We start from the raw sequence: 56917 nt of genomic DNA, 5'->3' as shown, positions 1-56917 counted from the left end.
CACAAATTATAAGGTATCATTACACGTTCGACTCACCTCTGGAACGGCTTGTCGGCGGCTTTCTCCCGCATTTGATGGATTCCGAGAAACGTTTGCGTCCAGCGTTCCGTTCTGCAGTAGATTTCTTCCCGGATTTGCCCTTCCCGGCGAGCGTTCGCCGCCCCGGCAAACCGTTATTTTTTCCGCTGCCGTCCCCGGCGCTCCTCGCGACGAACGGCCACCCAGCGAGACAGGATTTTTGAATGTTCGGTTTTTTGCGCAGCTATTTCTCCAACGACCTGGCGATTGACCTCGGCACCGCCAACACGCTGATCTACATGCGCGGCAAGGGCATCGTCCTCGACGAACCCTCGGTCGTTTCGATTCGCCAGGAAGGCGGCCCCAACGGCAAGAAGACCATTCAGGCGGTCGGCAAGGAAGCCAAGCAGATGCTCGGTAAAGTGCCGGGCAACATCGAGGCCATCCGCCCGATGAAGGACGGCGTGATCGCCGACTTCACCGTCACCGAGCAGATGATCAAGCAGTTCATCAAGACCGCTCACGAATCCCGCATGTTCTCGCCGTCGCCGCGCATCATCATCTGCGTGCCGTGCGGCTCCACTCAAGTCGAGCGCCGCGCGATCAAGGAAGCGGCACACGGCGCGGGCGCCTCGCAGGTCTATCTGATCGAAGAGCCGATGGCCGCGGCAATCGGCGCGGGCCTGCCGGTTTCGGAAGCAACGGGCTCGATGGTCGTCGACATCGGCGGCGGCACGACGGAAGTCGGCGTCATCTCGCTGGGTGGCATCGTGTACAAGGGCTCGGTGCGCGTCGGCGGCGACAAGTTCGACGAGGCCATCGTCAACTACATCCGCCGCAACTACGGCATGCTGATCGGCGAGCAAACAGCCGAAGCCATCAAGAAGGAAATCGGCTCGGCGTTCCCCGGCTCCGAAGTGAAGGAAATGGAAGTCAAGGGCCGCAATCTGTCGGAAGGCATTCCGCGCAGCTTCACCATTTCGAGCAATGAAATTCTCGAAGCGCTGACCGACCCGCTGAACCAGATCGTGTCGTCGGTGAAGATCGCGCTCGAACAGACGCCGCCGGAACTCGGCGCGGACATCGCGGAGCGCGGCATGATGCTGACGGGCGGCGGCGCGCTCCTGCGCGATCTCGACCGCCTGCTCGCGGAAGAAACCGGCCTGCCGGTGCTCGTCGCCGAAGATCCGCTGACTTGCGTGGTGCGTGGCTCGGGCATGGCGCTCGAGCGCATGGACAAGCTCGGCAGCATCTTCTCGTACGAGTGATCTGCTGCTTCGGGCGTCCGGATATCGACGCAACGCCGAAGCACGCTTGCAAGCACCCGCGTAACGCGACGCGCGCACGGCCCGGCCTCTGTCCGGGCCGTTGTCGGAACAGCGTAGGGCAGGTTTCGCCGCCGGCGAAGTGACCTGCAGCATCGATCCATCCGTTCACGCCCTCGGCGCCGACCATGGAATACAGTCCGCCGCCCCTTTTCAAGCAAGGCCCTTCCGCGCTCGCGCGCCTGATTTTCTTCGTGGTGCTCGCCATCGCGCTGCTCATCTCGGACGCTCGCTTCAGCACGCTGGAAATCGTTCGCGGGATGCTCGGCGCCGGGCTGTATCCGTTGCAGCGCGCGGCGCTGGTGCCGCGCGACATCTTCATGGGCGCCGCCGATCTCGCCGTGACCAGCGCGACGCTGCGCAGCGAAAACCGCAAGCTCAGCGACAAGAATCTGGAGCTTTCCGTCAAGGCGGGCGACGCGGCCCAGCTCGCCATCGAGAACGCGCATCTGCGCGCGCTGCTGAATCTGCAATCGCGCGCAACGACCGAAGAAACGCCCGCCGAAATTCAATACGACACGCGCGATCCGTTCACGCAGAAAGTCGTGATCGGCAAGGGTTCGCAGCAGAATATCCAGGACGGCGCGCCCGTCGTCACCGAAGACGGCGTGATCGGTCAGGTGACGCGCGTGTTTCCGCTGCAATCCGAAGTCACGCTGCTCACCGATAAAGACCAGGCCGTGCCCGTCCAGATCTCGCGCACCGGCTTGCGCAGCGTGATTTACGGCACGCCGAAGGGCGACACGCTCGATCTTCGCTTCGTGCCGATCAGCGCCGACGTCCAAGCCGGCGACGAACTCGTGACGAGCGGCCTCGACGGCATCTATCCGCCGGGACTGCCGGTCGCGAAGGTGCTGCGCGTCGACAAGCAGGCGGATACGGCGTTCGCGCGCGTCGTCTGCGTGCCGATCGCGGCCGTGCGCGGCGCGCGCCAGTTGCTCGTGCTGCACTACAACTTGAATCAGCCGCCGAATCCGGTCGAAGTCGAAGCAGCCGCGGCCGCCAAGGAAGCGAAGGAAAACAAGGGCAAGAAGAAGCCCGCGCCGAAGGCTGCCGCCGCAGCGGGCGCGAGCGGCGCTTCCGCTCCGGTGCCGGGTTCTGCGCCAGCGGCTGCAACACCGGCAGCGCCCGCGCCCGCGAAGCCGTCGGAGAAGGCGGCCGAGCCGAAAGCTGCATCGGGCGCGGCGGCGAAACCGTCGAAGAAGGCGCATGCGCCGAAACCCGCATCATCGGGAGCCGCGCGATGAACCGCCCGCAATACATCCTGCAGCCGGTCAATCCGTACTTCATCACGTTCAGCCTGGCCGCCGCGTTCCTGCTGAACCTCATGCCGTGGGGACGGCTCATCGGCGTGCCGGATTTCGTCGCGCTCGTGCTGCTGTTCTGGAACGTGCATCAACCGCGCAAGGTCGGCATGGGCATCGCGTTCATGCTCGGCATCCTGATGGACGTGCACAACGCGAATCTCCTTGGCGAACACGCGCTGGCCTACACGCTGCTTTCGTACGGCGCGATCACGATTCATCGCCGCGTGCTGTGGATGACACTGCCCGTGCAGATGTTCGTCGTCGCGCCGCTGCTGGTGGGCGCGCATCTCGTGCCTTTCATCATCCGCCTGATGACGGGCGCCGCGTTCCCCGGCTGGAGCTATCTCATCAACGGATTCGTCGAAGCGCTGCTCTGGCCGATCGCGAGCTTCCTCCTGCTGATGCCGCAACGCCGCGCCGCCGACCCGGACGATACGCGTCCAATCTGAGTCTTGCCGCGCGGCGCCTGGTCGGCGAAAAAACCGCCGCGCGCGAACTACACTTGAATCGCGAGCACACCGCGAAAGCTGCATGACCGAAATCAAGAACACCGAGCAACAGTTGTCGAAGTTCCGCCTGCGCGTCGCGGCGGCGGGACTGTTCGTGTTCATCTGCTTCGGGCTGATCGGGCTGCGCTTCCTCTATCTGCAGGTCTGGCATTTCAGCAAATACTCGTTGCAGGCGAACGAGAACCGCATTTCGGTCGCGCCGATCGTGCCGAATCGCGGCATCATCACCGACCGCAACGGGGTCGTGCTGGCGAAGAACTATTCGGCGTACACGCTCGAAATCACGCGCTCCAAGATCAACGGCACGCTCGACGAAACCATCGACGAGCTGTCGCAAGTCATTCCGATCGACGCGCGCGACCGCCGCCGTTTCAAGAAGCTTCTCGAGGACTCGAAGAATTTCGAAAGCCTGCCGATTCGCACGCGTCTCACCGACGAGGAAGTCGCCAAGTTCACGGCGCAGCGTTTCCGCTTTCCCGGCGTCGAAGTGCGCGCGCGCCTGTTCCGCCAATATCCGCTCGGCACGACCGCAGCGCATGTGATCGGCTATATCGGGCGCATTTCGCAGCGCGATCAGGAGCGCATCGACGACGCGAGCGACGCCAACGACGAAAGCTCGGATCACTACGATCCGCGCCTCGACGCCAACAATTACAAGGGCACGGATTACGTCGGCAAGATCGGCGTCGAGCAGAGCTACGAAACGGAGCTGCACGGCCTGACCGGTTTCGAGGAAGTGGAAGTGACCGCGGGCGGCCGTCCGGTACGCACGATGTCGCGCACGCAGGCGACGCCGGGCAACAATTTGCAGTTGTCGCTGGATATCGGCTTGCAGCAGGTCGCGGAGCAGGCATTCGCGGGCAAGCGCGGCGCGCTCGTCGCGATCGAGCCATCGACCGGCGACGTGCTCGCATTCGTCTCCGCGCCGAGTTTCGATCCGAATTCGTTCGTCGACGGCATCGATCAGCAAACCTGGGACGCGCTCAACAATTCGCCGGATCATCCGCTCTTGAATCGTCCGCTGCACGGCACGTATCCGCCGGGCTCGACGTACAAGCCGTTCATGGCGCTCGCCGCGTTGTCGCTGCACAAGCGCACGCCGGGCTGGGGCTTCCAGGATCCGGGCTACTTCACGTTCGGCGGCCACACGTTCCGCAACGACGTGCGCTCGGGTCAGGGCTGGGTGGACATGAACCGCGCGATCGTCGTGTCGAACGACACGTACTTCTACATGCTCGCGCGCGATCTCGGCGTCAATGCGATGGCCGGCTTCATGAAGCCGTGGGGCTTCGGCCAGATCACCGGCATCGATATCGCGGGCGAGGCGAAGGGCATTCTTCCGTCGACGGAATGGAAGCGCAAGGCGTACCGCAAGCCCGAGCAGCAGAAATGGTACGAAGGCGAGACGATCAGCCTCGGCATCGGACAGGGCTACAACTCGTTCACGATCCTGCAACTCGCGCACGCGACGGCGACGCTCGCGAATAACGGCGTCGTGATGAAGCCGCACCTCGTGCGCAACATCGAGAATCCGATCAACAAGGACCTGCGCGCGGTCGTGCGCGATCCGAGCAACAAGATTCCGGTGCAGCAGAAGGACATCGACGTCATCAAGCACGCAATGGAAGGCGTCGTGACGAACGGCACGGCAGCGAAGGTTTTCGCGGGCGCGCCCTATCTCGCGGCGGGCAAGACGGGCACGGCACAGGTTTATTCGCTGCAGGGCGCGAACTATCGGGGCCACGGCGGAACGGCCGAGCATCTGCGAGACCATGCGTTGTTCATCGCGTTCGCGCCGGCGGAGCAGCCGAAGATCGCGATCGCGCTGATCGTCGAAAACGGCGGCTGGGGCGCGGAGTCCGCCGGTCCGATCGCGCGCAAGGTGCTCGACTATTACCTCGTCGACCGTCTCAAGCCGGGCGCGGAAGCGGCGGCGGTCGCAGCGGCGGCTTCGGCCACGACCGAAGCGACCGTGCCGGTCATCGGCGGCACGCAACCGCCCGCCGCCGTCGCGCTGCCCGCGTCGGTCGCGAATTCGTCGCCGGCGTTTTCGCCGCAAGCGGCGTCGAATCCGGATGCCGCGAAGGCGGCGTCGGCGCCTGCGGCATCCGCTCCGAAAGTCTCGAAACCGCGCGCTGCGTCGGCGCCGCCCGCTGCGCCTGCGGCTGCGGTGCCTGCATCGACGCCCGGCCGATCGCCCGCGCCGAAGAAGCGCCCGAGCGAGCCGACGCCCACCATGGTGCGCAGCAACGAAAACGACGGGGTGCGCGTTCTCGCGCCGTCCGGCGGCATCGACGAGTAAAGGAAACCGCCATGCAACTGCACGTCCAATTCGACAAGCGCGAGCTGCTGGACCGCGCCAAGCGCATGTTCGCGGGCTTCGACAAGCCGCTCGCGCTCATCGTGTTCCTGCTGCTCGGCGTCGGAATCGTGACGCTCTATAGCGCCAGCCTCGACATGCCGGGCCGCGTCGAAGACCAGTTGCGCAACATCATGCTGACCTTCGGCCTGATGTGGATACTCGCCAACATTCCGCCGCAAACGCTGATGCGCTTCGCCGTGCCGCTCTATACGGTCGGCGTCGCGTTGCTGATCGCGGTCGCCGCGTTCGGCCTGACGCGCAAGGGCGCGAAGCGCTGGCTCAATGTCGGCGTGGTGATCCAGCCATCGGAAATCATGAAGATCGCGATGCCGCTGATGCTCGCGTGGTACTACCAGAAGCGCGAAAGCAACATTCGCTGGTGGGATTACATCGTCGGCTTTCTCATTCTGATGCTGCCCGTCGGCCTGATCGCGAAGCAGCCGGACCTCGGCACCGCCGTGCTCGTGTTCGCGGCGGGCATGTTCGTCATCTATTTCGCGGGGCTGAGTTTCAAGCTGATCCTGCCGGTGCTGATCGCGGGCGTCATCGCGGTGGCGGGCGTCGCGACGTTCCAGGAAAAGATTTGTCAGCCCGAAGTCGTCTGGCCGATGATGCACGACTACCAGAAGCATCGCATCTGCACGCTGCTCGATCCGACTTCCGATCCGCTCGGCAAAGGCTTCCACACGATTCAGGCGGTGATCGCGATCGGCTCCGGCGGCACGCTCGGCAAGGGCTGGCTGAAGGGCACGCAGGCGCACCTGGAGTTCATCCCCGAGAAACACACCGACTTCATTTTCGCCGTGTTCTCCGAAGAGTTCGGGCTCGCGGGCGGGCTCGTGCTGCTCTTTCTTTATATGGCGCTCATCGCGCGCGGACTGTTCATCGCGGCGAACGGAGCGACCTTCTTCGGGCGATTATTGGCGGGATCGCTCACGCTCGCGTTCTTTACTTACGCGTTCGTCAACATCGGCATGGTGAGCGGGATTCTGCCGGTGGTCGGCGTGCCGCTGCCCTTCATGAGTTACGGCGGAACCGCGCTGACGACGCTCGGCGTCGCGGCCGGGCTCATCATGAGCGTCGCGCGGCAAAAGCGGTTGATGCAGAGTTAGCGGGCTATCTTCCGCCACATGAGCCGCGGCTTCGACCGCGGTTTTTTTTATCGACGCGCGCCGTCACTGCGGCTTTTGCTGCTCGAGTTCGGTGCTGAGCTGCAGATACTTGAGCTTCGCCGCCGGATCGCCCTGCGCGGCCGCTGCCGCGTAATAAGCCCGCGCGACATTCAGATTGCGTTCGACGCCATCGCCGCCGCGCTCGTAGAACGATCCCGCGACGTATTGCGCCGTCATGTCGCCGCCTTCCGCAGCCTTCTTGTACCAGGTGAACGCCTGTGTGTTGTCGCGCGCGGTGCCGCGTCCGTCGAGGAACTGGTTGGCGAGCGCGAGTTCGGCCTGTACGTGACCCTGATTCGCCGCGCGCAGGAACCAGCGATGCGCCTCCGCCGGATCTTTCTCGACGAACTGGCCGTCGTCGTACATCTTGCCGTACACGTATTGCGCGTGCGTCATGTTGGCGTCGGCGGCGCGGCGCAGCCATTTCTTGCCTTCGGGCACATCCGCCGGGCCGCCCTCGCCGTTGAGCAGCATCATCGCGTAGTTGAATTCGGCGAGGCGGCTGCCTCTTTGCGCCGCACGCCGAAACTCCGAGCGCGCCGCGACGAAATTGCCCGCGTTGTAATCGGCGACGGCGTTTTGCGTCGCGATGTCGGTCGGCTTCGGCGCGTTGTCGGCGCGGGCCGCACCGGCGAGCGCCAGCGCGATGATCGCAGCGGCGGCGGCTTTCATGATCTCGCCTCCTGCAACGCCTGACGCGTCGCCTTCAACAGCCACATTACATCCGCGCCGATCGCGACGAGCTTGACGCCCGCCTGCGCGTACTGCTTCGCGCTCGCGGCATCGAGTGCGAAGATGCCGCTCGCGATGCCCGCGCGATTCGCCGCGTCGACGATCTTCGTGATCGCCGCCTGCACATCCGGATGCTTGCCGTCGCCGAGATGACCGAGGCTCGCGGCCAGATCCGCCGGCCCGATGAACAGGCAATCGACGCCCGGCGTCGCGGCAATTTCATCGACGGCTTCGAGCGCCGCGACCGATTCGATCTGCACGATCGTCGCAATCTGCGCATTCGCGCTCGCCATGTAATCGCGACGCATACCGTATGCCGCCGCGCGCACCGCGCCCGCCACGCCGCGCAGGCCGTGCAGCGCCGCTTCGGTCGGATATTGCGTCAGCCTCACGATGCGCGCCGCCTCTTCCGCCGATTGCACGTTCGGGAACATCAGCGTGCGCGCGCCTGCGTCGAGCGCGCGCTTGACGAGCCAGCCTTCGTTCGCCGGCACGCGCACGATCGGCTCGCTCGGCAGATGCGCGGCGGCGATCGCGCGCAACTGGGCGACGACGTCGGCGCTATCGTTCGGCGAGTGCTCCATGTCGATGCAGAGCCAGTCGAAGCCCGCGTGCGCGAGCGCTTCGGCGGCATCGGCGCTGCCGAGCGACAGCCACAGGCCGAACAACGTGCCCGGTTCGGAGAAGCGCTGCTTAAGGGGATTGGTGAAGGTGCTCATCGCGCGTCTCCTTCGAGCGTTTGAAGGACGGCCACGCGCGGCCACTGGAAAAACGGATGAAGTGACGGCATGCGTGCGCTCCGTGTCTCGCCGCCTCGGAGGATGGGCGACTCATCGGACGATCATACCGTGACAAAAGCACGCGCGCCGGAGGTGCTTCCGGCCGCGCGCACGCCTGAAATCAGCCGCGCGCGACGTCGGCCCAGCAGTTCGGCGTTTCGTACAGACGCACGCGCTTCAGCTTGAGATTGACGCCGTAGTGCGCGTCATAGACTTCCGCGAGAATGTTGAACGCGACGGCCGCGAGGTTCTCGACGGTCGGAATGCGATCGAGCACGACGGTCTTGTGATCCGACAGCGTCTGCAGAAATTCGCGCACCTTGACATCGCCCTCGTAGACGATGAACGCGTGATCCCATTTGTTGACGAGATGCTCCATCGCGAGCGCTTTCACGTCGGCGAAGTCCATCACCATGCCGCGATCGGGCGCGCCTTCCACATCGACGAGATCGCCTTGCAGCGTGATTTCGAGCACGTAGCGATGCCCGTGCAGATTGCGGCACTGGCTGCGGTGATCGGGAATGCGGTGGCCCGCATCGAATTCGAGTTTTCGGGTAATCGTCTGCACGGCGTTCAGGGGATATTCAGGTATTTGTGCGTCTGCATCGACAGGCGCCACTTCGGATGCCGCTTGCACCAGTCGATCGCGAGCCTCGTATTGATGTCGCGCGATGCGTTGTCCATCGGTTGCACGAGAAAGTATTCGAAGTCGAGCTTTTCGTACTCGGCAAGACGCTGGTTGTCCTGCGGCACCACGACTTTCAGCTCGTTGCCTTTCGTCACGACGAGCGGCGCGTCGGCTTTCGGACTCACGCAGATCCAGTCGATGCTCTCGAGCACCGGCAGCGAACCGTTCGTTTCGATGGCCATTTCGAAGCCGGCTTCGTGCAGCGCATCGACGAACGGCTGGTCGATCTGCAGCATCGGCTCGCCGCCCGTGCACACGACGAACTTGTGCGCCTCGCCTTCCGGCCACAGCGATGCGATCTTCGCGACGAGTTCCGCCGGCGTTTTGTACTTGCCACCGTTTTCGCCATCGGTGCCGACGAAATCGGTGTCGCAAAACTGGCAGACGGCGTCCGCGCGATCTTCCTCGCGCCCCGACCACAGATTGCAGCCCGCGAAACGGCAGAACACGGCCGGACGCCCGGCATTGGCGCCTTCGCCCTGCAACGTGTAGAAAATTTCCTTTACCGCGTACGTCATGACTGCTCTGTGAACCTCTAAAAAAATCAGACCGGCGCGGTATCGACCTGCTCGCCCGCGCGATACGCCTCATAACCACGTTTGCGCAGTTTGCATGCCGGGCATTGGCCGCAGCCGAAGCCCCAGTCGTGCAATTCCGCGCGCTCGCCGACATAGCAAGTGTGCGTCTCGACGCGCACCAGTTCGACGAGCGCCTCGCCGCCGAGCGTTTCCGCGAGCCGCCAGGTATCGGCCTTGTCGAGCCACATCAGCGGCGTTTCGAGCGCGTAGCGCGTTTCCATGCCGAGATTGAGCGCGACTTGCAGCGCTTTCATCGTGTCGTCGCGGCAATCCGGATAGCCGGAGAAGTCCGTCTCGCACATGCCGCCGACCAGCACCTTCAGCCCGCGCCGATACGCCACTGCTGCAGCAATCGTCATGAACAGCAGATTGCGGCCCGGCACGAACGTGTTGGGCAGGCCGTTCGCGGTCGCCTGAATCTCGATCTCGCGCGTCATCGCGGTATCGCTGATCGCGCCGAGCACGGACAGATCGATCATGTGATCTTCGCCCAGCCGTTCGGCCCACTGCGGAAACTCGCGCATGATCGCGGCGCGAAAGCCTTCGCGGCACTCGAGTTCCACGCGATGGCGCTGTCCGTAATCGAAACCGAGCGTCTCTACCGTCTTGTAACGTTCGAGCGCCCAGGCGAGGCACGTGGCCGAGTCCTGGCCGCCGGAGAACAGCACGAGCGCGCTGTCTTTAGCGTCTATCCGAGTCACCGTGAAAACTCCGTACTCCGTGAATTTGATGGCGTCGCACGCCGCACAGGCAGTCGGAGTGACCGGACTTCGCGACGAGCGGCGCGGGCAAGATGCCCGCGAGTCCAGTATAGGCCGGCGGCCTTCGCCCGGAAGCGCACGCCTTTTATGCCGCCGATAGCGGAATGCGAGACGGATGACCAGCGCCGGACGAATGTTCCGGCGCGTCGCACGAGCAATCCGGAGCGCCGAAAAGAAAAGGACTTGCGGGGTCCGAGGACGAGGCAAGTCCTTAATTCGGCGCGAATTTTAACACGGAGGGCGGTTGTTCGCCGAGCTCGGCGCGCTGGCGCGCGGGGAATCGGTAATTCGTGCCATCATCGGAAGAAATAAATCGGCAATTCCGACGAATTCTCTAAACCCGCCAACACGCGCGCCGTTATACATGTAACAAAATGGCGCGGCTCGTTACAGTTTCAGGTATTTTTTTCCTTTAGTTGCAGGACACTGGCGCGCCATCAAAGCCCCGTCGACTGACGGCCGCCGTTAATTCGCACTTCAAAGTTACTCGGCTTGAAACCCTCCCGCAGGGTTAAGCGGGACCGCAGGTCCGTTTCCGATCCGCCCTTTCGGCTCGCGGCGCTCCTGAAGACGTACCTACTTTACCGATACACAACATCTCCATTAGTAGTACATACAATGAAAAAATACATTCAGACCAGCTTGCGCGTCATTGACGCATTACGGGCACCCAAGGCGAGCCTTATCACCGCTGCCGTGGCAACCAGCGTGTTGCTGGCAGCGTGCGGAGGCGGCGGCAACGACGCGCTCGACACGGCATCGACCACAGCCGCGGCGAGCCGCAAGGCGGCGGCCGCGACAACCACGAGCACGATCTTCTACGGCGCCAACGGCCACAACAACGAAGGCGGCGCGTACGACATCTCCAGCCCGGCAGTGCAGCTCTCGCAGTTGCAGGATCTCGGCGTGAAGCTGTATCGGAACGAGGTGTACAACCAGTCATCGGCGAACAAGCTGGCAGGCATCGCGAAGACGATGGCAGCGGGCGGCGTGACCGTGTATCCCGTCATGCTGATGAGCATCGACTTCAACACCGAGACCGACGCGTATAACGCCGGCTATCAGTTGGGCGTCTGGACGGCCACCGCCTACAAGTACCCGTACTACGAAGTGTCGAACGAACTCGACGCGATGACGATTTACAACAACGTCGACGGCGTCTATCCGCAGCAGTTCGACAACGCGAAATTTCAGATCGCGCGCGGCGTCATTCGCGGCATGATCGCCGGCGTGAAGTCGGTCGATACGAACGGCAAGATCATCATGGGCGGCGGTACGTGGATGCATTACGCCGTGGATCAGATGCTCGCGGCCGGCACGCAGCCGGACGGCACGACGGGGCACCCGGTCGTGAACTGGGACATCACCGCGTGGCACTGGTATTCGGATATGGGCGACATCACCAACGCGTGCGGCGGCACGGGTTGCCATGACGTACTCGGAACACTGCAGCAGTTCGGCAAGCCGATCTGGCTCAACGAATACGGCGTGCGTCCGTGGTATGGCTCGGATCAGCAGATCGCGTCGTATCTCGTCGGCAACAAGATGATGGCGCAGTTCGTCGCGCTGGCGTCGAAGTACAACATCCAGGCGATTCAGACGTACCAGTTGTATGACGATCCCGCAGGCGGCGAAGGCGCGTACGGCCTGCTGAAGAACGACGGCAAAACGCAGAAGGCGTCTTACACCGCGTTCAAGAATTTCGTCGCGGCCAATCCGAAGTAAGCGCCGGATCGCTGAAAAAAGAACGCGCAGTCGGCTTACACGGACTGCGCGTTTTTCACATGCGGAAAATGAAAAAGCCCGAGAGCGATAACACTCTCGGGCTTCTTGCATTCTGGTGGCCTGGGACGGAATCGAACCATCGACACGCGGATTTTCAATCCGCTGCTCTACCAACTGAGCTACCGGGCCAACGAAGAGGTGAAACTATAGCAGAGACTATCCCGCGCCTCAAGCCCCTTTGCGCATTTTTCTGAAAATGTCCGGGGCCGCGCTCACACCTCGTTCTTGTTCTTCCCAAGATCGACGCCGAGCTGCTTCAACTTGCGATACAGGTGCGTGCGCTCCAGCCCCGTCTTTTCGGCGACGCGCGTCATGCTGCCGTTCTCGCGCGCAAGGTGATATTCGAAGTACGCGCGTTCGAACGCATCGCGGGCGTCGCGCAACGGAATATCGAACGAGATCGACGCCGTCTGCCCAGGCTGATTCTGCGCCGCGCCGCTCGCCGCCGCATCGTTCGATGCATTCAGCGCCGATGCCGTCGGCAGCGCAGCCGCGACCGGCACGCCCGATGCGTTCACGCTCGACGGAGGCTTCGCCGCCGTCGCCGCGGGCGCCGCCGCAGTGCCGTGCGCGAGTCCCTGCTCGACGGCCTTCAGCAGTTTCTGCAGCGCGATCGGCTTTTCGAGGAAGTTGAGCGCGCCGATCTTCGTCGCCTCGACGGCCGTGTCGATAGTCGCATGCCCCGACATCATGATGACCGGCATCGTGAGCTTGCCCTGCGCGGCCCATTCCTTGAGGAGCGTTACGCCGTCGGTATCGGGCATCCAGATGTCGAGCAAAACGAGATCGGGCGTTTGCTGTAGACGGTAGTCGCGCGCGTGCTGCGCGTTTTCCGCCACTTCCACAACATGGCCTTCGTCGCTCAGGATCTCGGAGAGCAGTTCCCGGATCCCCATTTCATCGTCTACCACCAGGATGGTTGCCATTTACGCTGCCCTTGTCTGCACTGTTGCTTTTGTCGTTCCATGATTCGCCGGCGCACCGGAGCCAGGCGTCGCGCCGGACGCCGCGGTATCGTCCGCGAGTTGTAGAAACAGAATCGATATCTGCGCGCCTTCGATCACATCCGCGCTCTTCGAGCGGTTGCGTATGTCGATGCGCGCGCCGTGCTCGTCGACGATCTTCTTCACGGTCGCAAGTCCCAGGCCCGTGCCTTTCGCTTTCGTCGTCACGTAAGGCTCGAAAGCACGCGAAAGAATACGCGCCGGAAAGCCCGAGCCGTTGTCCGACACAGTCAGGCGAACCGCGACGCGCGCATGACCCGATGCATCGGGCTCGCCATATTCTACTGTCCTCGTTTCGAGCAGCACGCGCGGCTCCGCGACTTCGGCCACCGCATCCTGCGCGTTCTGCAACAAGTTGTGGATGACCTGGCGGATCTGCGTCGCATCGCCGCGTATCACCGGCAGCTTCGCGAGATCGACTTTGATCGGCGTCTTGCCGTCCTCGATGCCGTACAACGTCAGCACTTCCGCGACGAGATCGTTCAGTTGCAGATTGCCGAGCACCGCGGGCGGCGTGCGCGCGTATTCGCGGAAGTCGTCGACCATCTGCTTCATCGCCTGCACCTGATTGACGATGGTCGTCGATGCGCGCTTCAGCACGTCCGCATCCGGCGGCGCGAGCTTGTCGGCGAGCTTCATCTGCAGACGTTCGGCTGAAAGCTGAATAGGCGTGAGCGGATTCTTGATCTCGTGCGCGAGACGCCGCGCGACTTCGCCCCACGCGACGGAACGCTGCGCGGAGATGACATCCGATATGTCATCGAACACGACGACGTAGCCCGTGGTTTCCGCGTCGTCGGTGTCGCTCTCGGTCACGCTCAACAACTGCGTGCCGCGCACGAGCAACGTGAGCGGATCGCTCTCGCCCGGCACCGTCACCGCAACCTGCTGCTGCCAGTGACCGCGATCGCCGACAGGATGATCGCTGCCGACCGCCGCCGCGTCGCGCTCGGCGAACGCCTTTTTGACCATCGCGCCGAACTCGGCGAGCACCTCGATCTGATCGAGCGGCTGATTGAGCAACGCGGCGAACGGTTGGCGGAAGATGCGCTCCGCGCCGCGATTCGCAGTGGAGAGACGGAACTGCCGGTCGAACACGAACACGCCCGCGGTGAGGTTCGCGAGAATGCTCTCCAGATACGCCTTCGAATGCTCCAGTGCGATGCGATTGTTCTCGACCGCCGCGCGCGCCTCGGAAAGCTGGCGCGTCATCGCGTTGAAGGACTGCGTGAGAAAGCCGAGTTCGTCGCGTGAATTGATCTCGCGTTTGGGCGTGTAGTCGCCTTCGGCCACTTCCTTCGTGCCCTGCGCCAGCAGGAACAACGGCCGCGCGAGCTGATTGCCGAGCGCGAGCGCGAGCATCATCGCGATGAAGGTCGCGAGAAAAAGCGCGAGCGTCAGCGTGCCGATATACATCTTGCGCAAGCCGGTGCGCCCGAGCCGCTTCTCCTGATATTCGCGATACGCGCGCTGCACGGCGTCGGCGTTGCGCGCGAGCTCCTGGCTCACGGGCTGCTCGATCTGCAGGAAACGGTCGACGTGCTGAAATTCGGTGGTCGTCGTCGGATCGGGAATCTTCGTGAGCACGCGCAATCGCAATGCGCCCTTCGGCCCGTTCGATTTCGGATCGCCGTCGATCTCGCCTTCGATCGCGCCGTACGGATGATCCTGCGCCTCCCGCAGCATCGTGCCGGTCGGCTCGTTGGCCGGCAGGAGCGCGTAGTAATTGCCCGATGCCTGCGCGACCGTGCGCAATCCGGGCACGCGTTGCGAACTGTTGTTCGCCGCGAGATCCTCGCGGTTGTACTGATCGCGCGGCCGCTCGAACACGACGGCGTCCTGCACGCCGTACTGATCGCGCAGCCGCAAAAGCGATAGCGTGAGACTCGATGGATCGGCGCTCGCGAGCTGATCGCTCATCTGCCGGCCGCGGTTCTTGAAATCGGCGAGCGATGTCTGGAGCATGCCGCGCCCGAGCGTCAGACCGGAGGTGAGCGCGGTTTCGACATTCACGTCGAACCACGACTCGATGCTGCGCGACACGAACTGATACGAAACCACATAGATGATCGCGCCCGGCACCACGCCGACGAGCGCGAAGATGAACGCGAGCTTGGCGAGCAGGCGCGTGCCGAAGCGCCCTTGCCTCACCCTCGACACGATGATGATGAACAGGCTGATGACGATCAGCATGAAGACCATCGCCACCGCGACATTCGCCGCGTAGAGCCAGCCGTAGTAGCGGTCGAAGAACTCGGTGTTCGCGCTCGCGAGCGCGAGCATCACGAGCAGCAGGACTGCCGTGAGCGCCACCGTGGAGACCAGCAAGCGGACGACGAAACTCTTCATGTCCGTGCGGCCGCGTCGAAATCTATTTCGCACGTTCTGCCGCCGTAAAAGTAAAACGCTTCCAGTCCGAGGAAAGGTTCCAGTCGCGATTGTTCACCGCGTCGATCTGGAACGGCTTGGGCATCAATGCGATGTCGAGCTGCATACGCACCGATGCGGTATAGGTTTCGCCGCCATGCACCTGATTACGGTCGATGACATGCCACGAAGTCACATGCTTGATGACCGCGAGCGCTTCGTTCAACGATGCGAAGCGCAACTGCAGGCCGCCCGTCGACACGCGATATTCGTTCGTGAGCGGTTGAAATGACAGACGGATGCTCTGCGACACGTTGACCGGCTCTTCATCGAACCAGTACCAGCGCGGTCTCGACAGGTTGAAGTCGATCGTGAAATAGAGCGGCACGCTGCGGTTCACGGCATCTTCGAGGCTGTTGTTCAGGTCGAAGTCGAAATGCGCGTCCAAGCTCCAGCCGGCATTGTCCGCTTGCAGCGACGCGCGCTGCACGGCGATCGTCTCGGCGAACGCGGAATCGGCCGCGGCGAACGTCAGCCAGAGCGTCAGCGCAGTCCAGATGACGGCCGCGAGCCGAAGCGGAAAAAAGCGTTTGATCGTCACCGTTTCTGAAAGCGCGCGTAGAAGAATCCGTCGTGGTCCGCGAGAGTCTCCGCGTCCCGATGCGGGCTCGCGAGATTTGTACTGTCCGGTGAACCTTGCGCCGCGACCGCGCTTGCGCGCGCCGCTGTCGGCAACAATTGGCCCGGCGCGTCCAATCGTACCGCATCTTCATGTGCGGTTCCAAACCAGCGGGCCTGCTCTTCGCCCTCCTCGGGAAAGATGGAGCACGTCACGTAGAGCAACTCGCCGCCCTTCGCGACGAGCGGCCACAGCGCGCTCACGATGCGCCTTTGCTCGGCGACGAGCGCATCGATATCCGATGCGCGCCGCAGCCAGCGAATATCCGGATGACGCCGCACGATGCCCGACGCCGAGCACGGCACGTCCGCGAGAATGCGGTCGAAGGGCGCGCCGTCGAACCATTGCGCGGGATCGCCCGCGTCGCCGATCTTGATTTGCGCGTCGAGTTTCAGACGCTGCAAGTTTTGTCCGATGCGGCCAGAACGCTCGGCGTCGCTTTCGAGCGCGATCAGATCGACGTTCGCGAGTTCGAGAATGTGGCCCGTCTTGCCGCCCGGCGCGGCGCAGGCATCGAGCACGCGCATGCCGTCCTTCACGCCGAGCAGTTGCGCGGCGAGCTGCGCGCCGGCGTCCTGCACCGACACGACGCCTTCGTCGAACCCGGGAATGCGATCGACGGGCATCGGCGTTCTCAGGCGCACCGCGTGCAGGCCGGCGGCGTCGGCTTCGATATGCCCGTCGCGGAGGCGCGCGAGATAGTCGTCGACGCTCGCGTGCCGCGCGTTCACGCGAAGCGTGAGCGGACCTTGCGCGTTGCCCGCTTCGAGGATGCGCTCCCAGGCATCCGGCTGGCCGCGCTTCACCGCGTCGATCCACCATTGCGGATAATTCCAGCGCGCGACTTCGCTTGTGCGCGCTTCGTCGATCAGCATGTCGCGCTCACGCAGAAAATTGCGCAGCACCGCGTTCACCAGGCCCTTCGCAAACGCGAATTCGCGGCGCGCGGCGATCGCGCTCACCGCCTGATCGACCACGGTGAAGGGCGAGTAAGCGGCATGCGCTTCGTCGTCGGTCAGCAGCGCGAACGCGCAGACGAGCACGTTCGCCACATGCGGCGGCGGCGCCTTCTTCACGAGCCTGTGCAGCAGCGCATCGGCGAGCGCGAGACGGCGCATGGTCCGATACGCGATGTCCTGCACCGCCCCGCGCGCGCTCGCGTGCTTCGCCGACGCGACGACCGTCTGCAACGCCGCCGGCAGCGCCGAGCCCGCGCGCACCGCGCCGACGGCCTGCGCCGCGCTGTCGAGCGCGAACGCGAGCGAATCGGGCGCGAGACGCAACGCGCTCAGACGGAAATGCGCGGCGGCGGGCCGGCGGGAAGGCTTGTCGGTCATGGCGAAACGGGGACGGTCAACGGCGACGCGCAGAGTTCGCGCGAACGGGGAATTGTAACGTGCGGGAATTGCGCGCCCGGACGGCGGCGGCCGAACAGGAAAAAGGCCGCTCCGGCGTAACCGGAACGGCCTTGCTTTACGACGTTGCAGGTTTTAGAAGCGGCCGGTGCGCGTCATTTCCATCAGGCGGGCGACGCGCTCTTCGGTCGCCGGGTGCGTCGAGAACAGATTCGCGATGCCGCCGCCCGACAGCGGATTCATGATCATCATCTGCGCAGTCGCCGGATGCTGCTCGGCGGTCGGGAACGGCACGCCGGTCGCGTATGCGTGAATCTTCTCGAGCGCACTCGCGAGCGCTTGCGGATCGCCCGAAATTTCCGCGCCGCCGCGATCGGCTTCGAATTCGCGCGCGCGGGAAATCGCCATCTGGATCAGCGCACCCGCGATCGGGGCGAGAATTGCCACCAGAATGCTCGCGATGGGATTCGCCGGACGACCTTCGTCGTCGCGACCGCCGAAGAACATCGCGAAGTTCGCGAGCGCGGAGATCGCGCCGGCCATCGTCGCGGAGATGGTCGAGATGAGGATGTCGCGGTGCTTCACGTGCGCCAGTTCGTGCGCCATCACGCCGCGCATTTCACGCTCGGACAGCACGCGCAAAATGCCCGTGGTCGCCGCGACCGCCGCGTGCTCGGGATTGCGGCCCGTGGCGAACGCGTTCGGCGCGTCTTCGTTGATCAGATAGACGCGCGGCATCGGCAATTGAGCGCGCGTCGCGAGCTCGCGCACCATGCGATAAAACTGCGGCGCGGTGGTTTCGTCGACTTCCTGCGCGTTGTACATGCGCAAGACCATCTTGTCCGAGAACCAGTACGAAAAGAAATTCATGCCGAGCGCGACGATCAGCGCGAGCATCATGCCCTTCGATCCGCCGATCATTCCGCCGATCACGACAAAGAGGGCCGTGATCGCAGCCATCAGCATCGCGGTTTTGACCCAGTTGAACATGTCCGGAGCTCCTCTCCGTGTATGCAGTGCGCGAAGTGCGCGGTTGCCCCGGCCAACATGACCGGGACGACAATTGTAAGCAAAATGTTAGATAGTGGCAGCCGGCAATAATTCAATCCGAGATTGCGCGATTTATCGATGCGTCGTCGCGAGTTTGATACCGAGTCCGACGAACGCGCTGCCGACCCCGCGATCCAGCCACTTCTTCACGCCCGATTTGCCCGCGAAGCGCTCGGTGACGCTGCCCGCGATCCACGCGACGAAGCTGTTCCAGACCGTGCTCATCGCGATGAACACGACCCCGAGCGCGAGAAACGCGAGCGTCTTGTGCTGGCTGTCGGCGGCGACGAACTGCGGAAAGAACGACACGAAGAACAACACGACCTTCGGATTCAGCACGTTCGTGACGAAGCCTTGCGCGAAAAGCTGGCCGAGCGATTTCGGCGTGGCTTTTTCGTTTTGCGTCTCGCGCGCGGTTTCGGTGTCGTCGTGCTTCGCGAAAATGAGGCGCACGCCGAGATAAATCAGATAAATCGCGCCGGCAATCTTGATGACCGTGAACGCCGTCGCCGATGCAGCGAGAATCGCCGTCAACCCGAAGGCGCACGCGAGCGTATGGACGATGCAGCCAGCGGAAATCCCGAGCGCCGAAACGATGCCCGCGCCGCGTCCTTGAGCGACGCTGCGTCCGACGATGTAAGCCGTATCGGGGCCGGGCGTGACGTTTAGAAGAAAGACGGCGACGAGAAAGAAGGTGAAACCGGTAATGCCGAGCATCGAAAAACTCCAGACAGACAGGCGCGCGTTGACAACGATTTATTTTAGCGCTGCGTCTGTCCTGCCGTCCTTCACTGCAGCGTGAAACGCTGGCCCTTCGCGAGCGGCGCGCCCGCGAGAAATTCCCGCGCGGGCAAGCGCTTGCCGCCCGGTTTCTGAAGTTGCGTGAGTTTGAGCGCGCCGCTGCCGCACATAACGACGATACCGTCCGGGGAAACATCGGCGATGGCGCCCGGTTCGCCCGCACCGTCGACCGGTTGCGCCGCCCAGATCTTGATCGGCGCACCGTCGAGCGTGCCGAACGCGCCGGGAAACGGATCGAACGCGCGAATCTGGCGCGCGAGCTCTTCCGCCGGACGACGCCAGTCGAGCGCGGCTTCGTTCTTCGCGATCTTTTCCGCGTAGGTCGTGCCTTCGTCCGGCTGCGGCGTGGACGGCAATGCGCCATCGCGTTCGAGATCGCGCAGCGCGGCGACGATCAATTCCGCGCCCATCTGCGCGAGCCTGTCGTGCAGCGTGGCGGTCGTGTCGTCGGCGAGAATCGGCGTGCGCGCCTCACGGATCATCGCGCCGGTGTCGAGGCCGGCGTCCATCTGCATCAGCGTGATGCCGGTTTCTGCGTCGCCCGCTTCGATCGCGCGATGGATCGGCGCCGCGCCACGCCAGCGCGGCAACAGCGAAGCGTGAATGTTGATGGCGCCGCGCGGCGGAATATCGAGCACCTCCTGCGGCAGGATCAGCCCGTATGCGGCAACGACCATCACGTCGTGCGGCGTGGCCTTCAGCAAATCGATGGCTTCCGCCGCTTCCTGCGGATACTTGCCCGCGCGACGCAGCGACGTTGGCTGCGCGACCTTCAGACCATGCTCGACGGCGAAGCGCTTGACCGCGCTCGCGGTCAGCTTCATGCCGCGTCCGGCGGGCCGGTCGGGCTGCGTCAAAACCAGCGGCACGGAAAAACCGGCTGCGTGAATGGCCGCGAGCGCGGCGGCAGCGAATTCCGGCGTACCGGCGAAAACCACGCGCAGCGATTGAGTCATCGGTTACAGCGCCTTTTCCAGCTTTTTCATCTTGCCGCGAATGCGCGTCTGCTTAAGCGTCGACAGATATTCCACGAAAACGTGGCCAGCCAGATGATCCATCTCGTGCTGGATGCACACCGCGAGCAAGCCGTCGCAATCGAGCTCGAAGGTTTCGCCCTTCTCGTTCAGCGCCTTCACGCGCACCTTGTCAGGGCGCTCGACGAAGTCGTAAATGCCCGGCACCGAAAGACAGCCCTCTTCCCATTCCTTCTTCTGCTCGCTCGTCCAGACGAGCTCAGGGTTGATGAAGACCATCAGCTGGTCGTGCGCGTCCGAGACGTCGATCACGATCACGCGCTCGTGCACATCCACCTGCGTCGCGGCGAGGCCGACGCCGGGCGCGGCGTACATCGTCTCGGCCATGTCGGCGACGAGCTTGCGGATGCGGTCGTCGACCACGGCGACAGGTTTCGCCACCTTGTTCAGACGCTTGTCCGGGTAGTTGAGTATCTTGAGCAGAGCCATGATTCGGATTGTCTACGCGCGCCGCGACGCGTGTAAATCGGCCATTCGGCCAGGTTGCGGGTAATGGGGCGGCATGCCGAAGATATGCGGGCGAATCCAGTGGATTCAACGCCGCCGGCAAGCGGCCGATGGGCGTCGCTGCGGGCTTTCAAACGTGCCTGAGCGACCTTTCTTTATCTATTCCGGATCAAAAATCTTAACATGACGACCGCCGACCTGCCGACCGAGGAAGCCGCCTCCACACTCGATGCCGACGAACTGCGCGCCTGGCTGCGGCTCGCGCACGCCAAAGGGCTGCGCCCGCTCGCGCTGCGCACGTTGCTCGGTACTTTCGGCGGTCCGCGCGAGGTTTTGTGGGAGAGTTTTGCGACGCTCGCGGAAACCACCGACGCCCGCACAGCCGAAGCCGTGCTCGCGCCACCCGCGGACATCGAAGGCGTTTCGTTCGACCACTATATTGAAGCGGCTTTGGCGTGGGCATCCGAACCGGGCAACCACGTCCTGACGCTCGCCGACGCCGCCTATCCGCAAGCGCTGCTGACGATGCCCGATCCGCCGCCGTTGCTCTATGCGAAGGGCCGGCTCGATCTGCTGCAGGCGCGCGCGGTGGCCATCGTCGGCAGCCGGCATGCGACGCCGCAAGGTCTGGAGGACGCGCGCCGCTTCGCCCGCGTGCTGTCGGATGCGGGACTTGCGGTCGTGTCGGGGCTCGCGCTCGGCATCGATGCGTCCGCGCATCGCGGAGCGCTGGAGGGTGCGACCGGCACGGTGTCGGTCATCGGCACGGGCGCCGATCTCGTGTATCCCGCCGCGCATCACACGCTCGCGCACGAAATCGCCCGCGACGGCGCGATGCTCTCCGAATGGCCGCTCGGCACGCCCGCGCGCTCCGCCAACTTCCCACAGCGCAACCGGCTGATCGCGGGATTGTCGGGCGGCGTGCTGATCGTCGAAGCCGCGATGCGCTCCGGCTCGCTCATCACCGCGCGGCTCGCCAACGAAATGGGGCGCGATGTTTTTGCGATGCCTGGCTCCGTCCACGCGCCGCTTTCGCAGGGTTGTCATCGGCTGATAAAGGAGGGCGCGAAGCTCGTCGAAACGCCGGAAGAAGTGCTCGAAGAGTTCGGTTTCTCGTCGGCGCAGGCAAGCGCGGCGGGGTCGGCGGCAAAGCGCGGGAGGCTGCGGCCGGTGAGCGCATCGTGGGCATCGGCGGCGTTGCACGACACGCCGATGAACGCCGATGCCGCGCGCGTGCTCGGCGCGCTCGGCCATGCGCCCGCGACGCTTGAAATCCTCGCGACGCGCACCGATCTGGACGGGGCGGCGTTGCAAGGCGCGCTGCTGCAGCTCGAATTGTCGGGCCAGGTGGCCGCGCTCGCGGGCGGTCGCTACGCGGCGGTGCAGCGCTCGTGATTCCTCGTCGTGCTACATTCGCGGAAAAATGAGCCGTCCCCGCAGCCGATACCAATAAGGATCTCGCACCCGTCATGTCCGCGCTGAATCTCGATACCGACGCCGATCTCATCGCGGAACGCATCGCCGTGCCCGGCACGCTGTTCGTCGCCTGCCTGTGCGCGGAGTGGTGCGGAACGTGCCGCGAGTATCGCGAAGGGTTCGACAAGCTGGCGGACGCGCATCCGGACGTCTGCTTCGCGTGGATCGACATCGAGAATCACGCCGACCGTTTCGACGATCTCGACGTGGAAAATTTTCCTACCATCCTGATCGAGGACTCGGTCACGACGCGATTCTTCGGCACGGTTCTGCCGCAGGCTTCCATCGTCGACCGGATGCTCACCGATCTGACCGCGCTGCCGGGCATGGTCGGTGCGCCGAAACTGCGCCCGGCGCTTGCTACGGCCTGATTGCGACGCCCGCGAAACGCACCTTTCGCGTCTGTCGCAACGCGCTTCGCGGCCCGGATATCGAAACGCCCGGATTCGCGGTTCGGCGCCCGCCGCGCAAAGCGTGTGCTATAAAGCGGTCGTTAAAGCAGTCCAAACCGGGCCGCTGCCAGTTACCAACCCTTTTGAGTCATGTCCAAAGCCCTGATCATCGCTGAGAAGCCTTCCGTCGCGAACGACATCGCGCGTGCGCTGGGCGGCTTCACCAAGCATGACGAGTACTACGAGAGCGATGACTACGTGCTCTCGTCCGCGGTCGGCCATCTGCTCGAGATCGCGGCGCCCGAGGAGTACGACGTCAAGCGCGGCAAATGGAGCTTCGCCAATCTGCCGGTCATTCCGCCGCATTTCGACCTGAATCCCATCGCGAAAAGCGAGTCGCGCCTCAAGGTGCTGACGAAGCTGATGAAGCGAAAAGATATCGACCGCCTCATCAACGCATGCGACGCGGGGCGCGAGGGCGAGCTGATTTTCCGTCTGATCGCGCAGCATGCGAAGGCGAAGCAGCCGGTCCAGCGCCTGTGGCTGCAGTCGATGACGCCCGCCGCGATCCGCGAAGGCTTCGCGAACCTGCGCAGCGACGCCGACATGCAGCCGCTCGCCGACGCCGCACGCTGCCGCTCGGAAGCGGACTGGCTCGTCGGCATCAACGGCACGCGCGCGATGACCGCGTTCAACAGCAAGGGCGGCGGTTTCTTCCTGACGACCGTCGGCCGCGTTCAGACGCCAACGTTGTCGATCGTCGTCGAACGCGAAGAGAAGATTCGGCGATTCGTGCCGCGCGATTACTGGGAAGTGCGCGCCGAGTTCATCGCCGCGAAGGGCCTGTACGAAGGCCGCTGGTTCGATCCGAAGTTCAAGCGCGTCGAAAACGATCCGGAGCAGCGCGATTCGCGCCTGTGGAGCCTGCCGGCGGCGGAATCCATCGTCGCGGCGTGCCGCGGCAAGACCGGCACCGTGACCGAGGAATCGAAGCCGTCGACGCAAATGTCGCCGCTGCTGTTCGATCTGACCAGCTTGCAGCGCGAAGCCAACAGCCGCTTCGGCTTTTCGGCGAAGAACACGCTCGGCCTCGCGCAAGCGCTGTACGAAAAGCACAAGGTTCTCACCTATCCGCGTACCGACGCGCGCGCGCTGCCCGAGGACTACCTGAACACGGTCAAAGACACGATGACCATGCTCAAGGAGAGCAACAACTATCTGCCGTTCGCGAAGCAGGTGCTCGACAAGGGCTGGGTGAAGCCGAACAAGCGCATCTTCGACAATTCGAAGATCAGCGACCACTTCGCCATCATCCCGACGCTGCAGGCGCCCAAAGCGCTGTCCGAGCCCGAGCAGAAGCTGTATGACCTCGTCGTCAAGCGCTTCCTGTCGGTGTTTTTCCCGGCGGCCGAATATCTCGTGACGACGCGCATCACCGAAGTTTCCGGGCATCACTTCAAGACGGAAGGCAAGGTGCTGGTCGAGCCCGGCTGGCTGCAGGTCTACGGCCGCGAAGCCGCGGGCGAGGAAGGCAATCTCGTGCCGGTGCAGAAGGACGAAAAGGTCGATGTCGAAAAGGTCGAGGCGCACGGTCTCGTGACCAAGCCGCCCGCGCGCTACAACGAGGCGTCGCTGCTTTCGGCAATGGAAGGCGCGGGCAAGCTCGTCGAAGACGAGGAACTGCGCGACGCGATGGCCGCGAAAGGTCTCGGCACGCCGGCGACGCGCGCGGCGATCATCGAAGGTCTGCTCGGCGAGAAGTACATGGTGCGCGAAGGCCGCGAGCTGATCCCGACGGCCAAGGCATTCCAGCTGATGACCTTGCTGCGCGGTCTCGGCGTCGAGGAGCTCACCGCGCCCGAATTGACGGGCCAGTGGGAGCACAAGCTTTCGCAGATGGAGCGCGGCAACCTGCATCGCGATGCGTTCATGCAGGAAATCGCGCGCATGACGCAAACCATCGTCAAACGCGCGAAAGAGTACGACTCCGACACGATCCCCGGCGATTACGCGACGCTCGAAACACCGTGCCCGAATTGCGGCGCGCAGGTGAAGGAGAACTATCGCCGGTTCGCCTGCACGAAGTGCGAGTTTTCGATTTCGAAGATTCCGGGCGGACGTCAGTTCGAGATTCCTGAAGTCGAGGAATTGCTGCGCGAGAAGACCATCGGGCCGCTGTCGGGCTTTCGCAGCAAGATGGGCCGTCCGTTCTCGGCGATCCTCAAGCTCGCGTTGGACGACGAAATCAAGAACTACAAGCTCGAATTCGACTTCGGTCAGGATTCCGGCGGCGAAGACGGCGAACCGCCCGATTTCTCCGAGCAGACGCCGGTCGGCGCATGTCCGAAATGCCAGTCGCGCGTGTTCGAACACGGCATGAGCTATGTGTGCGAAAACTCGGTGTCGAATCCGAAGACTTGCGACTTCCGCTCCGGCAAGGTGATCCTTCAGCAGGAAATCACCCGAGAACAGATGGAAAAGCTGCTGGGCGCGGGCCGCACCGATCTGCTGACGAACTTCAAGTCGTCGCGCACCGGACGCAACTTCAAGGCATTCCTCGTGAAGCAGCCGGATGGCAAGATCGGCTTCGAATTCGAGAAGAAAGAGGCCAAACCGGGCGCGAAGACGGCGGCGAAGCGCGGCGCGACAGCGGAAGCTCAAGCCGACAGCGGCGACGACAACGGCGACAGCGATGTCGCAGTCGCCGCCAAGACCACGTCCGCGAAGACTGCAGCCAAGAAAGCGCCCGCGAAGAAGGCGGCAGCGAAGAAAGCTCCGGCGAAGAAGACGAGCTGATCGTTCTCGGAGTCCGTCAGAAAGAAAAACCCCCGCGAGAAACGTCGCGGGGGTTTTTTATTGGCGCCTGGCGCGAGCCTTTCAGAAAGGCGATGCCGCCGGCACACGCCCTCGCGTACGCGACGGTTTCGACAGCTTCGGCGCGAGCTCGCCGTCGATCGGGCGCGCGCGCGGCGCGGGCGTCGCCGGTTCGTCGGCGTGCTCGTAGTGCGAATGCGCCACCGGCCTGCCGCGGCCATCGCGAATCCACTGCTCGCCGAGTTGATGATTCGGCGTCTGGCTGAAATGCTCGACGAGGTGATCGATGAACGTCCGCACCTTCGCCGGCAAATGACGGCGGCTCGGATACGCGACGTTGATCTCGACCTGCGGCAATTGATAGTCGCCGAGCAGACGCACGAGCTGGCCGCGCGTCGTGTCGTTGCCGATCAAATAGCTCGGCAAGATCGCGATGCCCATGCCGAGCAGCGCGAACTGCCGCAGCATCTCCGTGTTGTTCGCGATGATCACGTTCTGCGGCCGCACACGCACTTCGCCTTCCGGACCGGTGAACACGCGCTCGTCGCCCCAGTATTCCGACGGCAAGCTCAGGCACGGATGCTCGAGCAGATGCTCGGGGCGCGTCGGCGTGCCGTGCGTTTCGAGATACGCGGGCGTCGCACAGACAGTCATGCAGCCCGTCGTCAGACGCCGCGTGACGACGCTTGCGCTTTTTACCTGCCGCGCGATCACGATGCCGACATCGAAGCCTTCCTCGACCAAATCGACCTGACGATCCACCAGCGTCACGTCCGGCACGACTTTCGGATAACGCTGCGCATACGTCTGTAACACGGGCGCGAGATTATGCAGACCGAACACGACGGGCGCGACGATCCTGAGCGAACCGAGCGGTTCGTGATTGCGCGCCACCACCATTTGTTCGACGTCTTCCAGTTCGTCGAGAATTTGCCGCGCCCGCTCCAGATAAACCTGGCCGGACTCGGTGAGCGAGAGGCTGCGCGTCGTGCGGTTGAGCAAGCGCGTGCCGAGGCGTCCTTCCAGGTCCGCGACGTGCCGCGTAGCCACCGCATTGGAGATGTCCATCGCGCTTGCGGCACGGGCGAAACTCCCGAGATCCGCGACGCGGACGAACACTCTCATCGACTGCAAATGATCCATAAGACAACTCCTGCCGCTAGACGGCTCGAATTCTGCTGCAAAGCAATTCAGGATTATCCTAGGACCGGCGTTTTTGTGCAGAAGTTGCCCGGAAGCACAAAAAAATCGAAAAAAATCTGGATGTTAGGCGCGTTACGCGGATGAAAGATCACCGATTGTTGCGATGTGCACAACACCAAGATCAGTGCAATCCGATTGATGGAATTTTGAAAGCACTTGCCGCGTCAATTTCGGCGGTGTACGCGAGGAGCAAATCGGGCCCGTCGCTGCGGGCCCGATAAAAAGGGATTGATTCAGTTTTCGATATAAATCCGGCGCGCGAGCGCGCCGGATGCGGCGCTTATGCGGCGAGGCGCTTCTCCATACCGGCCTTGGCGTCCGGCAGAGCTTCCGGCAAACCGTGCTTGAGCTTCGAAAAAAGCTCGTCGTGGAGCGCGAGTTCGTCGCGCCAGGCGGCATCGCTGACGGAGATGACCTGCTCGAACTGCTCGCGCGAGAAGCCGAGCGCGCCCCAGTCGATGTCCTCGTAGCGCGGCGAAATGCCGAACGCGTGCTCCTCGCCGTTCGCGGTGCCTTCGATACGGCCGATCATCCAGTTCAGCACGCGCATGTTTTCGCCGAAGCCCGGCCACACGAACTTGCCGTCGTCGCCCTTGCGGAACCAGTTGACGCAGAAGAACTTCGGCGCTTTCGCGTTCGTCGCTTCGAGGCGCTCGCCCATTTTCAGCCAGTGGCCGAAATAATCGGCCATGTTGTAGCCGCAGAACGGCAGCATCGCGAATGGATCTCGGCGCACGACGCCTTGTTGCCCCGCGGCGGCGGCGGTGGTTTCGGAGCCCATCGTCGCGGCCATGTAGACGCCTTCCTTCCAGTCGCGCGCTTCAGTGACGAGCGGCACGGTGTTGGAGCGGCGTCCGCCGAAGATGAACGCATCGATCGGCACGCCAGCCGGATTTTCCCAATCGGCATCGATCGACGGACATTGCGACGCCGGCGCGGTGAAGCGCGCGTTCGGATGCGCGGCTTTCGCGCCGGTTTCCTTCGCGATTGCCGGCGTCCAGTCGCGGCCCTGCCAGTCGATCAGATGCGCTGGCGGCGTGTCGGTCATGCCTTCCCACCAGACATCGCCGTCGTCGGTCAGCGCGACGTTCGTGAAGATCACGTTTTCCTTCAACGTGGCCATCGCGTTGAAGTTGGTCTTTTCGCTCGTGCCGGGCGCGACGCCGAAATAGCCCGCTTCCGGATTGATCGCGTAGAGACGCCCGTCGCGGCCCGGCTTGATCCACGCGATGTCGTCGCCGATGGTCGTGACCTTCCAGCCGTTCAGGTCGCTCGGCGGAATCAGCATCGCGAAGTTGGTCTTGCCGCACGCCGACGGAAACGCCGCCGCGACGTGATACTTGCGCCCCTGCGGCGAGGTCACGCCGAGAATCAGCATGTGCTCGGCGAGCCAGCCTTCGTCGCGGCCCATCGTCGAGGCGATGCGCAGCGCGAAGCATTTCTTGCCGAGCAGCGCGTTGCCGCCGTATCCCGAGCCGAAGCTCCAGATTTCGCGCTTTTCGGGAAAATGGACGATGTACTTCGTGTCGTTGCACGGCCAAGGCACGTCCTTGCGCCCATCGGCGAGCGGCGCACCGACGGAATGCACGCACGGCACGAACTCGCCGTTCTCGCCCAACACGTCGTACACGGCGCGTCCCATGCGCGTCATGATGCGCATGTTCGTCACGACATACGGGCTGTCCGACAATTCCACGCCGATATGCGCGATCGGCGAGCCGAGCGGGCCCATCGAGAACGGCACGACATACATCGTGCGGCCGCGCATGGACCCGTCGAACAGGCCGTCGAGCGTAACGCGCATTTCCTGCGGATCGATCCAGTTATTCGTGGGGCCGGCGTCTTCGCGCCGCTGCGAGCAGATGAACGTGCGATCTTCGACGCGCGCCACGTCCGAGGGATCCGAGCAGGCGAGGAAGGAATTCGGGCGCTTCTCGGGATTGAGCTTCTTCATCGTGCCGGCTTCGACCATCTGCTGGCAGAGCCGATCGTATTCTTCCTGCGACCCGTCGCACCATTCGATGCGATCCGGCTTGGTCAGGGCCGCGATTTGCTGGACCCATTCGATGAGTCTTCGGTGCCGGACATAGGCCGGCGCTTCGATTTCGACGGCGTTTTTATGGTTGTCTTCGACTACTGCGGGCTGGTTCATCGAGCTGTCTCCGTTCTTCTGCAATGAAAACCAATGGCCCCACTGACGCTGCATGCGAGAGGCGTGTGCGACTCGAACCGCCGGGCGCTTTCCTGCATTTTGCAGCGCTGCTTTACGCGCTTTCATCGCATGAAATGCGGTTCGCGAGCCAATGCGGCGTCACGGGCATGAATCCTTACGCAGCAAACCGTACCTTTTCGCGGCTTGCGTCGCAAAGGAACAAACTGTTAAAAAGAGATACTAAGTGGCCTGTCTCCTCGCGGATCATCGTGTTTTCCGCTACTTGTGCCGAATTTCTTTATTTTGGCGCGGCCTGACGAGGCTCCTGAAAAATGGGAGTCAAGCATAACACTGCATTGCATGAACTCGTTGATGCAGCGCAATAACGACGAATAGAGCGCAATTTATCGGTATTTACCCGGACTTAGCGCTACATTCTCGCCTTCGATTAAAAAGCAGCACGTTTGATGCCTAACAAAAGCCACCCAATGCCCATGAAAATCGCCATTCTCGACGACTACCAGGATGCCGTCCGGAAGCTCGATTGCTTCCATCTGCTCGATGACCATGAGGTGAAGGTCTTCAATAACACGGTGCGTGGTCTTGGACAGTTGGCCAGCAGACTGTCGGAAGTGGACGCGCTCGTGCTGATTCGCGAACGCACGCGCATCAGCTCGCAACTGCTCGACAAATGTCCGAAACTGCGCATGATCAGCCAGACGGGACGCGCGGGCGGCGGGCATATCGATATCGATGCGTGCACGGAACGCGGCATCGCAGTGCTCGAAGGCACAGGTTCACCGATCGCACCCGCCGAACTGACGTGGGCGCTCATCATGTCGGCGCAGCGGCGCATTCCGCAGTACGTCGCAAACCTGAAGCAAGGCGCGTGGCAGCAGTCGGGGTTGAAGACATCGGCGCTGCCGCCGAATTTCGGCTTGGGCCAAGTGTTGCGCGGACAGACGCTCGGCATCTGGGGCTACGGCAAGATCGGCAAGCTCGTCGCGGGCTACGGCAAAGCGTTCGGCATGAACGTGCTCGTCTACGGACGGGAGCATTCGGCAAGCGCCGCGCGCGAAGATGGATTCGCGGTCGCCGAAAGCCGCGAGGCGCTTTTCGAACAGAGCGACGTGCTCACGCTGCATCTGCGTCTGACGGACGAGACGACTGGCATCGTCAAGCAGGACGATCTGATGCGTATGAAGCCGACCGCGCTGTTCGTCAACACGAGCCGCGCCGAACTGCTCGAAGAGAACGCGCTGCTCAACTCGCTGCACCACAACCGGCCGGGCATGGTCGCCGTCGATGTGTTCGAAAGCGAGCCGATTCTGCAAGGCTACGGCCTGCTGCGTCTGGAGAACGTGATCTGCACGCCGCACATCGGCTATGTGGAGCGCGAGAGTTACGAGCTGTATTTCGGCGCGGCGTTCAGGAACATCCTCGCGTTCGATGCGGGCGATACCTCGAGCGTTTTCAACAAGGAAGCGCTTCACCACGCGCGCCGCCGTTGAGTTTCGTCGCGGCGAAGATCAGAGCGTCGACATTTCGATCGACGGCTCGCAGCGCACCGGAAAATTCACCGAGTTCGCGATGAAGCAAAAGCGGTGCGCCTCTTCGTGCAGGCGCGCCGCGAGACCGGCGTCGCTGCCCGCGCCGATCGTCACCTTCGGACGCAGCAGCACATCGACGAAACGTCCGTCGCCCTTCGATTCCTCCTGCATCGTGCCGATGGCTTCATCGACATAACCGGTCACCGCGATCTTGTTCGTCGCGCACAAGTGCAGATACCAGAGCATGTGGCACGACGAAAGCGACGCCACGAACAACTCTTCGGGATTGTGACGCGCGGGATCGCCGCGAAACGCCGGATCGCTCGACGCCTCGATCGCCGTCTTCGTGCCGACGCGCACGAGGTGATCGCGCGAATACGCGTCGTAAGCCGATGTGCCGGAACCGAGATTGCCGGTCCAGTCGACGGTCAGTTCGTACGTGTGTTTCTTCGCCACGGTCTGCTCCTCAAGCGAGATGCGAAGCGGTTTCCATCAGGCGCGGAAGACGTTCCAGGAAGTCTTCGCCGTCCGCGCGGCCCAGATCATAAGCATGTTGCATTTGCGCCGGACTCGTATAGTCCCAGCTCGAAATCGGCACTTTGCGCGACGGCTGGATGTAAAGGCGCTTCTGCTCGCCGTGCGGCACGACGAACATGCGCTCGCGCGGATAGAGGCGCGTGACCATCACGAGGACGAGTCCCGGCGATGGATCGAGCGCGGAGACGGGCACGTTGTCGACCATGCCGCCATCGAGAACCGGGCGGCCGTTGCGCCGGAGGATCGGCGTGAACGGCGGCGTGCTCGACGATTGCAGGATGAGATCGGCGAGATCTTCGATCGTCGCGCATTCCTGCGCCTTCACGAATTCCGGATGAAAGCCGAGCGCCTGGCCGAGCGTCGGATGCAGCGTCTTGCGCACGTATTTTTCGATGTTGTACGCGATGAGGCCCGCCGCGACCGCGCTGCGCGCGCCGAGCCAGCGCGGCAGATGCGACACGCCGATGCGGATCTCGGGCGCCGACGCGAGTTCGTGGAAGCGGTTCGCGAAGATGTCGAGCAGCGCCTGGCGATAGATGCGGTAGTGCGGAAACACCGATCGGCCGCGCAGCAGGTTGCCCCAGTAGGCGTTGCGCGTGTTGTCGCGCAGGGCGTGGGCATAGTAGTCCATCACCCAGCGCGACTGGTTCGTGTAGAGCATGCACGCCGTGGCCGCGCCCGCCGATATGCCCGCGATGATGCGCGGCGTGAGATCCAGTTCCGGCTGGATGACGTCCCAGAAGCCGGCTTGCCACCAGCAGCGGTTTCCGCCGCCGGCGAATACGACTTGGTCGAACATTTATTTGTCGTTCACTTGTTGATGAGCGCGTAGGTAGTCGTGGCGTGCGCGGCGAGTTCGCCTTGTTCGTCGTGCATCTCGATTTCGCCGAAGACGAGATTGCGGCCGCGGCGCTGGATGTGCGCGGTGATCAGCACGTCGCCGGTTTTGACCGGGCGCATGAATGTGGTGTTGAGGGAGACGGTGGTCATCGGCTGGAACCCGCCGAGAATGTGCGAGACGGCGATGACCATCGCGGTGTCGGCGGCGGCCATGAAAACTTGCCCACAGATGACGCCGCCCGCGTGACGCAGATGATCCGAATACGGCAAGCGCAGCGTGACGGCGTTTTCGGCGATGGATTCGGGCGCGAGGCGCAGTTCCTTGACCCACGGCGCGAGGATGTCGTCGAGCAAGGCGCGGATGGCGGTTTCGTCCATGGTTCTTCTTTCGCGATGCGGTGGCTGAAGATGCGTCATGATACCGGGGCGTCGCGCGCTCGCAGACGCCCTTCAGGGACGGTTTCGTCAGAAAGTTAAGAATTTTCGCTGCGAGGGCTTGCGCTTCTGCAAAAGCTCCCGCTATAATTTCGCTTCTGTTGGGGCGTTAGCTCAGTTGGTAGAGCAGCGGACTCTTAATCCGTAGGTCGAGTGTTCGAGTCACTCACGCCCCACCAAAGAATTCCGAAGCCCGGTTAGCGAAAGCTGACCGGGCTTTTTGCTTTTCGTGCGCGTCGGATCAGCACGGCGTCTTTCTCATGCAACGACCGTCGCGCGCGCAGTGCATCGCAAACCCGGCCGAACGTAGCGACCTCCAACCGGGTTGATTTCGTTTGTCAGTTGTCGCATACACCTCGCCGACAACCTACGCGTCGACAATTCTCAAAGCACTTCGAACCAGGCCTTGATCTTGAGGGCCATCAACTTTCGACGCTCCTCCAGAAAGACGTCATATTCGTCGACATTTCCATACAGCATGGAGACCGGAACGCAGTTGGCTTCAAGATTTGCGATGAGATCCTCTCGCTTGTCGATGCACTACTAACTACTTGCCCCATCGCGACATCCGTTCGGGTTGAATTCAGACATCCGAATCAGATTGCCGACGCGCCCGCCCAGCCGCGGGCGCTCACTTGAAGCCGAATTATAGACTCCGGCTCTGGAGTTATCGGACTCTCAAACCACCTCCGCCCCGCGCGCCTGCAACAACTCCCGCAACACCGAGCGATGACACCGCGCCTCATCCTCGCAATAACACCCGACCGAAAAGTTCGCGGTATGCGACAACGCCGCCAGCAAATCGAGCGTCTTGCTCGCATCCGACTCAGCCATCTCCGCTTTGAACTTCTTCACGAACGCGCGCCAATCCTTGTCGTTCTCGGCATGAAGCGCCTGCGTCACCAGTTCCGGCGTCGGCGCTAGCACCGGATACCACACGTCATAAAAATCGCGCTTCGCGAACTCGGCCTTCGGCACGCCGCGCGGCGGCCGCCGCACCGTGCCGATCCGCAATCCCTCGTTCTCCGCGCGCGGCGTTCCCAGTCTCACGATCCGTATCGTCATCATCGGTCTCCTTCGATGAACCAAAGCCGTAAAAGCATAACCGCTGACATCGCTTTGAAAGCTCCCGGGCACCCATCCAGCGAAACCGCGAATCTTCCCGTATCGTTTCGGATTATTCTCCGTCCGCTTACATCCGGAATGCCCGTCGTGCCCACCGAAGAACGCTCGCAAGACCTGCCTCACGACCCCGACGCCCCGATGACCCCGCTCGAGCGCCGCGGCATGGCCGCGATCCTGCTCTCGGTCGCGCTGGCGACGCTTGACACCGCCATCGCCAATACCGCGCTGCCCGCGATCGCCGCCGATCTGCACACGACGCCCGCGGCCTCCGTCTGGATCATCAACGCCTATCAGCTCGCGATGGTCGCGACGCTGCTCCCGTTCGCCGCGCTCGGCGGCATTCTCGGGCATCGGCGCGTCTATCTCGGCGGGCTGATCGTGTTTCTGATCGCGTCGGCGGTATGCGCGTTTTCGTGGTCGCTGCCGACGCTCGTCGCCGCGCGCCTGCTGCAAGGCCTCGGCGCGAGCGCGATCATGAGCGTCAACGCGGCGCTCATCAGCGCGATTTTTCCGCCGCACCGGCTCGGACGCGGCGTCGGGCTGAATGCGCTCGTCGTCGGGATCGCGTTCGCGATCGGGCCGACGGTCGCGTCGATCGTCCTCTCGCTCGGCACCTGGCCGTGGCTCTTCGCGGTCAACTTGCCGGTCGGCGTGTTCGCGTTGATGATCGCATGGCCGTCGCTGCCGCAGACGAAGCGCGCAGCGCACGGCTTCGATCGTTTCGCGGCGCTGCTCAACGTCGTCACGTTCGCGTCGCTGATTTTCGCGCTCGGCGAAGCGGCCCAGCGCGCGCCCGCGCACACCGTGCTCGCGTCGTTCGGCGTCGCGCTCGTCGCGGGCTTCCTGCTGCTGCGACGCGAACGCGGCCATCCCGCGCCGATGCTGCCCGTCGATCTCTTCCGCCGCCCGATGTTCGCCCTTTCGACGATGACCGCCATCTGCTCGTTCGCCGCGCAAGGGCTCGCGTTCGTGTCGCTGCCGTTCTTCTTCGAAAGCGTGCTCGGTCGCAGTCAGGTCGAAACAGGATTTCTGATGACGCCGTGGTCCGCGCTCGTCGCGCTCATGGCGCCGATCGCCGGACGTCTTTCCGATCGTCACGCGCCCGGTCTGCTCGGCGGCGTCGGGCTGGCGATTCTATGCGTGGGAATGGTTTCGCTCGCGATGCTGCCCGCAGAGCCGCATGCGCTGGAGATCTGCATTCGCATGGCGATTTGCGGCGCGGGCTTCGGTTTCTTTCAGTCGCCGAATCTGAAGGCGTTCATGTCGAGCGCGCCGCGCGAACGCAGCGGCGGCGCGAGCGGCATGATCGCGACGTCGCGTCTGATCGGACAGGCGACGGGCGCGGCGCTCGTCGCGTTGTGTTTCAGCATCGCCGGAAAGCATGGCCCGGCGCTCGCGTTGTCGCTGGGCGCGGCGTTCGCGGGCGCGGGAAGCATCGCGAGCGGATTGCGGCTCGTCACGCGCAAACAGTCGTCCGAGCGTATCGTGGGAGACGCGTCGCGCGAGGCGTGAGCGCGATCACATCCGGCGCACTTTCACTTTGCGGCCTTTGAGCTTGCCCGCGCTCAGCTTGCGCACGGCGTCGTCCGCGACCTTTCGCTCGACGGCCACGTAGGTGACCATGTCCATCACGTTGATCTTGCCGATCTGCTTGCCGTCGAAGCCCGCTTCGCCGGTGAGCGCGCCGAGCACGTCGCCGGGGCGAATCTTGTCCTTGCGGCCGCCGAGAATTTGCAGCGTCGCCATCGGCGGCTTCAGATGACCCGGTTCCGCCGACGTCAGTTCGTCGAGCGGATGCCATTCCACTTCCGCGCGCTGCGCCTCTTCGATCGCGCCGACGCGCCCCATTTCGTCCATGCTCGCGAGCGACAGCGCCCAGCCTTCCTCATCGCCGCGACCGGTGCGGCCAATGCGATGCACATGCACTTCCGGGTCCGGCGTCACATCGACGTTGATCACCGCTTCCAGTTGCGCGATGTCGAGCCCGCGCGCGGCGACATCGGTGGCGACGAGCACCGAGCAACTGCGATTCGCGAACTGCACGAGCACCTGGTCGCGCTCGCGCTGCTCCAGTTCGCCGTGCAAGGTCAGCGCTTCGAAGCCTTGCGCGGACAGAACGTCGAGCAGATCGCGGCATTGCTGCTTCGTGTTGCAGAACGCGATCGTACTGACCGGGCGATAGTGATCGAGCAGCAAGCCGACGGCATGCAGGCGCTCGTGATCCTCGACCTGATAGAAGCGCTGCTTAATCTTCGCGTTGCTGTGCTGTTCCTTGAGCTTGATTTCGCGCGGATTGCGCAGGAACTGCTGGCTCAGTTTCGCGATGCCTTCCGGATACGTCGCCGAAAAGAGCAGCGTCTGACGATCTTTCGGGCATTGGCGCGCGACCGACGCGATATCGTCGAAGAAGCCCATGTCGAGCATGCGATCGGCTTCGTCGAGGACGAGCGTGCGGACCGCATCGAGCGAAAGCGTCTCGCGCTGCAGGTGATCCATGATGCGTCCCGGCGTGCCGACGATGATATGCGCGCCGTGCTCGAGACTCGCGATCTGCGGGCGCATCGGCGTGCCGCCGCACAGCGTCAGCACTTTCACGTTCTCTTCCGCGCGCGCCAGGCGGCGGATTTCCTGCGTGACCTGATCGGCGAGTTCGCGCGTCGGACAGAGAACGAGCGCTTGCACCGCGAAGCGGGTCGCATCGAGTTTGGCGAGCAGCGGCAGCGTGAAAGCAGCGGTCTTGCCGCTGCCCGTTTTCGCCTGCGCGATGAGATCGTGGCCCGCGAGCGCCGGCGGCAGGCTCGCGGCCTGGATCGGCGTCATCGACAGATAGCCGAGCTGCTGCAGATTCGACTGCATCGCCGGCGAGAGCGGCAGGCTGCTGAAAGAGGTGTCGGTGGTCATGTCGGTTATCGCTTGCCGTGCGGCGTGATGTCCTGGACTTGCTCGTAGGTCACGTCGCCGTCGTTGGTCTCGTGGCGCGTGACGTAGTTGCGCGCGCCGCACATCGGGCAGCGGAACAGCAGGCCTTGGCCCTCGTTGTGAATATCGACGTCCGACAGCGCCCAATCGGCGCCGCAGGACTGGTTTCGGCAGGTGAACATGTTCGTATTTCTCGGTTCGTGGCGCGTTCGTGCGCTCAAAGGCGAAAGTGTACGCGTGTCTCGTGGCGGCGCGGTCGGCGCAAGTCCGCAAGAAATGCTAAAGCGGGTCGTGCTACGTTTCCTGACATCGAGTTTTCTTTCCTTTCGGAGCTGGCGATGAGCGAAAAGTCTTATGAGACGCGGCTCGCGCGCGTGGTCGCGTATATCCACGATCATCTCGACGACGCGCTCGATCTCAATCGGCTCGCCGACGTGGCGTGTTTGTCGCCGTATCACTGGCATCGGGTTTATCACGCGTTTTATGGAGAGACGGCGGCGGCGACCGTCCGACGCTTGCGGCTGCATCGCGCGTCGAACGAGCTTTTGCAGGGCGCCCTGCCGATCGATTCGATCGCCGAACACGCGGGTTACAGCAGCGTGCAGGCGTTTTCGCGGGCGTTTCAGGCGAGTTATCGAATTCCGCCGGCGCAGTTTCGCAGTGAGGGCGGCGCTTCGAGATTCGTTCCTTTGGATGAAGTTCGATCAGGAGATACGGCGATGCATCAGGTCGATATTCGTAGTCAGCGTGGATTTACGGTCGCGGCGATGGAGCATCGCGGGTCGTACATGAATATCGGGCGAGCGTTCGAGATGCTGTTTCACTGGCTTGCGGTGCGCGGGCTGGTCGATCCGCGGGCGCGCTCGCTCGGGATTTATTTCGATGATCCTTCCGCCGTCGCCGAAGACGATTTGCGCTCGATCGCTTGTTGTGAGCTCTTCTCCCCCGACGATGTGAAGTTCGAAGCGCCGGTTTCGCGCGTGGAAGTCGCGGGTGGGGAGTTTGCGGTGCTCACGCATATCGGGCCGTATGCGCAGCTTTGTTTTGCGTATCAGTGGTTGTATGGGGAATGGTTGCCGCGCTCCGGGCGTGAAACCGGAGAGGCGCCGGTTTTCGAGGTTTATGTGAATGATCCGAGGGAGACCGCGCCGGGGGATCTGGTGACGGAGATTTGGTTGTCGTTGCGGCAAAGCGCGTGATGCGCGAAAAGAAAAACCCGTGCCGCTTGCGCGGACACGGGTTTGGATGATGCAGAGACAATCAGCAATCAAACATCAATATTCCCCGCCCGCAGCGCGTTATTCTCGATAAACGCCCGACGCGGCTCGACATCATCACCCATCAGCGTCGTAAAGATGCCATCCGCCGCGATCGCGTCCTCGATCTGCACGCGCAGCAAACGCCGCACGTTCGGATCCATCGTCGTTTCCCACAGCTGCTCGGGATTCATCTCGCCCAAGCCCTTATAGCGCTGCTTCGAAACGTTGCGCTCGGCATCCGCGATCAGCCACTTCATCGCGCTCTTGAAATCCGTCACCGCCATCGAGCGCTCGCCGCGCTTGATCAACGCGCCTTCGCCGATCAAGCCCTTGAAGGTATCCGCCGTCGAAACGAGCTGCTTGTAATCCGCGGTCAGCTGCAGGTCTTCGTCGAACACCGTGACCTTCACGTTGCCATGATGACGCCGCTTGACATGCAGCGAGCGCAGCTCACGCACCTGATCGTAAGCCGGTTCGACGCTCACTTCCGGCTTCAGCGGGTCGGCACGCAGACGCTCTTCCAGACGCTTCGCCGATGCCTCCGCCGCTTCTTGCGACGACAGATCGATCACCACGCCGTCCATCACGGCCTCCAGCGAAGCCGCGTCGTAAATGCGGCTGAGACGATCGACGACGGCCTGCGCCAGCAAATAAGCACGCGCGAGCTCGCCCAACGCATCGCCGGAGATCGGATCGGCGCCTTCGCTCGGGATGAGTTCGGACCCTTGCAACGCCAGCTTCAACATATGCTGATTGAGCTCGTGCGCGTCCTTCATATAGCGCTCGTCCTTGCCCGCCTTGATCTTGTACAACGGCGGCTGCGCGATATAGATGTACCCGCGCTCGACGATCTCCGGCATCTGCCGATAGAAGAACGTGAGCAGCAGCGTGCGGATGTGCGCGCCGTCGACGTCCGCATCGGTCATGATGATGATGCGGTGATAGCGCAGCTTGTCGAGGTTGTAGTCGTCCTTGCCGATGCCGCAGCCGAGCGCCGTCACCAGCGTCACGATCTGCTCGGAAGACAGCAGTTTGTCGAAGCGCGCCTTCTCGACGTTCAGCACCTTGCCGCGCAGCGGCAGGATCGCCTGGAACTTGCGGTCGCGTCCCTGCTTCGCCGATCCACCCGCCGAGTCGCCCTCGACGATATAAATCTCGGACTTCGCCGGATCCTTCTCCTGACAATCCGCGAGCTTGCCCGGCAAACCGATGCCGTCGAGCACGCCCTTGCGACGCGTCATCTCACGCGCCTTGCGCGCGGCATCGCGAGCACGCGCGGCATCGACGATCTTGCCCGTAATGATCTTCGCGTCGTTCGGCGTTTCCTGCAGATAATCTTCCAGCGCCTTCGCGACGATTTCCTCGACCGGCGCGCGCACTTCCGACGACACGAGCTTGTCCTTCGTCTGCGAGCTGAACTTCGGCTCCGGCACCTTCACCGACAGCACGCACGACAAACCTTCGCGCATGTCGTCGCCGGTGGTCTCGACCTTCGCCTTCTTCGCGATGTCGTTATCGGTGATGTACTTGTTGATGACGCGCGTCATCGCCGCGCGCAGGCCCGTCAAGTGCGTGCCGCCGTCGCGCTGCGGAATGTTGTTAGTGAAGCACAGCACGCTTTCGTTGAAGCTGTCGTTCCACTGCATCGCCACTTCGACGGTCACGTTCTCGCGCTCGCCGACCGCGTGGAATACGGTCGGATGCAGCACCTGCTTCGCCTTGTTGATGTACTCGACGAAACCCTTCACGCCGCCCGCGAACGCGAAATCGTCTTCCTTGCCGGTGCGCTGATCCGTCAAGCGAATCCGCACGCCGTTGTTCAGGAACGAAAGCTCGCGCATGCGCTTGGCGAGAATGTCGTAGTGGAATTCGACATTGCCGAAGATAGTCGCGTCCGCCAGAAAGTGCACTTCGGTGCCGCGATTTTCCGTTTCGCCGACGACCGGCATCGGCGAATACTGCACGCCGTCTTCCTCGACGAGCTCGCGGTTCTGCACGACGCCGCGCGCGAACTCCATGAAGTGCTTCTTGCCGTCGCGGCGCACGGTCAAGCGCAGCCATTCCGACAGCGCGTTCACGCACGACACGCCCACGCCGTGCAGGCCGCCCGACACCTTGTAGCTGTTCTGGTCGAACTTGCCGCCCGCGTGCAACTCGGTCATCACGATTTCGGCGGCGCTACGCTTCGGATCGTGCTTGTCGTCGCGCTTCAGACCCGTGGGCACGCCGCGGCCGTTGTCGGTGACGGAAATCGAGTTGTCCGCGTGAATGACGACGTGAATGTCGTCGCAATATCCGGCGAGCGCTTCGTCGATGGAGTTGTCCAGCACTTCGAAAACGAGGTGATGCAGACCGGTGCCATCCGACGTATCGCCGATATACATGCCCGGCCGCTTGCGCACGGCCTCCAGACCCTCGAGGATCTGGATCGACGATGCGCCGTAGCTGTTGTCAGGCTTGTTGTCGGGTTGCGAATTTGTGTTTTCAGTCATGGATTTTTTCCGGTTCTGCGTCACTGCTTCGACACTGCTTCGATAACGCTGCGATTACTGCTCGAACTTTTCAAAACACCTTAAAAACGCCAAAGGGGCGCGCCGCCCCTTGGAGTGTTCTCGGTATTGCGTGCGTCAGATACGCATCGGCATCACCACATACTTGAATTCCTCGTTCTCGGGAATCGTGATGAGCGCGCTGGAATTGGCGTCGCCAAGGCTCACCTTGAGCGTGTCGACCTTCAGATTCGCGAGCACGTCGAGCAGATACGTGACGTTGAATCCGATATCGACGGAATCGCCCTGATAAGCGATTTCCAGTTCTTCCTGCGCCTCTTCCTGGTCCGCGTTCGTGGACATGATCTTGAGCTGGCCCGGCTCGACGAGGCAGCGCACGCCCTTGAACTTGTCGGACGTGAGAATCGCCGCGCGCTGCAGCGAGCGCTGCAACTCTTCGCGGCCGATCTCGAACGTGTTCTTGTGCGACTTCGGAATCACGCGCTGGAAGTCGGGGAACTTGCCCTCGACGAGCTTCGACACCAGTTCCACCTGACCGAAGCTGAACTTCACCTGCGTCGCGGCGATGTCGATCTTCAACGAGTCGTCGATGTCTTCGAGCAGGCGCTGCAACTCGAGAATCGTCTTGCGCGGAATGATGACTTCCTGACGCGGGAACGAACCTTCGATCTTCATCGACGAGAACGCGAGACGGTGGCCGTCGGTCGCGACCGCCATCAGCTGGTCGCCATCCACCACGAGCAGCATGCCGTTCAGGTAGTAGCGGATGTCCTGCTGGGCCATCGCGAAATAAACCATGCCGAGCAACTGGCGGAACGTCTTCTGCGGAACCGAAAGGCTCGCGCCGAAGTCAGTAGCCTGGTTGACCGTGGGAAATTCGTCGGCGGCGAGCGTCTGGAGCGCGAAGCGGCTCTTGCCCGAACGCACCGTGAGACGCTTGTCGGAGAGGTCGAGCACGACTTCGCCCGAAGGCATCGCGCGCAGAATGTCGAGCAGCTTGCGCGCTGCGACCGTCGTGGCGACCTGATCGCTGCCGACGCCGAAATCGGCGCGCGTCGTGATCTGGAGTTCGAGGTCGGTCGAGAGGAACGACACATCGGCGCCGTTCTTGGTGATGAGCAAATTCGCGAGGATCGGCAACGTATGGCGGCGTTCTACGATGCCGCTCACGGTTTGCAGCGGCCTTAGAAGATTATCTCGTTCGGTCTTGACCAGTTGCATAGAGTTCCTTCGTTGATGTGACGGCCTGTCCGCCGGTTTCGCCACCAGATTTGCCCGACGGACAACCTCGTAACACGCGTTGCCGGCCCCCCGCCGGTCACTCGCGAAAACTGCGCTCGAATGCCGCCCAGGCCACGGACGGCTAAACCTATATTGTGCCTCAAAACGGAACCGCTCCCTAAAAATGGGGACGTTTTCGTTAAAAAACAGGCCGCCGGGCGCAATAAATGACGCGTGCGTTCCTGGCAAAGCGTCGATCGGTGGCTTAGCCCTTCAGCGTCTGTTCGAGCACGTGCAGTTCGTGGTTCAACTGCGCATCGGTGCCGCGCTCGGCCGCGATCTTGCGCACCGCGTGGAGCACGGTCGTGTGATCGCGTCCGCCGAACAGTTCGCCGATCTCGGGCAGGCTCTTCTGCGTCAGTTCCTTCGCCAGATACATCGCGATCTGGCGCGGGCGCGCAATGTTAGCCGGCCTCTTTTTCGAATACATGTCGGCGACCTTGATGTTGTAGAAATCGGCCACCGTCTTCTGGATGTTCTCCACCGAGATCTGCCGGTTCTGCACCGTCAGCAGGTCTTTGAGCGCTTCCTTGGTCAGTTCGATCGTGATGTCGCGGCCATGGAACTTCGAATACGCGAGGATCTTGCGCAGCGCGCCTTCGAGCTCGCGCACGTTCGAGCGCAGATGCTTCGCGACGAAGAACGCGACGTCCTCCGACAGGCTCACGCCTTCCGACAGCGCCTTCCTCATCAGAATCGCGACGCGCATTTCCAGTTCGGGCGGCTCGATCGCGACCGTGAGACCGGAGTCGAAGCGCGAGATCAGGCGATCGTCGATGCCGGAGATTTCCTTCGGATACGTGTCGCTCGTGATGATGACCTGCGCCTTGTTCGCGACGAGCGCCTCGAACGCGTAGAAGAACTCTTCCTGCGTGCGCGACTTGCCGGAGAAGAACTGAATATCGTCGATGAGCAGCAGATCGAGCGAGTGGTAATAGCGCTTGAAGTCGTCGAACGCCTTGCGCTGGTACGCCTTCACGACATCGGACACGTATTGTTCAGCGTGGATGTAGCGGATGCGCGCGCCCGCCTTGTCCATCAGCAACTGATTGCCGATGGCGTGAATCAGGTGCGTCTTGCCGAGACCCACGCCGCCATACAGAAAGAGCGGGTTGTACGAAATGCCGGGGTTGTCCGCGACTTGAATGGCCGCCGCGCGCGCGAGCTGGTTCGCCTTACCGGTGACGAAGTTGTCGAACGTCAGCACCGGATTCAGCTTCGAGCGCTCGTAGGCGGAATCGTTTTCACCCGCGGCCGAAGGCGCGCCGCCCGGACGCCACGTGCGTCGGCCGGCAGCGGCTTCGTTGGCGTCGAGGCTCGGCAGGTCGAGATCGGCCTGATCTTCCTGCGTGGCTTGCGCCTGCTGTGCCGCTTCTGCGGCGAGCGCGTTGATGTGCGCGGTGGCGTTCGCATGCGCAACGACCGTCGGCGCCTGAGGCGCGGCCGCAGCCGGCGCCGGGGCGCGCGGCGCGACGGGCGCGCTCGCGGTCGGACGTGGCGCGGCATTCGGTCCGCCGCCGATGGCGTTGCGCGCGGTCGCTTTCGGATCGAGGACGAATTGCACGTCGATGGGCGCGCTGAAGAAGTCGCGCGCCACATCGGCGATGCGGCCCGAGAACTGGCTCTTCACCCAGTCGAGCTTGAAGCGATTGGGAGCGGCGATGCGCAAGGTGTTCGCGCCGGCATCGAAGTCGACCGGGGTCAGCGGCTTGATCCACGTGACGTACTGCTGCGGCGTGAGTTCGCGCGCAAGCAGTGCGGAACAGTGTTCCCAGAAATCGTTCATCGAATGCGGTCGTTATGGTTTGCTCCGCACCTGCGGGCCGTGCTTGCCGAACGTTCGGACAAGTCCCGGCACGGCCGAGCAGGGATGCTCCGGAGGCTTACGCCGCAAGGGTTTGCGGGCGGACGGCGGGCCGAAGCAGCGGGCGGATATTTGGGAGTAAGGCGAGATTCTAACGCCAAACGAGGGTGGCGCGCGAGTTATCCACAGGGTCAAATCAGCACGTCGGACGCGGTGGAAATGCGCCGGAATACGCGTTCGGTGGCGCTAAACTATTGACGGTCAATAGGAAAACGGTTTAAATAGCGGGTTCCGCGAAAACAGAATTCCTGAACCTCCGGCCATCGCGCTTGCAGTGACCACACTGGAGCCTTAGCCCGCGCGGTCAATCAACTCAAGTGAGAGCACCATGAAACGTACTTACCAACCTTCCGTTACCCGTCGCAAGCGCACCCACGGCTTTCGCGTTCGCATGAAGACCGCTGGCGGCCGCAAGGTCATCAACGCTCGCCGCGCGAAGGGCCGCAAGCGCCTGGCCATCTAAGTCTGCCGAGTGTTCGCTCGCGGTTGGATGTCGCACTCGACGGCGAGCCGCTCACGCGCCGCACAGAAGTCTTGAGACAGGACATCGTTCAGTTGCCGGCGCAGGCCGCGTTCCCCAAGGCCGCAAGGCTGCTGAAAACGGATGAGTTCTCATCCGTTTTTCGTTTGCGCCCCTGGCGCCGTTCGCCGCATTTCGTTCTGTACGGCAAGCCGTCCGGAAAGGAAGCGCGGCTCGGGCTGGTGATCGGCAAGAAGCAGGCGCCGCGCGCCGTCACGCGCAATCTGATCAAACGGCTTGCGCGCGATGCGTTCCGGCTGCGTCGCACGCAGTTGGACGGATTCGACATTCTCGTGCGGCTGCACGCGAAGATCGACCGCAAGGCAATGCCGAGCGCGAGCTCCCCGCCGCTTCGGGCGCTCGTCGGCAGCGAGCTGGAAACTTTGTTCGACCGTGCCGTGCGCGAAGCCGCGCGCCGCAGGGCCGAAACCGTGGCGGCGCCGCCCGAGGCGCCCGCCGTCGACGAATCATCCGGCCCGTCAGGGTCATGAAGCGCGGATTGCGCAGACTCGCCTCCACGGCAAGTCCGGCGCGCGGCGCGAAGCTTATGCAAACGGCACTCATCGCGTTGTTGCGCTTCTACAAGGTTGCTGTGAGCCCTCTGCTCGGCAACCGGTGCCGCTTTTATCCTTCCTGTTCCGACTACGCGCGCGAGGCAATCCAGTATCATGGCGCCGCGCATGGCACGTATCTCGCCGTGAAGCGGCTTTGCCGCTGCCATCCTCTTTCGGCGGGCGGCGTCGATCTCGTGCCGCCTCCCAACGCACAAGAATCTGGCGCGGACGCCGCAAGCCCCGGGCAAGACAAGCTTTCAACACCAAACGGCGCTAAAGCGCTTTCCGATCGACACTGAGACAACGCATGGATATCAAACGCACCGTCCTATGGGTCATCTTCTTCGTGTCAGTTGTCCTGCTGTTCGACAACTGGCAACGCGACCATGGGCGCCCGTCGATGTTCTTCCCGAGCGCGACGCAACCGGCGAAGACCGCCAGCAACCCGGCACCGGGCTCGGCCGCATCCGGCGCGCAGCCGTCCGAACTGCCGAACGCGCCCGCGGGCACGGCCGCTCCCGGATCGACGACGCCGCCCGCCACGGCGCAATCGCAGCTCGTCAAGTTCACGACGGACGTGTATTCCGGTGAAATCGACACGCGCGGCGGCACACTCTCGAAGCTTTCGCTGGTCAAGGAAGGCGACGGCAAGCAGCCGGACCTTTACATCACGCTGTTCGATCACACCGCGAACCACACGTATCTCGCGCGCACGGGCCTGCTCGGCGGCGATTTCCCGAATCACAACGACATCTTCACGCCCGTTCCCGGCCAGACTTCGCTGACGGGCGACGAAAAGACGCTGAAGATCGCGTTCGAATCGCCCGCGAAGGGTGGCGTGAAGGTCATCAAGACCTACACGTTCACGCGCGGCAGCTATGTGATCAACGTCGATACGAAGATCGAGAACGTGGGCACCGCGCCGGTCACGCCGAAGCTCTACATGGAGCTCGTGCGCGACAACACGCCGGTCGAGACGCCGCGCTTCTCGCATACCTTCATCGGGCCGGCGGTCTACACGGATCAGAAGCACTTCCAGAAGATCGACTTCTCCGACATCGACAAGAACAAGGCAACGTTCGAGACCTCGTCGGATAACGGCTGGATCGCGATGGTGCAGCACTATTTCGCGTCCGCGTGGATTCCGCAGCAAGGCGTGAAGCGCGACATCTACGTGCAGAAGATCGACCCGGACCTGTACCGCGTCGGCGTGACGATGCCCGCGCAGACCATCGCGCCGGGACAGACCGTGAACGTCGATGCGCGTCTCTTCGCCGGTCCGGAAGAAGAGCGCATGCTCGAAGGCATCGCGCCGGGTCTGGAGCTGGTGAAGGATTACGGCATGGTGACGATCATCGCCAAGCCGCTCTTCTGGCTGCTCGAGAAGATTCACAGCTATGTCGGCAACTGGGGCTGGGCGATCGTGCTGCTCACGCTGCTCATCAAGGCCGTGTTCTTCCCGCTGTCGGCGGCGAGCTACAAGTCGATGGCGCGCATGAAGGAAATCACGCCGCGCATGCAGCAGATCCGCGAGCGCTTCAAGAGCGATCCGCAGAAGATGAACGCCGAACTGATGTCGCTGTACAAGACCGAGAAGGTCAATCCGTTCGGCGGCTGTCTGCCGGTCGTCGTGCAGATTCCGGTGTTCATCTCGCTGTACTGGGTGCTGCTGTCGTCGGTGGAAATGCGCGGCGCGCCGTGGATCGGCTGGATTCACGATCTGTCGCAGCAAGACCCGTATTTCATCCTGCCGGTGCTGATGGCCGTCTCGATGTTCCTGCAGACGAAGCTGAACCCCACGCCGCCGGACCCCGTTCAGGCCAAGATGATGATGTTCATGCCGATCGCGTTCTCGGTCATGTTCTTCTTCTTCCCGGCCGGTCTCGTGCTGTACTACGTGGTGAACAACGTGCTGTCGATCGCGCAGCAGTACTACATCACGCGCATGATGGGAAAGAGTAAGAAGGCGGCGTAAGCGCTGCGTCTGCTTCTGATGCGAAAACGCCCGGCTCTGGCCGGGCGTTTTGTTTTGGTGGAGTGGGAATTTACCGCTTCATCGATCCGTAGAACTGCTCGACGAGCTCCTCGAGCAAGTATCGATGATGCGGCGACAGCGCTTCGATCTTCGTCGCCAGTTCGAGCGTCTCCTCGGACGCGGGATATTGCTCGTCGCGCGCAAGCGGCTTCGGCGTGACCTGCGGATTGCCGCTCGGCGGCGGCCCGTAGTGCAGCCAGTGCTGGTCGACCTTGAACCAGTCGGCGAGCGTCTTCAGCTTGTCGGCGGTCGGGATCGAACGCGCGGTGAGCCACTTGTGCGCCGTCTGCGGCGAAACGGGCTCGCCTTGATAGCGCAGGTTGAAGTGCAACGCGAGATCAGTCGCTCCGCGCATCTTTTCGGGTGCGCGGGTCATCGAGAATTTGAGCCGCTCGGAGAAATCGGCCTTTTCTTGTGGTGTAGGCATGGGCTGGATTGTGCGAGGCAATCGCTGCTTACCAGTCAACCAATTGCGCTACTTTTGGCGCGAGGCTGCGCCTCTTTATCTTGATTAAGTGTTGTTGTTGATTGCCGTTTGGCAGCGAGCTTGCATCATATCGCCAATCGCTGCGCGGCTTGCGTTCTTCAATGCACGAAGTTTCGCTTTCCGTTTCGTTGGGATCCTCTATCTCAAAAAAGATAATTCATACGGGACGCTTCCGACAGCGCTGGACAAAGGGAATCAGACGCCGCGATACAATGCCCGCACTTTGAAACCATCACATTGCGCATCGACATGCTGAGCAACGACACCGATCCAATCGTCGCAATCGCCACCGCACCGGGGCGTGGCGGGATCGGCGTCGTGCGGCTGTCGTTCGGTCGCGCAGGCGAGGCCGCCGCGCAAAAGGCGATGTACGCGTTGTGCGGCCAGGCGCTCGCGCCGCGTCATGCGAGCTACGTGCCGTTTAGCGACGGCAACGGCGAAGCGCTCGACCGCGGCATCGCGCTCTATTTCCCCGCGCCCAACTCCTACACCGGCGAGCATGTGCTGGAGTTGCAAGGACACGGCGGCCCGATCGTGCTGCAACTCGTCCTGCAACGGGCGATCGAAGCCGGCCGCGATTTCGGCCTGCGGCTCGCCGAGCCGGGTGAATTCACGCGACGCGCGTTTCTCAACGACAAGCTCGATCTGGCGCAGGCGGAGGCCGTCGCCGATCTGATCGAAGCGAGCACCGAAGCCGCCGCGCGCTCGGCCGGGCGTTCGCTGGAAGGCGCGTTCTCGCGCGAGATCCATGCGCTGGTCGAAGACGTGATTACGCTGCGCATGCTCGTCGAAGCGACGCTGGATTTTCCCGAGGAAGAGATCGACTTTCTCGAAGCCGCGGACGCGCGCGGGAAGCTCGCGCGCATCCGCGAGCGGCTCGACACGGTTCTCGCCGACGCGCGTCAGGGCGCGCTTTTGCGCGAGGGTTTGTCGGTCGTGCTCGCGGGCCAGCCGAACGTGGGCAAGTCGTCGCTGCTGAATGCGCTCGCGGGCGCGGAACTGGCGATCGTCACGCCGATTGCCGGAACGACGCGCGACAAGGTCGCGCAGACGATTCAGGTCGAAGGCATTCCGCTGCACATCATCGACACGGCGGGGCTGCGCGAGACGCAGGACGAGGTGGAGCGCATTGGCATCGAGCGCACGTGGGGCGAAATCGAGCGCGCTGATGTCGTGCTGCATCTGCTCGATGCGCGCGAAGGCGTGACGCCGGAAGATCAGGCCATCGCGGCGCGCTTTCCGGCTGGCGTGCCCGTCGTGCGAGTGATGAACAAGACAGACCTCGCGGGCGCGCCGTCATCTGTGCGCGATGCGGAAGGTCACGCGCGCGAAGTCAATCTGTCGGCGAAAACCGGCGATGGCATTTCGCTGCTGCGCGACCAGCTGCTGAAGATCGCGGGCTGGCAAGCGGGGGCGGAGAGCGTGTATCTCGCCCGCGAGCGTCATCTGATCGCGCTGCGCGAGGCGCGGGAACATCTCGCGCTCGCCGCCGGACATGCCGATCAACAGTCGCAAGTGCTCGATCTTTTCGCGGAAGAACTGCGGCTCGCGCAAGACGATCTCAACGCGATCACGGGCGAATTCACTTCCGATGACTTGCTCGGCGTGATTTTCAGCCGCTTCTGCATCGGAAAGTAGACGTCCAAATAACTACGCGCCCGCCGGTTTGCCGAGCTCGCGCAATTCCACGCTGAGCTTTTCGCTTTCTTCCGGCCGTCCGTGAAACGCGGCAGGCGTGTTCTGGAACATCTCGATCCGGTACACGCCATCGCAAAGCGACAGCACCATCGTCTGAACCGCGCTCAGACTCGGCTCGAGCGCCGTCGCGCCGCGCGGCCACATGCCCGCGACGGCACGCAGCAGCAACGTCTGCCCGTTCGCCATGCGCCTCACCTCGCGCACCTTCGCGACGAAACGCGGCGTCGGATGCTGGGCGAATATCGGCTGAAGATGCGCCTCGATGCAGGCGCGCCCGTCGATGGCGCTGCCGTCGAAACCGACAAGACTGCCGCGCTCCGTGAAGCGCGCCGCCATCGCGGCCGCGTCCTGCCTGTTCCAGTCGTCGAGCAGGCCGAAATACACGCGCCGCGCGCTTGCGGTCCAATCGTCCGGCTGACTCATGTTGCTTTTTTCCATGCCGCGGCGAAAATGCCCGCACCCATCAGGAGCGCGCCGCCGGTGCGGTTCACCGCGCGCTGCACGGAAGCCTTGCGGATCGCCTTGCGCGCGCCGGACGCGAGAAGCGCGTAGGCGAACGCGTTGGCGGCCGCCAGTCCGACGAAGGTTGCTTCGAGAATCGCGATCTGCGACACGCTCGCCGCGTGCGGATCGACGAATTGCGGCACGAACGCGACAAAGAAAATGATGCTCTTCGGGTTCAACGTCGTGACGGCGTATGCGTGGGCCATGATTCGGCTCGTGCGCAGTTCGCCGGTAGGCTGGACCGCGTCCGTATCGACCACCGGCGCGCGCCAAAGCTTGATGCCGAGGTACACGAGATACGCCGCGCCGATCCACTTCACGACCATGAACAATTCAGCCGATGCCGCCAGCACCACGCCGAGGCCGAGCATCGATGCGGTCATCGCGGTAAGGTCGCCGAGCGCGACGCCGATGGTCGTCGCGAATGCGTACTTGCGGCCGTGGCCGAGCGCGTAGGACACGACGAGCAGCACGGTTGGGCCGGGAATTGCGACGAGGATCGCCGACGCGATCGCGAACGGCAGCCATTGGGCAAGGGTCATGCTTGATCTCCAGAGTTCGATGCGTCGATTTATCCATGAACGCCGAACGCTTGCAATAGGCCGATTGGCCATCTTGACGCGCGCAGAGCGCATCGGTCGTTATGTGTTGGATCAGTCTCACGGGCGTCTAATGCAACGCACCACGCGCGCGCGGGAGGCAAATTGTCGCAGTCCTTCCGGCATAAGAGCGAGCTTTCATTTCTTTTCGCGCTTCGTTTTCGCGATTTTTAACTGGATTTCAATCGCCGCTTCCCTTGAAAAGCGCCTGCGACATTCTGACGTGTTGCGGTCGCACATAACATATGCTTGCAACTTTGCCTCCGTCAACTAGCATGAGTTTTGCGGTCAGCCGCTTTTAAATACATAGCTAATTTCGAAACGGTTTCGTTTGGGGGCTATACATGAAAAGACGCGTCGGTATTCTCTTCGCGATGATGGGTTTGTTTGCAACCGTTTCCGCAGCGCAAGCCCAGGACGGCGTTATTCAGCCTCAGCAGACGTTCACTTTCAGGCCAAACTCGTATGGCTGCTTATCCAAGGACAAGTTCGATTCGGCCGATCAACATGCGAAAGCCGGCGAGCATCAGAAGATGCAGCAGTTCTTCGAGGGTTTCGAATGCATTTCGACTCCGGTCGATTCGCATTTTCGCGTGATTCGCGTGGTGGGCCATGACATCGAATTCGTCAACGCCTCAAATAGCGACACGCAAGGTATGTGGACCGCGGATCGTTTCATCGATCAATAAGCGGTTCCTCGCAGAATATCCAGCCGACGATCCGGCGCTATTATTGAATTGCGCCGGAAGCGGGATTTATCCGTGAATTAATCGTCGGCAACAGGCCATCGATCCATTCCGCCGCGATCGAAGCACGATCGTGCGCGTCGGCGTCTTCCAAATTTCCTTCGATTCCCCGCACAATGTCGGTTTCGCGCGCAAACGCTCGCGCCATCTCGACAATTCTTTTCCGCTGGCCGAAAGACCGGCGTCCGATGCTGAATGGCTCTCAAATCCACGATCTACAAGGCAGACCTGCAAATTGCCGACATGGATCGCCACTACTACGGCGATCATTCCCTGACCATTGCGCGCCATCCCTCGGAGACGGACGAACGGATGATGGTGCGCGTCGCCGCGTTCGGCATGTTCGCCGACGAGCGTCTCGAATTCTGCAGAGGCTTGTCCGACACGGATGAGCCCGATCTGTGGCAAAAGGATCTCACCGGGCAGATCCAGACGTGGATCGAAGTCGGCCAGCCGGACGAACGGCGCATCTCGAAGGCGAGTGGCCGCTCGGAGCGCGTGATCGTGATCGCGTATGCGGGAAAGACCGCGGATATCTGGTGGAACGGCGTGAAGGGCAAGGTCGAACGGTTGCAGAACGTGACGGTCTGGTCGCTCGCGGATGGCACCGCAGAAGCGCTCGGCAAGCTGGCCGAACGGACGATGCGTTTGCAGATGATGGTGCAGGACGGCGACGTCACGCTAGGCAGCGAGACTGCCGACGCCGTCGCGATCCGCTGGAACGTTTTGAAGGACGGCGCGGCCTGAACATCAGACGTCGGGCCGACCTTTGAACTCGATCATGTTGCCTTCCGGATCGAAGAAATAGAGCGACGGGCCGAAGCCTTCGGCGCCGTATCGTCGCGCCTCTTCACCGATGCGCGCGCCATGCTTTTCGAGATGCGCGCGTAACGTGTCGGCATCGAACGGTTCGACGCGCACGCACAGATGATCCATATTGCGACCCGCGCCGGGCTGACCGCTCTCCGGCCGATCGATTTTCGCGCCGACGGCCAGCAGATCGATCAGCGAACGGCCCGCGCGCATCTGCACGAGGCCCATATCGCGCTGCTCCTTCTCGACGGGACAACCTAATACGACGCGATAGAAGTCCACCATGCGGTCGAGATCGGCGCAGCGGATGACGACGTGGTCGATTTCGCGGATCTCGAAGTGCATGCGGGCCTCGCATGTTTTGTATGGCGATCAGTTTAGCCGGCTGGGAAGTGCAGATGGGTGCAGAAATGGGAAAGGGCCTGGGGTTTGAGACAGGCCCTTTGGATTGGTGGGAGGAGGACTACCAAACTCAACCAGCAATCCCATGCCAGACAAGGTCTTGGCTGGCTACGAGGCCGCCAATGCCTCCAAACTTGCCCCCGATCATTCGCTCGTTATCCGTTGCGACGACGCCTTCGACGAGGCAAATTCCTTTGCCGAACTACTTCAGCGATGTTGCCCAGAAGCAACAACAATGAAAGCAGAACCGGTCGTACACACGCCACACATCACACCTATATCAATACCGCGAACAGCTTCTTCAAGTAGCTCTCGCCACCATCGTCCATGAACAGCACATGACGGCCTTCCAGATCTGCCTTCTTCGTTGAATCGCCCACGTTAAGCAGATCGGAGAATTTTGTCGGTGACAGTACAAAGGCGTTCAAGATAAGTGGCGGCTCGTCGGGCTTCACTTGGCTTGCCAGCGTCGCCTCCAGCGCCTTTACCTCTTTGTACAGTCCCAGCTTGGGATGCGAGAGATCTAGATTTCTGAGCCCTTTGGGATCGACGAACGTCAACCACTGCTTGCCACTGGCATCATCCACTAGCCAAAGCAAAAAATCCGGGTAGAAGTTGCCTGCCAGCGCAAAGCCCAGACCCTTCTCTTCCCGATCAGCATTGCGCAACAAATAGAGGCTGCGTGTCCCAATCGCAGCCTTGCCACTCGGGGAATTATAGAAGGCCTCGAGATCTCGAACGAACACCCATTCACTCGGTGCATCAAAGGCAAGCGGGCGCAGCTTCAACGGCACCGAGTCCTTGTCTTCCAGCGCCAGCAGCGGATAGTACACGTGGCGGTCGAAACTGATGGCCACCATGTGCGGTGCGTTCCACTTGCTCGCCTCGCCGATCTTGCCGTCAACCACCAGCTTCTTCAACACTTCGAGCTTCTTCTGGTATTCCCGTCCGTCGTCGCTGTCCTCGATCTCGAACTGGTAAAGCTTGAGCATCGAGCCGTGGTCTTCATTGATGCGGGTAATATCGTAGAACTGTCCCTCGTAGCCAGTCTTCAGCGCCTTATAGAAACGGTCCGTGTAATCCGTCAGCAGTCGAATCAGAATGTCCTCCTGCTTTTGGATATCGCTAAACGTGTTCACATCCAATTCCGTCGACGGAATGAATAGCGTGTACCAATCCGGCGAGCCCGCGCAGAAGTCGATAAGCTTCTGCCGGGCCAACCGCAGATTGCTCCAACTACGCTGCTGTTTGTAGTTTTGCAGCGCGAGATAGATGCGATCCCAATCGAACACGGAAAACAGTTTCGCGTTCAGCTTTGCCTTGTGACGAGCCTCAGTTGTTGCAACGGCAGCCCTGTCTTGCGTGCTCAGTGCGTCAACTCGTGGGTAAAGGTCCAGCACCACGTGTGGCAGCTTGATCTTTCCTGCGAACTGCGAGGGAATCTCGTACAGCCATGGAAAATGAGTACGTTTGAACCCCAGCTTTTGGTTGTCCTTGTATCCGTCCTTCAGCGCGAGCGTCTTGAGTTTGCCCGCAGGCAGGTTCGGCCGCGTGGGAAAATCCAGTTCCAGGATTTCGTCGCTGGGCGTGATTCCTTCCTCGCGCAGATAATCCTTGAATGCAGCCATGTAGCTCGCGCGCACACCGAAGATGTTCAGTGCCTCCAACCTATCCAGATGTACACCCTTGGGACGCTCCTGCGGCAGCGTGCGCTTGAGTGAAAAGCCCTTGCCCTTGAGACGCACCCCGCGCCCGAACAACTGGATGATCTGCGAGCCCTCGCCCTGCCCCATGTTCAGCAGGCCCATCGTCGAGACCCGCCAACTGCTCCAACCTTCGATGAATTTGCGTGAACCGATCAGCACGTTGAGCTGGCTGTCCTTCTTGTTCAGCGTTCCGAACAGCGCACCGCCGAAGTCATCACGTTCATTGTCAAAGGCGTCGGACTCCTCAGCCAAGTTGAAGAATCCTGCGTCATCGCCAATGTTGATAAGGCCGAAAGGCTCTGCGTCGCCCACGCGCAATGCGAGCTCGCCCTTACTGCTCTTGATGTTGACGAGCTTCAGGCGCTGCTTGGCTGGAGCATTGAATACGCGCTGCAGGATGTCGGCATACAGCCCGTCTACGTTGTCCGTGAAACCCATCAGCGGCGTGAATCGGCCCCTGAAGATATTGTTGCCCTTTGAGTCCAAGATTTGTGCCCGGTCGGCGATCAAGTCGGCCAGCCACATTTTGACCCGAGTATCGTCATTCAAGAAATCAGCGAGGAAGTTCACCACCTCAAGAATGTCCGACTCCTCACCCGACACGGTATTGCCGACGAACACCCACAGTGGCTTTTCGATGTTGAAGTCGGAGAGCTTGTGTTGGTGGGTGGTCCAAAGCCAAAGCTGCTGGTAAAAGGCAAGCAGGCAGGCTGCGAAGTACTTGCGTGCGTTATCTGCCTGCTCGTAGGCCGCCCCATTCATGTTGAGGATCAACGACTCCTTGCCGTAGCCATCGTCGTAAAAGAACTTGTACGAGTAGTCGAACAGGATGCACTTGGCGTAGATTTCACGCGTGGCGGTGATGCGCGCGCGACGTCTATCGTCGCTGGTAAGCGCAATCTGTGCCTTCTGCCTATCGTCCAAGCTACGCAGGCTGGTGGTATTGAACAGCATTTTGGCGCGCTTCTTCTGGATGTCGTCCTCCGCTGCTGCGACCGTCATCCCCTTCGCCACGGCTTGACCGAAGGTGGCAGAGTATTCGAAGGCAAAGCCGCCTCGCACAAGCGCGTCACGTCGCGCCATCCATGCGCCAGCAGCGGTGCCGGTGCCACGGTGGCCTTCGTCCACCAACACGAGATTGTTGCCCTCAAAGGCATCGACAGCGACAGTCTTGTCGCCCATCTCATCACCCAGCTTATTGATGTCAATGATCTCGATGGTACCGCGCGCCGGGGACTGTGCCTTGTTGAAGAGCTGTGCGAAACCAAACCCCGACAGGTGCAACTCCTCCAAATGCTGGAGGGAAAGTCCTTCGTTCGGCGTGAGCAAGATGATCTTGCTCGGATAGTGGTCGCTATGGCCTGTCTGGAAGTAATGCAGATACTGGCGGATGTTGACGTGCAGCAGCAACGTCTTGCCGCTGCCGGTGGCGTTCCAGAATGCGATCTTGTTGAGATCTTCCGCCTCGAAGTCGCGGAACGGCTCTGCACCCACCTCGGTGCGGTAGCGCGCAATTTCCTCGTTCAGGCCATTGAGCAAGGCTTGGCGCTTGTTGAAGTACGCGTCCAGGTAGATCTCTGTGAACAGCAGTGAGAGGTACTGGAAGTACTTCATCTGCAGTTCGTGACCCTCAATCTTGTTGCGCTGAGCCGTGATAGTCTGCCAGTGGCTGACAATGTTCAGATCGTAGCGTCGCAGATCGGACTCTGAAACGCGATCCACTTCGAACAGATTGCGGGTCAGCTCGTGAAAGAAATTTGTCTGTCCGTCCTCGTCGATGCCCTCATGTCGGTCGTCGCCCAGCCTCAATTTCAGCGCACCGAGGCTGCCGCCCTTGAAAAAGCCCAGCACCCAGCGGTTAAGTACCAGTTCCTGATGGAAACTGCGCTTGCTCGTCCCACCCGAAGCGACACTCGTTTTGCGTGCTCGTGCCATCAGATGCCCTCGGTCGAAAACATGCGCGAAAGGAACTCCGATTCGATCTGCCGCAGCTTACGCTCCCAAGCATGACTGCCGTCGCCTTCCGTCGGGGTATACAAGGCTGGAATGTTGTGATCGCCGTTGATGTAGATAACGTCGAATGGATTATTTGCGCCTTCCAAATCGAAGCGGTTGGCGTATTTCGCGAGCTTGTCATAGTCGATCTGGTCGCAGTCTCGCCACAACACGAGCGCGTTCTCGCCGGACGGCAGCACCCCTTCGACACGCACAAAGCCCTCGTCAAGATTCGATTCAATATGCGACACACGCAGGCCGATCAGATAGTTGAATGTCTCCACTAGGTCAATCTCTCGCGACACATACGCGCCTGCAGAATCGACAGCAACGTCCATCCGATACTCGAAGGGCTTTCGAAAGTTTTCCACCGACAGCAGCGAGCCGCGGCTCTCCAGGTCGAGCATGTACCGCAATAGGTAGTCGTCGCGGGCTTGCTGCGGCAAGTTCGCGAAAAGTACGTCCTGCCCGGTAGGCCGGCGTAGCTGCAGGTTGTTGAGTGTGTCCTCGTAGCTCTCGATTTTGAGAACCTTGAAGCAATGCGAAACGCCAGTTTCGGGCGCCGTAGGCTTACCGTCTTTCCACTCGGCCGAGTACGCCACCTTCTGCATGCGCGGCTTTAGAACCGTGTCGAAGTAGTCGCCCTGCTCGACGAGCACATACTTGCGCGTGCCGCCATCGGTGCGGTTTAGCGCCATCACCGCATGGCCAGTAGTTCCAGAGCCGGCGAAGAAATCAAGCACTGTGTCGTCTGCACCCATCCAGTAGCTAAGCGCGTCGGTCACCAGACCCAATGCCTTTGGGTAGCTGAAGACCTGTTCCCCCAAGATGTCGATCAACAGTTTCGTCCCATAGGTGGTAGCCGAATATCCCGAGCCATACCAGATGGTCTTAGGTTTCTTTCCCTCCGGCATGCGGGTCTTCTTGACCAGTTCGATGCGGCCAGCCTTTTCAATGATGGAAATGTCGCCTGACGCGATGAAGCGCGCTGCGCCATCCTTGTTTACGCGCCAGATCCGCTTTTCCCCCTTGGGATCAATAGGGAAAATTTCTTCGCATCCATCGAACGGTTCCACGCTCACTTTGCACTGCTTGAGCGATGCATAGAGCGGGAACCACTGCTTCGGTCGGTCCGACGGACGTGAGTTGCCGCCGCGCCGACGCAGGTTGTCCCAGAGGTAGAAGCCATGCTCGTCCTGCTCCTTGTACGCCCGTTCCTCCTCTGGCGTGAGACCACGCAGCCGCATGCTCATTGTGTCGATGTTGCGTGCATAGACGTGGAAGTAGTCGTGCGAGCGGGCCGGCGTGTTGGGCCGGATGTTCTGGCCCGCCGGATTGACCTCCACTGCAATGGTGGAAACATAGTTCTCTTGGCCAAAGATCTGCCCCAGTATCTCGCGAAGGACGCCCGTTTCCGTGTCGTCGATGGCGACAGCGCATACACCCGTGTCCGGCGTGAGCAGCGGGTATGACCTCGCAAGTCGGTTTTCAATCAGCGACGACCAAGATGAGTGCTTGTACTGGTTCTTGTACGCGAAGGCGTTCTCGGTGGTGTTGTACGGTGGGTCGATGTAGATGTAGTCGATCTGCCCGCGGTATCGCTCGGAGAGCAGCCCGAGCGCCTGGAAATTGTCGCCGTGAATGAGCACGCCATTCGTATCCGCATCGAGGTCGCCCATCTCCCGAATCAGCCTGAGGCGAAACGATGCCGGGAACAGCGCGGTATCGATCATCAGATACGGTTGCGC

Annotated in this window: 49 protein-coding genes and 2 tRNA genes (1 of these 51 running past the window's edge); 20 read left to right on the top strand and 31 right to left on the bottom strand. The window is 62.3% G+C overall.

Translation table 11 applies throughout. From position 1 onward, the window contains the following. Positions 1-242: 242 nt before the first annotated feature. The 5 genes from NCS03_RS00770 (at position 243) to rodA (ending at position 6633) form a co-directional block, all read left to right on the top strand. Positions 243-1286, top strand: coding sequence for a rod shape-determining protein (locus tag NCS03_RS00770; protein ID WP_004189550.1), 1044 nt, complete (start codon positions 243-245; stop codon positions 1284-1286). A gap of 185 nt (positions 1287-1471) precedes the next feature. Beyond that, positions 1472-2590, top strand: coding sequence for a rod shape-determining protein MreC (mreC, locus tag NCS03_RS00765; RefSeq protein ID WP_034470331.1), 1119 nt, complete (start codon positions 1472-1474; stop codon positions 2588-2590). Beyond that, positions 2587-3099 carry a rod shape-determining protein MreD gene (gene mreD / locus NCS03_RS00760; protein WP_008352165.1) on the top strand — a complete coding sequence of 171 codons (513 nt, stop codon included), beginning with the start codon at positions 2587-2589 and terminating at the stop codon, positions 3097-3099. Before mreC ends, mreD begins: the two co-directional genes overlap by 4 nt. A gap of 82 nt (positions 3100-3181) precedes the next feature. Further along, the gene (gene mrdA, locus NCS03_RS00755; RefSeq protein WP_250480195.1) at positions 3182-5461 is read left to right on the top strand and encodes a penicillin-binding protein 2; all 2280 of its coding nucleotides are present in this window, start codon (positions 3182-3184) and stop codon (positions 5459-5461) included. Between the two features lie 11 nt (positions 5462-5472). Next, positions 5473-6633, top strand: coding sequence for a rod shape-determining protein RodA (rodA, locus tag NCS03_RS00750; protein ID WP_008352167.1), 1161 nt, complete (start codon positions 5473-5475; stop codon positions 6631-6633). Positions 6634-6696: 63 nt separating this feature from the next. On the opposite strand, the gene NCS03_RS00745 is transcribed toward rodA, so the two are convergent. The 5 genes from NCS03_RS00745 to queC form a co-directional block, all read right to left on the bottom strand. Next, positions 6697-7365 carry a tetratricopeptide repeat protein gene (locus NCS03_RS00745; protein WP_034470327.1) on the bottom strand — a complete coding sequence of 223 codons (669 nt, stop codon included), beginning with the start codon at positions 7363-7365 and terminating at the stop codon, positions 6697-6699. Next, positions 7362-8144: an HpcH/HpaI aldolase family protein gene (locus tag NCS03_RS00740; protein ID WP_175979707.1), complete on the bottom strand. Its 783-nt coding sequence runs from the start codon at positions 8142-8144 to the stop codon at positions 7362-7364. The genes NCS03_RS00745 and NCS03_RS00740 overlap by 4 nt, the downstream gene beginning before the upstream one ends. 181 nt (positions 8145-8325) lie before the next feature. Next, entirely contained in the window at positions 8326-8772 is a 447-nt protein-coding gene (gene queD / locus NCS03_RS00735) for a 6-carboxytetrahydropterin synthase QueD (protein ID WP_008352173.1), read from the bottom strand. A 5-nt stretch (positions 8773-8777) separates the two neighbouring features. Continuing rightward, positions 8778-9410, bottom strand: a complete 633-nt coding sequence (queE, locus tag NCS03_RS00730) for a 7-carboxy-7-deazaguanine synthase (protein ID WP_250438799.1) — start codon at positions 9408-9410, stop codon at positions 8778-8780. A 26-nt stretch (positions 9411-9436) separates the two neighbouring features. Beyond that, positions 9437-10171, bottom strand: coding sequence for a 7-cyano-7-deazaguanine synthase QueC (queC, locus tag NCS03_RS00725; RefSeq protein WP_175979706.1), 735 nt, complete (start codon positions 10169-10171; stop codon positions 9437-9439). Positions 10172-10849: 678 nt separating this feature from the next. Here queC and NCS03_RS00720 point away from each other — a divergent pair. Continuing rightward, complete coding sequence (locus tag NCS03_RS00720) at positions 10850-11956, top strand: glycoside hydrolase family protein (RefSeq protein WP_144403735.1); 1107 nt, start codon at positions 10850-10852, stop codon at positions 11954-11956. A 113-nt stretch (positions 11957-12069) separates the two neighbouring features. Here the strand turns inward: NCS03_RS00720 and NCS03_RS00715 are convergent. The 9 genes from NCS03_RS00715 to def all read right to left on the bottom strand — a co-directional run bounded on the left by NCS03_RS00715 (position 12070) and on the right by def (position 20735). Then, positions 12070-12145, bottom strand: a tRNA-Phe gene (locus tag NCS03_RS00715). Positions 12146-12228: 83 nt separating this feature from the next. Beyond that, positions 12229-12942 (bottom strand): response regulator transcription factor EsaR, encoded by a 714-nt coding sequence (gene esaR / locus NCS03_RS00710; RefSeq protein ID WP_250438795.1) that lies wholly within the window; start codon positions 12940-12942, stop codon positions 12229-12231. Then, complete coding sequence (locus tag NCS03_RS00705) at positions 12943-15369, bottom strand: sensor histidine kinase (protein WP_284504241.1); 2427 nt, start codon at positions 15367-15369, stop codon at positions 12943-12945. A gap of 22 nt (positions 15370-15391) precedes the next feature. Then, positions 15392-15988: a DUF4390 domain-containing protein gene (locus NCS03_RS00700; RefSeq protein WP_008352184.1), complete on the bottom strand. Its 597-nt coding sequence runs from the start codon at positions 15986-15988 to the stop codon at positions 15392-15394. After that, complete coding sequence (gene rsmB, locus NCS03_RS00695) at positions 15985-17403, bottom strand: 16S rRNA (cytosine(967)-C(5))-methyltransferase RsmB (RefSeq protein WP_250517993.1); 1419 nt, start codon at positions 17401-17403, stop codon at positions 15985-15987. The genes NCS03_RS00700 and rsmB overlap by 4 nt, the downstream gene beginning before the upstream one ends. 153 nt (positions 17404-17556) lie before the next feature. Next, the gene (gene htpX / locus NCS03_RS00690) at positions 17557-18411 is read right to left on the bottom strand and encodes a zinc metalloprotease HtpX (protein ID WP_250528643.1); all 855 of its coding nucleotides are present in this window, start codon (positions 18409-18411) and stop codon (positions 17557-17559) included. Between the two features lie 132 nt (positions 18412-18543). After that, complete coding sequence (locus tag NCS03_RS00685) at positions 18544-19188, bottom strand: LysE family translocator (RefSeq protein ID WP_008352189.1); 645 nt, start codon at positions 19186-19188, stop codon at positions 18544-18546. A 71-nt stretch (positions 19189-19259) separates the two neighbouring features. Continuing rightward, positions 19260-20228 (bottom strand): methionyl-tRNA formyltransferase, encoded by a 969-nt coding sequence (gene fmt / locus NCS03_RS00680; RefSeq protein ID WP_250435413.1) that lies wholly within the window; start codon positions 20226-20228, stop codon positions 19260-19262. Between the two features lie 3 nt (positions 20229-20231). Next, positions 20232-20735, bottom strand: a complete 504-nt coding sequence (gene def / locus NCS03_RS00675; RefSeq protein ID WP_008352192.1) for a peptide deformylase — start codon at positions 20733-20735, stop codon at positions 20232-20234. A gap of 201 nt (positions 20736-20936) precedes the next feature. Here def and dprA point away from each other — a divergent pair, with 201 nt between their 5' ends. The 3 genes from dprA to NCS03_RS00660 all read left to right on the top strand — a co-directional run bounded on the left by dprA (position 20937) and on the right by NCS03_RS00660 (position 25417). Then, the gene (gene dprA, locus NCS03_RS00670) at positions 20937-22148 is read left to right on the top strand and encodes a DNA-processing protein DprA (protein ID WP_250438789.1); all 1212 of its coding nucleotides are present in this window, start codon (positions 20937-20939) and stop codon (positions 22146-22148) included. A gap of 74 nt (positions 22149-22222) precedes the next feature. Then, the gene (locus tag NCS03_RS00665) at positions 22223-22600 is read left to right on the top strand and encodes a thioredoxin family protein (RefSeq protein ID WP_175979698.1); all 378 of its coding nucleotides are present in this window, start codon (positions 22223-22225) and stop codon (positions 22598-22600) included. A gap of 171 nt (positions 22601-22771) precedes the next feature. Continuing rightward, positions 22772-25417, top strand: a complete 2646-nt coding sequence (locus NCS03_RS00660) for a DNA topoisomerase III (RefSeq protein WP_034470315.1) — start codon at positions 22772-22774, stop codon at positions 25415-25417. 81 nt (positions 25418-25498) lie between these two features. On the opposite strand, the gene NCS03_RS00655 is transcribed toward NCS03_RS00660, so the two are convergent. Both NCS03_RS00655 and NCS03_RS00650 read right to left on the bottom strand, forming a co-directional pair. Continuing rightward, the gene (locus tag NCS03_RS00655) at positions 25499-26578 is read right to left on the bottom strand and encodes a transcriptional regulator GvmR (RefSeq protein ID WP_008352196.1); all 1080 of its coding nucleotides are present in this window, start codon (positions 26576-26578) and stop codon (positions 25499-25501) included. A 340-nt stretch (positions 26579-26918) separates the two neighbouring features. Continuing rightward, positions 26919-28790 carry a phosphoenolpyruvate carboxykinase (GTP) gene (locus NCS03_RS00650; protein WP_250528642.1) on the bottom strand — a complete coding sequence of 624 codons (1872 nt, stop codon included), beginning with the start codon at positions 28788-28790 and terminating at the stop codon, positions 26919-26921. 494 nt (positions 28791-29284) lie between these two features. Between NCS03_RS00650 and NCS03_RS00645 the strand changes: the two genes are divergently transcribed. Beyond that, complete coding sequence (locus tag NCS03_RS00645) at positions 29285-30301, top strand: D-2-hydroxyacid dehydrogenase family protein (protein WP_008352199.1); 1017 nt, start codon at positions 29285-29287, stop codon at positions 30299-30301. An 18-nt stretch (positions 30302-30319) separates the two neighbouring features. Here NCS03_RS00645 and NCS03_RS00640 read toward each other — a convergent pair whose 3' ends face one another. From NCS03_RS00640 to NCS03_RS00630, 3 genes are read right to left on the bottom strand one after another with little or no spacing between them, the layout of a single operon-like run. Continuing rightward, positions 30320-30796, bottom strand: a complete 477-nt coding sequence (locus tag NCS03_RS00640; protein ID WP_175979696.1) for an OsmC family protein — start codon at positions 30794-30796, stop codon at positions 30320-30322. Between the two features lie 10 nt (positions 30797-30806). Then, positions 30807-31676, bottom strand: coding sequence for a patatin-like phospholipase family protein (locus NCS03_RS00635; protein WP_250435408.1), 870 nt, complete (start codon positions 31674-31676; stop codon positions 30807-30809). An 11-nt stretch (positions 31677-31687) separates the two neighbouring features. After that, positions 31688-32095: a PaaI family thioesterase gene (locus tag NCS03_RS00630; protein ID WP_250438783.1), complete on the bottom strand. Its 408-nt coding sequence runs from the start codon at positions 32093-32095 to the stop codon at positions 31688-31690. Positions 32096-32255: 160 nt separating this feature from the next. On the opposite strand from NCS03_RS00630, the gene NCS03_RS00625 reads away from it, so the two are divergent. Further along, a tRNA-Lys gene (locus tag NCS03_RS00625) sits at positions 32256-32331 on the top strand. Between the two features lie 499 nt (positions 32332-32830). On the opposite strand, the gene NCS03_RS00620 is transcribed toward NCS03_RS00625, so the two are convergent. After that, positions 32831-33217 carry a DUF488 domain-containing protein gene (locus NCS03_RS00620; RefSeq protein ID WP_034470746.1) on the bottom strand — a complete coding sequence of 129 codons (387 nt, stop codon included), beginning with the start codon at positions 33215-33217 and terminating at the stop codon, positions 32831-32833. Between the two features lie 198 nt (positions 33218-33415). Between NCS03_RS00620 and NCS03_RS00615 the strand changes: the two genes are divergently transcribed. Continuing rightward, positions 33416-34789: an MFS transporter gene (locus NCS03_RS00615; protein WP_034470744.1), complete on the top strand. Its 1374-nt coding sequence runs from the start codon at positions 33416-33418 to the stop codon at positions 34787-34789. Positions 34790-34795: 6 nt separating this feature from the next. Here NCS03_RS00615 and dbpA read toward each other — a convergent pair whose 3' ends face one another. Both dbpA and NCS03_RS00605 read right to left on the bottom strand, forming a co-directional pair. Then, complete coding sequence (gene dbpA / locus NCS03_RS00610; protein WP_034470302.1) at positions 34796-36178, bottom strand: ATP-dependent RNA helicase DbpA; 1383 nt, start codon at positions 36176-36178, stop codon at positions 34796-34798. 5 nt (positions 36179-36183) lie between these two features. Beyond that, entirely contained in the window at positions 36184-36378 is a 195-nt protein-coding gene (locus NCS03_RS00605) for a hypothetical protein (RefSeq protein ID WP_008352215.1), read from the bottom strand. A gap of 156 nt (positions 36379-36534) precedes the next feature. Between NCS03_RS00605 and NCS03_RS00600 the strand changes: the two genes are divergently transcribed. Continuing rightward, the gene (locus NCS03_RS00600) at positions 36535-37395 is read left to right on the top strand and encodes an AraC family transcriptional regulator (RefSeq protein WP_175979875.1); all 861 of its coding nucleotides are present in this window, start codon (positions 36535-36537) and stop codon (positions 37393-37395) included. A gap of 68 nt (positions 37396-37463) precedes the next feature. Here NCS03_RS00600 and gyrB read toward each other — a convergent pair whose 3' ends face one another. The 3 genes from gyrB to dnaA form a co-directional block, all read right to left on the bottom strand. After that, positions 37464-39947 (bottom strand): DNA topoisomerase (ATP-hydrolyzing) subunit B, encoded by a 2484-nt coding sequence (gyrB, locus tag NCS03_RS00595; protein WP_008352217.1) that lies wholly within the window; start codon positions 39945-39947, stop codon positions 37464-37466. A 135-nt stretch (positions 39948-40082) separates the two neighbouring features. Next, positions 40083-41186 (bottom strand): DNA polymerase III subunit beta, encoded by a 1104-nt coding sequence (gene dnaN, locus NCS03_RS00590; RefSeq protein WP_008352220.1) that lies wholly within the window; start codon positions 41184-41186, stop codon positions 40083-40085. 265 nt (positions 41187-41451) lie between these two features. After that, positions 41452-43032, bottom strand: a complete 1581-nt coding sequence (gene dnaA, locus NCS03_RS00585; RefSeq protein WP_008352222.1) for a chromosomal replication initiator protein DnaA — start codon at positions 43030-43032, stop codon at positions 41452-41454. A gap of 406 nt (positions 43033-43438) precedes the next feature. Here dnaA and rpmH point away from each other — a divergent pair, with 406 nt between their 5' ends. From rpmH to yidC, 4 genes are all read left to right on the top strand, one after another. Further along, the gene (rpmH, locus tag NCS03_RS00580; protein WP_004198824.1) at positions 43439-43573 is read left to right on the top strand and encodes a 50S ribosomal protein L34; all 135 of its coding nucleotides are present in this window, start codon (positions 43439-43441) and stop codon (positions 43571-43573) included. Positions 43574-43656: 83 nt separating this feature from the next. Then, positions 43657-44121, top strand: coding sequence for a ribonuclease P protein component (gene rnpA, locus NCS03_RS00575; protein WP_308196617.1), 465 nt, complete (start codon positions 43657-43659; stop codon positions 44119-44121). 56 nt (positions 44122-44177) lie between these two features. Further along, complete coding sequence (yidD, locus tag NCS03_RS00570; RefSeq protein WP_033536595.1) at positions 44178-44483, top strand: membrane protein insertion efficiency factor YidD; 306 nt, start codon at positions 44178-44180, stop codon at positions 44481-44483. Positions 44484-44491: 8 nt separating this feature from the next. Beyond that, positions 44492-46159, top strand: coding sequence for a membrane protein insertase YidC (yidC, locus tag NCS03_RS00565; RefSeq protein ID WP_008352228.1), 1668 nt, complete (start codon positions 44492-44494; stop codon positions 46157-46159). Between the two features lie 70 nt (positions 46160-46229). Here the strand turns inward: yidC and NCS03_RS00560 are convergent, their stop codons facing one another. Further along, positions 46230-46646 carry a transcriptional regulator gene (locus NCS03_RS00560; RefSeq protein ID WP_008352229.1) on the bottom strand — a complete coding sequence of 139 codons (417 nt, stop codon included), beginning with the start codon at positions 46644-46646 and terminating at the stop codon, positions 46230-46232. 309 nt (positions 46647-46955) lie between these two features. Between NCS03_RS00560 and mnmE the strand changes: the two genes are divergently transcribed. After that, complete coding sequence (gene mnmE / locus NCS03_RS00555; protein ID WP_250528641.1) at positions 46956-48344, top strand: tRNA uridine-5-carboxymethylaminomethyl(34) synthesis GTPase MnmE; 1389 nt, start codon at positions 46956-46958, stop codon at positions 48342-48344. 12 nt (positions 48345-48356) lie between these two features. On the opposite strand, the gene NCS03_RS00550 is transcribed toward mnmE, so the two are convergent. Beyond that, positions 48357-48827: an SgcJ/EcaC family oxidoreductase gene (locus tag NCS03_RS00550; RefSeq protein WP_175979695.1), complete on the bottom strand. Its 471-nt coding sequence runs from the start codon at positions 48825-48827 to the stop codon at positions 48357-48359. Further along, a complete protein-coding gene (locus tag NCS03_RS00545) occupies positions 48824-49450 on the bottom strand; it encodes a LysE family translocator (RefSeq protein ID WP_250528640.1) in 627 nt (208 codons plus the stop codon). Before NCS03_RS00545 ends, NCS03_RS00550 begins: the two co-directional genes overlap by 4 nt. A gap of 401 nt (positions 49451-49851) precedes the next feature. Here NCS03_RS00545 and sap1 point away from each other — a divergent pair, with 401 nt between their 5' ends. Both sap1 and NCS03_RS00535 read left to right on the top strand, forming a co-directional pair. Next, positions 49852-50196 (top strand): surface attachment protein Sap1, encoded by a 345-nt coding sequence (gene sap1, locus NCS03_RS00540; RefSeq protein WP_008352233.1) that lies wholly within the window; start codon positions 49852-49854, stop codon positions 50194-50196. A 252-nt stretch (positions 50197-50448) separates the two neighbouring features. Then, positions 50449-51000, top strand: coding sequence for a YaeQ family protein (locus NCS03_RS00535; protein ID WP_250528639.1), 552 nt, complete (start codon positions 50449-50451; stop codon positions 50998-51000). Positions 51001-51003: 3 nt separating this feature from the next. On the opposite strand, the gene NCS03_RS00530 is transcribed toward NCS03_RS00535, so the two are convergent. The 3 genes from NCS03_RS00530 to NCS03_RS00520 form a co-directional block, all read right to left on the bottom strand. After that, positions 51004-51411 (bottom strand): VOC family protein, encoded by a 408-nt coding sequence (locus tag NCS03_RS00530; protein WP_250528638.1) that lies wholly within the window; start codon positions 51409-51411, stop codon positions 51004-51006. A gap of 332 nt (positions 51412-51743) precedes the next feature. Next, positions 51744-55109, bottom strand: a complete 3366-nt coding sequence (locus tag NCS03_RS00525; protein ID WP_250528637.1) for a DEAD/DEAH box helicase family protein — start codon at positions 55107-55109, stop codon at positions 51744-51746. Further along, on the bottom strand, positions 55109-56917 hold the 3' portion of the coding sequence (locus NCS03_RS00520) for a site-specific DNA-methyltransferase (RefSeq protein WP_250528636.1). It continues 1299 nt past the right edge of the window; 1809 of the gene's 3108 nt are visible here — the last part of the coding sequence; the start codon falls outside the window, past its right edge — the gene reads right to left on this strand; its stop codon occupies positions 55109-55111. Before NCS03_RS00520 ends, NCS03_RS00525 begins: the two co-directional genes overlap by 1 nt.

The sequence above is a fragment of the Caballeronia sp. ATUFL_F1_KS4A genome (assembly GCF_023630905.1).
GTDB lineage: Bacteria > Pseudomonadota > Gammaproteobacteria > Burkholderiales > Burkholderiaceae > Caballeronia > Caballeronia zhejiangensis.
Note: the sequence above shows the minus strand (reverse complement) of the source record. Positions and strands in the feature narration are given on the sequence as shown.

Bases quoted from the DNA above. Each gene is read 5' to 3' on its own strand.
- NCS03_RS00545 (WP_250528640.1), bottom strand. From the start codon at position 49,450: ATGACCCTTGCCCAATGGCTGCCGTTCGCGATCGCGTCGGCGATCCTC.
- yidC (WP_008352228.1), top strand. From the start codon at position 44,492: ATGGATATCAAACGCACCGTCCTATGGGTCATCTTCTTCGTGTCAGTT.
- NCS03_RS00655 (WP_008352196.1), bottom strand. From the start codon at position 26,578: ATGGATCATTTGCAGTCGATGAGAGTGTTCGTCCGCGTCGCGGATCTC.
- dnaN (WP_008352220.1), bottom strand. From the start codon at position 41,186: ATGCAACTGGTCAAGACCGAACGAGATAATCTTCTAAGGCCGCTGCAA.
- dbpA (WP_034470302.1), bottom strand. From the start codon at position 36,178: ATGACCACCGACACCTCTTTCAGCAGCCTGCCGCTCTCGCCGGCGATG.
- rpmH (WP_004198824.1), top strand. From the start codon at position 43,439: ATGAAACGTACTTACCAACCTTCCGTTACCCGTCGCAAGCGCACCCAC.
- dnaA (WP_008352222.1), bottom strand. From the start codon at position 43,032: ATGAACGATTTCTGGGAACACTGTTCCGCACTGCTTGCGCGCGAACTC.
- NCS03_RS00560 (WP_008352229.1), bottom strand. From the start codon at position 46,646: ATGCCTACACCACAAGAAAAGGCCGATTTCTCCGAGCGGCTCAAATTC.
- dprA (WP_250438789.1), top strand. From the start codon at position 20,937: ATGACGACCGCCGACCTGCCGACCGAGGAAGCCGCCTCCACACTCGAT.
- htpX (WP_250528643.1), bottom strand. From the start codon at position 18,411: ATGTTCAACTGGGTCAAAACCGCGATGCTGATGGCTGCGATCACGGCC.
- NCS03_RS00635 (WP_250435408.1), bottom strand. From the start codon at position 31,676: ATGTTCGACCAAGTCGTATTCGCCGGCGGCGGAAACCGCTGCTGGTGG.
- rsmB (WP_250517993.1), bottom strand. From the start codon at position 17,403: ATGACCGACAAGCCTTCCCGCCGGCCCGCCGCCGCGCATTTCCGTCTG.
- NCS03_RS00550 (WP_175979695.1), bottom strand. From the start codon at position 48,827: ATGAGTCAGCCGGACGATTGGACCGCAAGCGCGCGGCGCGTGTATTTC.
- NCS03_RS00530 (WP_250528638.1), bottom strand. From the start codon at position 51,411: ATGCACTTCGAGATCCGCGAAATCGACCACGTCGTCATCCGCTGCGCC.
- esaR (WP_250438795.1), bottom strand. From the start codon at position 12,942: ATGGCAACCATCCTGGTGGTAGACGATGAAATGGGGATCCGGGAACTG.
- NCS03_RS00650 (WP_250528642.1), bottom strand. From the start codon at position 28,790: ATGAACCAGCCCGCAGTAGTCGAAGACAACCATAAAAACGCCGTCGAA.
- NCS03_RS00705 (WP_284504241.1), bottom strand. From the start codon at position 15,369: ATGAAGAGTTTCGTCGTCCGCTTGCTGGTCTCCACGGTGGCGCTCACG.
- NCS03_RS00685 (WP_008352189.1), bottom strand. From the start codon at position 19,188: ATGCTCGGCATTACCGGTTTCACCTTCTTTCTCGTCGCCGTCTTTCTT.
- NCS03_RS00745 (WP_034470327.1), bottom strand. From the start codon at position 7,365: ATGAAAGCCGCCGCCGCTGCGATCATCGCGCTGGCGCTCGCCGGTGCG.
- NCS03_RS00535 (WP_250528639.1), top strand. From the start codon at position 50,449: ATGGCTCTCAAATCCACGATCTACAAGGCAGACCTGCAAATTGCCGAC.
- NCS03_RS00605 (WP_008352215.1), bottom strand. From the start codon at position 36,378: ATGTTCACCTGCCGAAACCAGTCCTGCGGCGCCGATTGGGCGCTGTCG.
- NCS03_RS00620 (WP_034470746.1), bottom strand. From the start codon at position 33,217: ATGACGATACGGATCGTGAGACTGGGAACGCCGCGCGCGGAGAACGAG.
- fmt (WP_250435413.1), bottom strand. From the start codon at position 20,228: ATGACTCAATCGCTGCGCGTGGTTTTCGCCGGTACGCCGGAATTCGCT.
- NCS03_RS00740 (WP_175979707.1), bottom strand. From the start codon at position 8,144: ATGAGCACCTTCACCAATCCCCTTAAGCAGCGCTTCTCCGAACCGGGC.
- queE (WP_250438799.1), bottom strand. From the start codon at position 9,410: ATGACGTACGCGGTAAAGGAAATTTTCTACACGTTGCAGGGCGAAGGC.
- NCS03_RS00630 (WP_250438783.1), bottom strand. From the start codon at position 32,095: ATGGACGAAACCGCCATCCGCGCCTTGCTCGACGACATCCTCGCGCCG.
- def (WP_008352192.1), bottom strand. From the start codon at position 20,735: ATGGCTCTGCTCAAGATACTCAACTACCCGGACAAGCGTCTGAACAAG.
- mnmE (WP_250528641.1), top strand. From the start codon at position 46,956: ATGCTGAGCAACGACACCGATCCAATCGTCGCAATCGCCACCGCACCG.
- sap1 (WP_008352233.1), top strand. From the start codon at position 49,852: ATGAAAAGACGCGTCGGTATTCTCTTCGCGATGATGGGTTTGTTTGCA.
- NCS03_RS00660 (WP_034470315.1), top strand. From the start codon at position 22,772: ATGTCCAAAGCCCTGATCATCGCTGAGAAGCCTTCCGTCGCGAACGAC.
- NCS03_RS00645 (WP_008352199.1), top strand. From the start codon at position 29,285: ATGAAAATCGCCATTCTCGACGACTACCAGGATGCCGTCCGGAAGCTC.
- NCS03_RS00525 (WP_250528637.1), bottom strand. From the start codon at position 55,109: ATGGCACGAGCACGCAAAACGAGTGTCGCTTCGGGTGGGACGAGCAAG.
- mreC (WP_034470331.1), top strand. From the start codon at position 1,472: ATGGAATACAGTCCGCCGCCCCTTTTCAAGCAAGGCCCTTCCGCGCTC.
- NCS03_RS00770 (WP_004189550.1), top strand. From the start codon at position 243: ATGTTCGGTTTTTTGCGCAGCTATTTCTCCAACGACCTGGCGATTGAC.
- mreD (WP_008352165.1), top strand. From the start codon at position 2,587: ATGAACCGCCCGCAATACATCCTGCAGCCGGTCAATCCGTACTTCATC.
- mrdA (WP_250480195.1), top strand. From the start codon at position 3,182: ATGACCGAAATCAAGAACACCGAGCAACAGTTGTCGAAGTTCCGCCTG.
- yidD (WP_033536595.1), top strand. From the start codon at position 44,178: ATGCAAACGGCACTCATCGCGTTGTTGCGCTTCTACAAGGTTGCTGTG.
- rodA (WP_008352167.1), top strand. From the start codon at position 5,473: ATGCAACTGCACGTCCAATTCGACAAGCGCGAGCTGCTGGACCGCGCC.
- NCS03_RS00720 (WP_144403735.1), top strand. From the start codon at position 10,850: ATGAAAAAATACATTCAGACCAGCTTGCGCGTCATTGACGCATTACGG.
- gyrB (WP_008352217.1), bottom strand. From the start codon at position 39,947: ATGACTGAAAACACAAATTCGCAACCCGACAACAAGCCTGACAACAGC.
- NCS03_RS00615 (WP_034470744.1), top strand. From the start codon at position 33,416: ATGACCCCGCTCGAGCGCCGCGGCATGGCCGCGATCCTGCTCTCGGTC.
- NCS03_RS00665 (WP_175979698.1), top strand. From the start codon at position 22,223: ATGTCCGCGCTGAATCTCGATACCGACGCCGATCTCATCGCGGAACGC.
- NCS03_RS00600 (WP_175979875.1), top strand. From the start codon at position 36,535: ATGAGCGAAAAGTCTTATGAGACGCGGCTCGCGCGCGTGGTCGCGTAT.